Annotated in this window: 55 protein-coding genes (1 of these 55 running past the window's edge); 30 read left to right on the top strand and 25 right to left on the bottom strand. The window is 69.6% G+C overall.

Going from position 1 to position 56,051, the window contains the following annotated elements:
• On the bottom strand, nt 1-801 hold the 5' portion of the coding sequence (locus JFB92_RS15180) for a DUF5685 family protein (RefSeq protein ID WP_199040470.1). 438 nt of this gene lie to the left of the window's left edge; 801 of the gene's 1,239 nt are visible here — the first part of the coding sequence; its start codon is at nt 799-801; its stop codon lies off the left edge, out of view.
• A gap of 155 nt (nt 802-956) precedes the next feature.
• Between JFB92_RS15180 and JFB92_RS15175 the strand changes: the two genes are divergently transcribed.
• Nucleotides 957-1,748: an isoprenyl transferase gene (locus JFB92_RS15175; protein WP_307789170.1), complete on the top strand. Its 792-nt coding sequence runs from the start codon at nt 957-959 to the stop codon at nt 1,746-1,748.
• Here JFB92_RS15175 and JFB92_RS15170 read toward each other — a convergent pair.
• The gene (locus tag JFB92_RS15170) at nt 1,732-2,580 is read right to left on the bottom strand and encodes an ion transporter (RefSeq protein ID WP_199040467.1); all 849 of its coding nucleotides are present in this window, start codon (nt 2,578-2,580) and stop codon (nt 1,732-1,734) included. The genes JFB92_RS15175 and JFB92_RS15170 overlap by 17 nt on opposite strands.
• Nucleotides 2,581-2,662: 82 nt before the next feature.
• Between JFB92_RS15170 and JFB92_RS15165 the strand changes: the two genes are divergently transcribed.
• From JFB92_RS15165 to JFB92_RS15125, 9 genes are all read left to right on the top strand, one after another.
• Entirely contained in the window at nt 2,663-3,679 is a 1,017-nt protein-coding gene (locus JFB92_RS15165; RefSeq protein ID WP_199040464.1) for a permease, read from the top strand.
• Entirely contained in the window at nt 3,676-4,392 is a 717-nt protein-coding gene (locus tag JFB92_RS15160) for a TIGR03943 family putative permease subunit (protein WP_199040461.1), read from the top strand. The genes JFB92_RS15165 and JFB92_RS15160 overlap by 4 nt, the downstream gene beginning before the upstream one ends.
• 128 nt (nt 4,393-4,520) lie before the next feature.
• Nucleotides 4,521-5,567, top strand: coding sequence for a metal ABC transporter substrate-binding protein (locus JFB92_RS15155; protein ID WP_233163277.1), 1,047 nt, complete (start codon nt 4,521-4,523; stop codon nt 5,565-5,567).
• 13 nt (nt 5,568-5,580) lie between these two features.
• Complete coding sequence (locus JFB92_RS15150) at nt 5,581-6,402, top strand: metal ABC transporter ATP-binding protein (protein WP_199040454.1); 822 nt, start codon at nt 5,581-5,583, stop codon at nt 6,400-6,402.
• An 8-nt stretch (nt 6,403-6,410) separates the two neighbouring features.
• The gene (locus tag JFB92_RS15145) at nt 6,411-7,289 is read left to right on the top strand and encodes a metal ABC transporter permease (protein WP_372451651.1); all 879 of its coding nucleotides are present in this window, start codon (nt 6,411-6,413) and stop codon (nt 7,287-7,289) included.
• Nucleotides 7,290-7,352: 63 nt separating this feature from the next.
• Nucleotides 7,353-7,667, top strand: a complete 315-nt coding sequence (locus JFB92_RS26230; protein ID WP_307789169.1) for an ArsR/SmtB family transcription factor — start codon at nt 7,353-7,355, stop codon at nt 7,665-7,667.
• A 70-nt stretch (nt 7,668-7,737) separates the two neighbouring features.
• Nucleotides 7,738-8,121: a Fur family transcriptional regulator gene (locus JFB92_RS15135; protein WP_199040445.1), complete on the top strand. Its 384-nt coding sequence runs from the start codon at nt 7,738-7,740 to the stop codon at nt 8,119-8,121.
• Between the two features lie 11 nt (nt 8,122-8,132).
• Nucleotides 8,133-8,492 carry an antibiotic biosynthesis monooxygenase family protein gene (locus tag JFB92_RS15130; RefSeq protein ID WP_199040442.1) on the top strand — a complete coding sequence of 120 codons (360 nt, stop codon included), beginning with the start codon at nt 8,133-8,135 and terminating at the stop codon, nt 8,490-8,492.
• Nucleotides 8,489-9,133, top strand: coding sequence for a hypothetical protein (locus JFB92_RS15125; protein WP_199040439.1), 645 nt, complete (start codon nt 8,489-8,491; stop codon nt 9,131-9,133). The genes JFB92_RS15130 and JFB92_RS15125 overlap by 4 nt, the downstream gene beginning before the upstream one ends.
• Here JFB92_RS15125 and JFB92_RS15120 read toward each other — a convergent pair.
• A complete protein-coding gene (locus tag JFB92_RS15120; RefSeq protein WP_199040436.1) occupies nt 9,130-10,383 on the bottom strand; it encodes a hypothetical protein in 1,254 nt (417 codons plus the stop codon). The genes JFB92_RS15125 and JFB92_RS15120 overlap by 4 nt on opposite strands.
• A gap of 174 nt (nt 10,384-10,557) precedes the next feature.
• Here JFB92_RS15120 and JFB92_RS15115 point away from each other — a divergent pair, with 174 nt between their 5' ends.
• A complete protein-coding gene (locus JFB92_RS15115) occupies nt 10,558-13,446 on the top strand; it encodes a hypothetical protein (protein ID WP_199040433.1) in 2,889 nt (962 codons plus the stop codon).
• 213 nt (nt 13,447-13,659) lie between these two features.
• Complete coding sequence (locus JFB92_RS15110; RefSeq protein ID WP_199040430.1) at nt 13,660-15,036, top strand: glycine--tRNA ligase; 1,377 nt, start codon at nt 13,660-13,662, stop codon at nt 15,034-15,036.
• 25 nt (nt 15,037-15,061) lie between these two features.
• On the opposite strand, the gene JFB92_RS15105 is transcribed toward JFB92_RS15110, so the two are convergent.
• The 3 genes from JFB92_RS15105 to JFB92_RS15095 all read right to left on the bottom strand — a co-directional run bounded on the left by JFB92_RS15105 (nt 15,062) and on the right by JFB92_RS15095 (nt 18,416).
• The gene (locus JFB92_RS15105) at nt 15,062-16,201 is read right to left on the bottom strand and encodes a hypothetical protein (RefSeq protein WP_199040428.1); all 1,140 of its coding nucleotides are present in this window, start codon (nt 16,199-16,201) and stop codon (nt 15,062-15,064) included.
• Nucleotide 16,202: 1 nt separating this feature from the next.
• Complete coding sequence (locus tag JFB92_RS15100) at nt 16,203-17,453, bottom strand: hypothetical protein (RefSeq protein ID WP_199040426.1); 1,251 nt, start codon at nt 17,451-17,453, stop codon at nt 16,203-16,205.
• Nucleotides 17,454-17,543: 90 nt separating this feature from the next.
• Entirely contained in the window at nt 17,544-18,416 is an 873-nt protein-coding gene (locus tag JFB92_RS15095) for a hypothetical protein (protein WP_199040424.1), read from the bottom strand.
• Between the two features lie 63 nt (nt 18,417-18,479).
• Here JFB92_RS15095 and JFB92_RS15090 point away from each other — a divergent pair, with 63 nt between their 5' ends.
• Both JFB92_RS15090 and JFB92_RS15085 read left to right on the top strand, forming a co-directional pair.
• Entirely contained in the window at nt 18,480-19,628 is a 1,149-nt protein-coding gene (locus JFB92_RS15090) for a hypothetical protein (RefSeq protein ID WP_199040422.1), read from the top strand.
• 138 nt (nt 19,629-19,766) lie between these two features.
• Nucleotides 19,767-21,020, top strand: coding sequence for an RNA-guided endonuclease InsQ/TnpB family protein (locus JFB92_RS15085; protein WP_199040420.1), 1,254 nt, complete (start codon nt 19,767-19,769; stop codon nt 21,018-21,020).
• A 392-nt stretch (nt 21,021-21,412) separates the two neighbouring features.
• Here the strand turns inward: JFB92_RS15085 and rpsN are convergent, their stop codons facing one another.
• The 3 genes from rpsN to rpmB are packed head-to-tail and all read right to left on the bottom strand — an operon-like array spanning nt 21,413 to nt 22,167.
• Nucleotides 21,413-21,718: a 30S ribosomal protein S14 gene (rpsN, locus tag JFB92_RS15080; protein ID WP_199040418.1), complete on the bottom strand. Its 306-nt coding sequence runs from the start codon at nt 21,716-21,718 to the stop codon at nt 21,413-21,415.
• 40 nt (nt 21,719-21,758) lie between these two features.
• Nucleotides 21,759-21,929, bottom strand: a complete 171-nt coding sequence (gene rpmG, locus JFB92_RS15075; protein ID WP_199040416.1) for a 50S ribosomal protein L33 — start codon at nt 21,927-21,929, stop codon at nt 21,759-21,761.
• Nucleotide 21,930: 1 nt separating this feature from the next.
• Nucleotides 21,931-22,167 carry a 50S ribosomal protein L28 gene (rpmB, locus tag JFB92_RS15070; protein ID WP_199040414.1) on the bottom strand — a complete coding sequence of 79 codons (237 nt, stop codon included), beginning with the start codon at nt 22,165-22,167 and terminating at the stop codon, nt 21,931-21,933.
• A gap of 63 nt (nt 22,168-22,230) precedes the next feature.
• On the opposite strand from rpmB, the gene JFB92_RS15065 reads away from it, so the two are divergent.
• Both JFB92_RS15065 and JFB92_RS15060 read left to right on the top strand, forming a co-directional pair.
• Entirely contained in the window at nt 22,231-23,484 is a 1,254-nt protein-coding gene (locus tag JFB92_RS15065) for a CobW family GTP-binding protein (RefSeq protein WP_199040411.1), read from the top strand.
• A 9-nt stretch (nt 23,485-23,493) separates the two neighbouring features.
• Nucleotides 23,494-23,745, top strand: coding sequence for a type B 50S ribosomal protein L31 (locus JFB92_RS15060; protein WP_199040408.1), 252 nt, complete (start codon nt 23,494-23,496; stop codon nt 23,743-23,745).
• Nucleotides 23,746-23,804: 59 nt separating this feature from the next.
• On the opposite strand, the gene dusB is transcribed toward JFB92_RS15060, so the two are convergent.
• Both dusB and JFB92_RS15050 read right to left on the bottom strand, forming a co-directional pair.
• Nucleotides 23,805-25,001: a tRNA dihydrouridine synthase DusB gene (gene dusB, locus JFB92_RS15055; RefSeq protein WP_199040405.1), complete on the bottom strand. Its 1,197-nt coding sequence runs from the start codon at nt 24,999-25,001 to the stop codon at nt 23,805-23,807.
• Between the two features lie 38 nt (nt 25,002-25,039).
• On the bottom strand, nt 25,040-27,370 hold the full coding sequence (locus JFB92_RS15050) for a hypothetical protein (RefSeq protein WP_199040402.1): 2,331 nt from the start codon (nt 27,368-27,370) through the stop codon (nt 25,040-25,042).
• A 273-nt stretch (nt 27,371-27,643) separates the two neighbouring features.
• Here JFB92_RS15050 and dnaG point away from each other — a divergent pair, with 273 nt between their 5' ends.
• Nucleotides 27,644-29,506, top strand: coding sequence for a DNA primase (gene dnaG, locus JFB92_RS15045; protein WP_199040399.1), 1,863 nt, complete (start codon nt 27,644-27,646; stop codon nt 29,504-29,506).
• A 78-nt stretch (nt 29,507-29,584) separates the two neighbouring features.
• Complete coding sequence (locus JFB92_RS15040; RefSeq protein WP_199040396.1) at nt 29,585-30,490, top strand: RpnC/YadD family protein; 906 nt, start codon at nt 29,585-29,587, stop codon at nt 30,488-30,490.
• A 53-nt stretch (nt 30,491-30,543) separates the two neighbouring features.
• On the opposite strand, the gene JFB92_RS15035 is transcribed toward JFB92_RS15040, so the two are convergent.
• Nucleotides 30,544-31,602: a fatty acid desaturase family protein gene (locus JFB92_RS15035; protein ID WP_199040393.1), complete on the bottom strand. Its 1,059-nt coding sequence runs from the start codon at nt 31,600-31,602 to the stop codon at nt 30,544-30,546.
• A gap of 184 nt (nt 31,603-31,786) precedes the next feature.
• Here JFB92_RS15035 and JFB92_RS15030 point away from each other — a divergent pair, with 184 nt between their 5' ends.
• The 4 genes from JFB92_RS15030 (at nt 31,787) to JFB92_RS15015 (ending at nt 35,314) form a co-directional block, all read left to right on the top strand.
• Nucleotides 31,787-32,743 (top strand): ABC transporter ATP-binding protein, encoded by a 957-nt coding sequence (locus tag JFB92_RS15030; protein WP_199040390.1) that lies wholly within the window; start codon nt 31,787-31,789, stop codon nt 32,741-32,743.
• Nucleotides 32,740-33,576 carry an ABC transporter permease gene (locus tag JFB92_RS15025; RefSeq protein WP_199040387.1) on the top strand — a complete coding sequence of 279 codons (837 nt, stop codon included), beginning with the start codon at nt 32,740-32,742 and terminating at the stop codon, nt 33,574-33,576. Before JFB92_RS15030 ends, JFB92_RS15025 begins: the two co-directional genes overlap by 4 nt.
• Nucleotides 33,577-33,584: 8 nt before the next feature.
• Nucleotides 33,585-34,382 carry an ABC transporter permease gene (locus JFB92_RS15020; RefSeq protein ID WP_199040383.1) on the top strand — a complete coding sequence of 266 codons (798 nt, stop codon included), beginning with the start codon at nt 33,585-33,587 and terminating at the stop codon, nt 34,380-34,382.
• Between the two features lie 68 nt (nt 34,383-34,450).
• Entirely contained in the window at nt 34,451-35,314 is an 864-nt protein-coding gene (locus tag JFB92_RS15015) for a ThuA domain-containing protein (RefSeq protein WP_199040380.1), read from the top strand.
• Here JFB92_RS15015 and JFB92_RS15010 read toward each other — a convergent pair.
• Nucleotides 35,311-35,910 (bottom strand): pyridoxamine 5'-phosphate oxidase family protein, encoded by a 600-nt coding sequence (locus JFB92_RS15010; RefSeq protein WP_199040377.1) that lies wholly within the window; start codon nt 35,908-35,910, stop codon nt 35,311-35,313. The two genes, JFB92_RS15015 and JFB92_RS15010, sit on opposite strands and share 4 nt — an antisense overlap.
• A gap of 48 nt (nt 35,911-35,958) precedes the next feature.
• Between JFB92_RS15010 and JFB92_RS15005 the strand changes: the two genes are divergently transcribed.
• Nucleotides 35,959-37,281, top strand: a complete 1,323-nt coding sequence (locus JFB92_RS15005; protein WP_199040374.1) for an aminotransferase class I/II-fold pyridoxal phosphate-dependent enzyme — start codon at nt 35,959-35,961, stop codon at nt 37,279-37,281.
• A gap of 23 nt (nt 37,282-37,304) precedes the next feature.
• Nucleotides 37,305-38,561 (top strand): MFS transporter, encoded by a 1,257-nt coding sequence (locus JFB92_RS15000; RefSeq protein ID WP_199040370.1) that lies wholly within the window; start codon nt 37,305-37,307, stop codon nt 38,559-38,561.
• Here the strand turns inward: JFB92_RS15000 and JFB92_RS14995 are convergent, their stop codons facing one another.
• On the bottom strand, nt 38,562-39,344 hold the full coding sequence (locus JFB92_RS14995; RefSeq protein ID WP_199040367.1) for an SDR family NAD(P)-dependent oxidoreductase: 783 nt from the start codon (nt 39,342-39,344) through the stop codon (nt 38,562-38,564). It abuts the gene before it with no gap.
• A gap of 143 nt (nt 39,345-39,487) precedes the next feature.
• On the opposite strand from JFB92_RS14995, the gene JFB92_RS14990 reads away from it, so the two are divergent.
• Nucleotides 39,488-39,763 (top strand): FitA-like ribbon-helix-helix domain-containing protein, encoded by a 276-nt coding sequence (locus JFB92_RS14990; protein ID WP_372451650.1) that lies wholly within the window; start codon nt 39,488-39,490, stop codon nt 39,761-39,763.
• Complete coding sequence (locus JFB92_RS14985) at nt 39,760-40,179, top strand: type II toxin-antitoxin system VapC family toxin (RefSeq protein ID WP_199040361.1); 420 nt, start codon at nt 39,760-39,762, stop codon at nt 40,177-40,179. The genes JFB92_RS14990 and JFB92_RS14985 overlap by 4 nt, the downstream gene beginning before the upstream one ends.
• A gap of 112 nt (nt 40,180-40,291) precedes the next feature.
• On the opposite strand, the gene JFB92_RS14980 is transcribed toward JFB92_RS14985, so the two are convergent.
• From JFB92_RS14980 to JFB92_RS14965, 4 genes are read right to left on the bottom strand one after another with little or no spacing between them, the layout of a single operon-like run.
• Nucleotides 40,292-42,052: an IucA/IucC family protein gene (locus JFB92_RS14980; protein WP_199040357.1), complete on the bottom strand. Its 1,761-nt coding sequence runs from the start codon at nt 42,050-42,052 to the stop codon at nt 40,292-40,294.
• Nucleotides 42,049-42,627 carry a GNAT family N-acetyltransferase gene (locus tag JFB92_RS14975; protein ID WP_199040354.1) on the bottom strand — a complete coding sequence of 193 codons (579 nt, stop codon included), beginning with the start codon at nt 42,625-42,627 and terminating at the stop codon, nt 42,049-42,051. Before JFB92_RS14975 ends, JFB92_RS14980 begins: the two co-directional genes overlap by 4 nt.
• On the bottom strand, nt 42,627-43,904 hold the full coding sequence (locus JFB92_RS14970) for a lysine N(6)-hydroxylase/L-ornithine N(5)-oxygenase family protein (protein WP_199040352.1): 1,278 nt from the start codon (nt 43,902-43,904) through the stop codon (nt 42,627-42,629). Before JFB92_RS14970 ends, JFB92_RS14975 begins: the two co-directional genes overlap by 1 nt.
• Nucleotides 43,901-45,352 (bottom strand): pyridoxal phosphate-dependent decarboxylase family protein, encoded by a 1,452-nt coding sequence (locus tag JFB92_RS14965; protein ID WP_199040349.1) that lies wholly within the window; start codon nt 45,350-45,352, stop codon nt 43,901-43,903. Before JFB92_RS14965 ends, JFB92_RS14970 begins: the two co-directional genes overlap by 4 nt.
• Before the next feature lie 245 nt (nt 45,353-45,597).
• Here JFB92_RS14965 and JFB92_RS14960 point away from each other — a divergent pair, with 245 nt between their 5' ends.
• On the top strand, nt 45,598-46,497 hold the full coding sequence (locus JFB92_RS14960; RefSeq protein ID WP_199040346.1) for a sulfotransferase domain-containing protein: 900 nt from the start codon (nt 45,598-45,600) through the stop codon (nt 46,495-46,497).
• A 13-nt stretch (nt 46,498-46,510) separates the two neighbouring features.
• Here the strand turns inward: JFB92_RS14960 and JFB92_RS26645 are convergent, their stop codons facing one another.
• The 7 genes from JFB92_RS26645 to JFB92_RS14925 form a co-directional block, all read right to left on the bottom strand.
• The gene (locus tag JFB92_RS26645) at nt 46,511-47,179 is read right to left on the bottom strand and encodes a response regulator (RefSeq protein WP_199040343.1); all 669 of its coding nucleotides are present in this window, start codon (nt 47,177-47,179) and stop codon (nt 46,511-46,513) included.
• The gene (locus JFB92_RS14950) at nt 47,176-48,768 is read right to left on the bottom strand and encodes a sensor histidine kinase (RefSeq protein ID WP_199040339.1); all 1,593 of its coding nucleotides are present in this window, start codon (nt 48,766-48,768) and stop codon (nt 47,176-47,178) included. The genes JFB92_RS26645 and JFB92_RS14950 overlap by 4 nt, the downstream gene beginning before the upstream one ends.
• Before the next feature lie 12 nt (nt 48,769-48,780).
• Nucleotides 48,781-50,361 carry an SLC13 family permease gene (locus tag JFB92_RS14945; RefSeq protein WP_199040336.1) on the bottom strand — a complete coding sequence of 527 codons (1,581 nt, stop codon included), beginning with the start codon at nt 50,359-50,361 and terminating at the stop codon, nt 48,781-48,783.
• A 122-nt stretch (nt 50,362-50,483) separates the two neighbouring features.
• A complete protein-coding gene (locus JFB92_RS14940) occupies nt 50,484-52,169 on the bottom strand; it encodes a DUF885 domain-containing protein (protein ID WP_199040333.1) in 1,686 nt (561 codons plus the stop codon).
• A gap of 76 nt (nt 52,170-52,245) precedes the next feature.
• The gene (locus tag JFB92_RS14935; RefSeq protein WP_199040330.1) at nt 52,246-53,049 is read right to left on the bottom strand and encodes an alpha/beta fold hydrolase; all 804 of its coding nucleotides are present in this window, start codon (nt 53,047-53,049) and stop codon (nt 52,246-52,248) included.
• Nucleotides 53,050-53,163: 114 nt separating this feature from the next.
• Nucleotides 53,164-53,454: a hypothetical protein gene (locus JFB92_RS14930; protein ID WP_199040327.1), complete on the bottom strand. Its 291-nt coding sequence runs from the start codon at nt 53,452-53,454 to the stop codon at nt 53,164-53,166.
• Nucleotides 53,441-53,785, bottom strand: a complete 345-nt coding sequence (locus JFB92_RS14925) for a hypothetical protein (protein WP_199040324.1) — start codon at nt 53,783-53,785, stop codon at nt 53,441-53,443. Before JFB92_RS14925 ends, JFB92_RS14930 begins: the two co-directional genes overlap by 14 nt.
• 437 nt (nt 53,786-54,222) lie before the next feature.
• On the opposite strand from JFB92_RS14925, the gene JFB92_RS14920 reads away from it, so the two are divergent.
• The 3 genes from JFB92_RS14920 to JFB92_RS14910 form a co-directional block, all read left to right on the top strand.
• Nucleotides 54,223-55,026, top strand: a complete 804-nt coding sequence (locus JFB92_RS14920) for a Scr1 family TA system antitoxin-like transcriptional regulator (protein WP_199040320.1) — start codon at nt 54,223-54,225, stop codon at nt 55,024-55,026.
• Nucleotides 54,929-55,555, top strand: a complete 627-nt coding sequence (locus JFB92_RS14915) for a DUF397 domain-containing protein (protein ID WP_199040316.1) — start codon at nt 54,929-54,931, stop codon at nt 55,553-55,555. The genes JFB92_RS14920 and JFB92_RS14915 overlap by 98 nt, the downstream gene beginning before the upstream one ends.
• A 146-nt stretch (nt 55,556-55,701) precedes the next feature.
• Nucleotides 55,702-56,051: hypothetical protein (locus JFB92_RS14910; protein WP_199040313.1), on the top strand; the 350-nt coding region annotated here is incomplete at its 3' end.

Below are 56,051 nucleotides of genomic sequence, written 5' to 3'. Positions count from 1 at the left end.
GAGCCGGGGCATGGTCGCGTCGGCCAGGTCCGCCGTCTCCAGAGCGGCCCCGAGGTCGGACAGGAGGCCGCGGGCGGTGCGGCGGGCCCGGTCGAGGGAGGTGCCGGTGGCTCGAAGCGGATTCCAGGCGCCGCGCCGCAGGTCGTCCTCGTAGTCGTCGGCGGCGTCGAGGAGGTGGGCGAGAGCGCCGAAGGCGGCTCCGGCGGCGCGGAAGGGCGCGATGTTGCCGGGGCGGTCGGCCAGTACGGCGGCGTGGGCGAACAGTTCGGCGGTGGCCTCGGCGGTCGGGGCGGTGACCGCCTCCAGGGCCGTGCCCGGCCCAGCGGCCGCCTCCGCGGCCTGCTGCAGGTCGATGGCGGCGGTGACCCGGTCGACGGGGAGGTCGATCGCGTCGCCGATGGCCAGCGCCTTGGCGCGGTAGCGGTCGGCGGTGCGGCGCGCGATGCCGGCGAAGCCGGGGCGGGAGGCCAGGCCGTCGCGATCGGCGCGGTGGTCGTCGAGTTTGGCGGCGGCCAGCAGGAGAGACGCGGAGGCGGCCAGACGGGGACCGCCCCCGGTGGGGATGCGCTGGCGGCGCATGCCTCGCAGAGCGCAGGGCCCGGCGGTGCGGGCGTCCTCCCGCGACTCGGTCTGGCCTTCGACGAGGGCCGACAGGGTCAGGGCGTCGTAGTTGGTCGTCAGCCGCGCGGCGTGCCCGGCCTCGTCGCGCAGTTCGAGGCAGAGTCCGCAGAAGTGGCCCATCCAGCGCGGTCTGAGGTCCTCGGGCGTGCGGGCAGGGCAGGGGGCGAGGATGCCGAACAACGAGCACTCCTATGGGCGGGGCCGGATTCCAGCGCATACTAGCCGCCCCGCGCAACCGGCCCGGGGAAGCGACCGGGCCCCGAATCGGCCGCCGCAGGTTCCGAGCTTCGGGCGGCGCTATTACGATCGAGTCCCGCCTGTCGATCGGAGGTCCAGTGAGCCGTCAGTACGAGCCGCCCAAGCCGCACCCTTCCGGTGCCCGGCCGCCGGTCATCCCCCGGGAGGTGCTGCCCAAGCACGTGGCGATCATCATGGACGGGAACGGCCGGTGGGCCAAGGAGCGCGGACTCAAGCGCACCGAGGGGCACACGATGGGGGAGACGTCGCTGTTCGACACCATCGAAGGCGCGATCGAGCTCGGCATCGGGACCCTGTCGGCCTACGCCTTCTCGACCGAGAACTGGCGGCGCAGCCCCGACGAGGTCCGCTGGCTGATGGGCTTCAACCGCGACGTCATCCACCGCCGACGCGACGAGCTGCACGCGATGGGGGTCCGCATCCGCTGGGCCGGGAGGCGCCCGAAGCTGTGGAAGAGCGTCATCGACGAGCTGCTGGTGGCCGAGGAGATGTCGAAGCGGAACGACAAGATCACCCTCCAGTTCTGCGTGAACTACGGCGCCCGCGCCGAGATCGCCGACGCCGCCGCCGCGCTGGCCCGCGACGTCAGGGACGGCAGGGTCAACCCGGACCGGATCACCGAGAAGACCTTCGGCCGGTACCTCTACAACCCGGACCTGCCCGATGTGGACCTGTTCCTGCGCCCCTCGGGCGAGCAGCGCACCTCCAACTACCTGGCCTGGCAGTCGGCATACGCCGAGCACGTCTACATGGACGTCCTGTGGCCCGACTTCGACCGGCGCCACCTGTGGCGGGCCTGCGAGACCTACGCGCGCCGGGACCGCAGGTTCGGCCGCGCCGAGCCGAACCCGGTCAGCGGAACGGAGTGAACTCCTTGGCCCGCTCCCGGTCGTCGGCCAACCGGTCCACCGTCTCCTGAAGCTTGTCGATCCGCTCCAGCAGCACGGCGGTGTCGGCCGAGACCTGGCCGTCCTCGTCGTCCATGCGCTGGGCCTCCTCCATGGAGGCCAGCACCACCCCGATGAGGACGTTCATGAGGACGAACGCGGCGAACAGTATGAATCCCACGAAGTAAGGGAGCGTCCACGGGTTCAGCGCCATCGACTCGCGGATGGTCGACCCCAGGTCGTCGAAGGTCAGCATCTGGAGCAGCACCAGCAGTGTGGTGCCCACCGAATCGAAATGGTCGGCGTCGTCGGAGCCGAAGGCGATCCAGCCGATCATCGCCCACAGGTACATGAACACTCCGGTCAGCGCGAACACCCCGCCCGACTTGGGCAGTGCCTTGCCCATCGCGACCAGGATGACTCGCAGCGACGCCATCCACCGGAAGATCCTGACCACGCGCAGCAGACGCAGGATCGTCGCGTTCTCCCGCAGTCCCGGCAGGAACGAGGCCACCACGATCACGAAGTCGAAGACGTTCCAGCCGCGCCGGAAGTACCGCCAAGGCTTGCGTCCGAAGGAGACCAGTCCCACGACCACCTCGAATGCGAAGAACGCCAGGCACACATGGTCGATCAGCGTCAGGGCCTCGCCGACCGCGTCCAGCGCGCCCTCGAAGGTCATCGCGCCCAGCACGGCGCCGTTGACGATGATGACGAGCATGGACAGCGTCTGGTATCGCTTGTCGCGCAGCATGGCCCGGCAGAACTCCGGGAGCCGCCTGTGACTGGTGGCGATCGAGGGCGGGATTTGCACCGACCCAGAGTAGTAAGCGCCGTCGTGCACACGGAACGGTGTCCGCCTCGCGTCCCGCGCACCGATACCGCAGAATGGTGACGTGAGCCGAGACCTCGCCGGGTCCGAGGCCGCGTCAACCGACGCCGCCGGACCCGCGCCACCGCCCCGCCGCCGCGGGCTGACCTCTGTCGAGGCCCTCGCGCTGCTCTTGGTCTTCGGCCTCACCGCCCGCCCCGGCCTCGCCGAACTGCTCGGAGGCGAGCTCTCCCAGGCATGGGCCGCCCGCTTCGTGGCCGTCGCCGTCCAGGCCATCCCGTTCCTGGTCGCCGGCACGCTCCTGTCGGCGGCCATCGCCTCGTTCGTGCCCGCCTCCTGGTTCACCCGCGCCGTGCCCAAGCGCACCGCCATAGCCGTCCCGGTCGCCGGACTCTCCGGCGCGGTGCTGCCCGGCTGCGAGTGCGCCTCGGTGCCGGTCGCCGGGGCCCTGGTCAAGCGCGGAGTCGCCCCGGCCGCGGCCTTCACCTTCATGCTCGCCTCCCCGGCGATCAACCCGGTGGTCATCGTCTCTACGTTCGTGGCCTTCTCGGGGCAGCCGGAGATGGTCGCTGCCCGCTTCTGCGCCTCCCTGGGAGCGGCGATCGCCATCGGCTGGCTGTGGGCCAAGCTCGGCCGCAGCGAGTGGCTGCGCCTGCCGGCCCACCGCGACCACGAGGACGGCAAGTGGGCCGCGTTCTGGTCGAGTCTTCGCGGTGACTTCGTGCAGGCAGGCGGCTACCTGGTCATCGGCGCGGCCATCGCGGCGACCCTCAACACGCTGGTGCCAGAGAGGTGGCTGGCCGTCGTCGCCGAGAACCCGGTCCTGGGGGTGCTGGCCCTGGCGGCCCTGGCCGTCCTGGTCTCGATCTGCTCCGAATCGGACGCGTTCGTGGCCGCCTCCCTGACCGCGTTCTCGCCCACCGCGCAGCTGGCGTTCATGGTCGTCGGCCCGTTCGTGGACATCAAGCTCATCGCGATGCACGCCGGCACCTTCGGCCGCGGCTTCGCGCTGCGGTTCACTCCCGCGGTCTTCTGCGTCGCGCTCCTGGCGGCCGTGGTGATGGGGGCGGTGTGGCTATGAGGCGAGATGCGCAGGCGGTGATCCTGCTCCTGCTCGGCGGCGGCATGATCCGCCTGATCGTCACCGGCGAATACCTCAACTACGTCAAGCCCTACGCGTTCTGGCTGGTCCTGCCCGCCGGGATCATCCTCGTCGTCACCGCGGTCGTGACCGCCTGGATGGCCTGGCGGGACCGCGGAGAGCCCGGAGCGGACGCCCACGGGCACGACCAAGGCCGCTCCAAGGTCGCCTGGCTGCTGCTGGCTCCGGTGGTCGGGATGCTCCTGGTCGCCCCCGACGCCCTCGGCTCCTACGAGGCCGAGCGCACCGGCACGGCGCTGGGCGCCGAGGAGAACCGCTCGACCTACCCCGAGCTGCCCGACGACGTCGACCCGGTGCCGCTGACCCTCATGGACTACGCCGCCCGCGCCGTATTCGACGACGGGATCACCCTGGAGGACCGCCGGATCCAGCTGCGCGGCTTCATCCTCTACGACGGGGACGAGCCCCAGCTGGCCCGCATGGTCGTCGCCTGCTGCGCCGCCGACGCCCGCCCGGTCAAGATCGGTTTCGAGGGCGACGTGCCGGAGGGCCTAGAGCCCGACCAGTGGGTCGAGGTCGTCGGCGTCTACACCCCGCGCGAGGGCCGCGACGAGATCAACGGCGAACTGGTCCCGTACATCGAGGTCGAATCGGTTACCAAGATCGAGTCGCCCGACAACGAATACCAGTGACAACGATCATGGCGCGCATGGCGCTCGAATGTTCACGCAGGTGAAGACGGTCGAACTTCCGGAGGGTCACACATTAGGTGTTGACAATGATTGTCATCTCTAGGCAAGCTTCGATAATGCGTCGACAAATGTTCACCCTGCCCATCGCCGGGCTCATCGCCGCCGCCGCGCTGTCGGCCTGCGGTGACGACTCGGCTTCCGCTGACGGCGAGATCGACGTCGTCGCGGGCTTCTACCCGCTGGCCTTCGCCGCTGAACAGGTCGGCGGTGACCGAGTCAATGTGTCCAACCTCACCCCGGCCGGCGTCGAGCCGCACGACCTCGAACTCTCCCCCAGCGACATCGTCGAGATCGAGCAGGCTGACCTGGTCGTCTACCTCGAAGGGTTCAGCCCTGCGCTCGACGACGCCGTCGAGGAATACGCCTCGGACAAGTCCCTCGAGGTATCCGAAGCCCTCGACCTGCTCGACTACGACGACACCGAATTCCTCGAAGAGGACCACGAGGACGAGCACGCCGAAGAGGACGAGCACGCCCACGACGATGAGCACGCCCACGACGACGAAGGCGAGCACACCGAAGAGGCCACCGAAGAGGACGAGCACGCCGAAGACGAGGACGAGGCCGGACACGACCACGACCACGAGGCCGAAGGCACCGACCCCCACGTCTGGCTCGACCCGAGGCGCTACGCCGCGATCGGCGAACTCATCGGCGGCCAGCTGACGGGGATCGACGCCGAGGGCGACCAGGACTTCCTCGACGGCGTCGGCGACTTCACCGCCGAACTGGAGGCTCTCGAGCAGGAGTACACCGAGGGCCTGGAGAACCGCACCAGCGACGACATCGTCACCTCCCACGCCGCCTTCGGCTACCTGGCCGAGCGCTACGGCCTCCACCAGATCGCCATCTCCGGCCTGAGCCCCGACCAGGAGCCCTCCTCGCAGCGCATGGCCGAGATCGCCGAGTACGTCGAGGAGCACGGGGTGACCACGATCTTCTTCGAGACCCTCGTCCCCTCCGACATCGCCGACACCATCGCTGCCGAGACCGGAGCTGAGACCGCCACCCTCAACCCGCTCGAGGGCCTGACCGAGGACCAGGACGGCGAGGACTACTTCAGCATCATGCGCGACAACCTCGCCGTGTTGCAGGAAGCCCTCGGTGCGGCATAGGCACAATCAATCCATGCCCGTAATAGCAACCCGCGGCGCGACCGTCTCCTACGGCGGTCGCGCCGTCGTACGCGGCGTGGACCTCGCCGTCGAAGCCGGGGAGTCCGTCGCCCTCATGGGCGCCAACGGTTCCGGGAAATCCACACTGGTCAAGGCCATCGTCGGTCTGGTCCCGGCCGCCGGAGGCGATATCGAGCTGTTCGGCACCGCCCAGCGCCGCTTCCGCGACTGGAAGCGCGTCGGCTACGTCCCCCAGCGCACCGGCGCGGCCTCCGGCGTCCCGGCCACCGCCGCCGAGGTCGTCGGCCAGGGCCGCCTGGCGCACCGCTTCCTCGGCATGCCCGCCCGCCGCGGCGACCGCGAGGCGGTCCGGCGCAGCCTCGAAGAGGTCGGCCTGGCCGAGCACGCCCGCTGCGCGGTCGACACCCTCTCCGGCGGCCAGCAGCAGCGCGTCCTCATCGCCCGCGCCCTCGCCACCGACCCCGACGTGCTGATCATGGACGAGCCGACCGTCGGCGTCGACGCCGAGACTCAGACCGCCCTCGCCGAGGTCGTCGCCGCCCGCCTCGACGCCGGATGCGCCGTCCTGCTGGTCACGCACGAGATCGGGCCGCTCACCGACCGGCTCGACCGCGCCGTGGTCCTCGCCGACGGCCGCGTCGTCCACGACGGCGAGCCCCCGCGCCCGGTCGGCGAGCACGCCGACCCGCGCCACCAGCACATGCACCCGCACCCGTCGCCCGATTCGGTTCCCGAACCGGACGGGACCGCGCCCCGGCTCGATTTCGGGCGCTCCAGCGGGACCTCCGAAGCCGATCTGTGGGGCGGCGAATGAACTTCGACCTGTCGATCCTCCAATACGAGTTCATGCAGCGCGCCCTCATCAGCGCGCTGGTCGTCGGCCTGTGCGCCCCGGCCGTCGGCGTCTTCCTCGTCCAGAAGCGCCTGGCGCTCATCGGCGACGGACTCGGCCACATCGCGCTCACCGGCGTCGCGATCGGCTTCCTGACCTCCACCGAGCCGATCTGGACCACCCTCGCCACCACCGTCGCCGCCGCCCTGGTCATGGAGCTGCTGCGCAGCCACTCCAAGACCTCCGGCGACGTCGCCCTGGCCATGCTGTTCTACGGCGGCATCGCCGGCGGCGTCTACCTGACCGGCATCGCCTCCGACAAGGGCGTGGCCAACCTCCACTCCTACCTGTTCGGATCCCTGCTCACCGCCGGATGGGCGGAGGTGTGGACCATCGTCGCCGGAGGCACGGCGGTCGCCGTCCTGATGCTCCTGCTGCGGCCGTGGATGTCGGCCATCTGCGCCGACGAGCAGTACGCGCGCGTCGCCGGCCTCCCGGTGGCCGGGCTCAACCTGCTCCTGCTGATCACGACCGCGGTGACCGTCTCGGTCTCCATGCGCGCGGTCGGCCTGCTCCTGGTCAGCGCCCTGCTGGTGATCCCGGTGGTCACCGTCCAGCAGTTCACCGGCTCTTTCCGCGCCACCATGTTCGGCGCGATGGGCGCCGGGTTCGTCATCGCCGGGGCCGGAGTCATGGCCTCGGCCGTCCAGGACGTCCCTCCCGGGGCGACCATCGTGCTCATCGGCGTCGCCGCGTTCATCGTCTGCGCCGCCCTGGCCTCGCTGGTCCACCGCCTCCGGCGCACCCGGCGGCGCCACCTGCCGCCCGAAGGCGAGCCGCTCGAGGTCGAATTGCCGGTAGGGGGATGATTTTCAATGCCGAGAGGGGCACCTCGGCAGGTCGAAGTCCGGCAGACGCGATACTTTTGCCCTGTGCGGACTGAAACCGAGCTTGCCGAGTCCACGCCCGCCGACTACGAGTCGGCGGGGGAACTGCTGCGGGCCCTGGCCGCGCCGCTGCGGATCGCCATCGTGATGGAGCTGGCCCAGGGACCCAAGTACGTCCACCAGATCGTCGAGACGCTCGGCGTGACGCAGCCGCTGGTCTCACAGCATTTGCGGGTCCTCCGCGGGGCGGGTATCGTGCGCGGGGCCCGGTCGGGACGGGAGATCTCGTACAGTCTGATCGACGACCACATCGCCCACATCGTCACCGACGCCGTCAACCACGCCAAGGAGGAGCGCTAAGTGGGCCCGCCGGTCACCCACCGCAACCCGAACTGGAGTGAACACTGTGTCTAAGCCGCCGACGGAGAACATGGCGCGGTCCACCAAGCAGCGGACCGCGATCCTGGAGCTGCTGGAGAGCGACGACGCCTTCCGCAGCGCCCAGGACCTGCACGCCATCCTCCGCGAGAGCGGGTCCAAAATCGGGCTGACCACCGTCTACCGCACCCTCCAGGCCTTCGCCGACGCCGGAATGGTGGACGTCATGCGCCTGCCCGGCGGCGACCACCTGTACCGGCTGTGCGGCGCCGAGGAGCACCACCACCACCTGGTGTGCCGCTCGTGCGGCAAGACCGTCGAAGTCGCCGGGCCCACCGTCGAGCGCTGGGCCGGCAAGGTGGCCGCCGAGCACGGGTTCACCGACGTCGGGCACACCCTCGAACTCCACGGACTGTGCGCCTCGTGTTCGAAGTAGGCTGAAGGGCGATGCTGGTTCTGTATCGTTTCGCCGTCCCCGAACGGGAAACGGATGATTTCGCGCGCGAGGCCGAGACCGCGCTCTCGGCCCTGGCCTCCTGCCAGGGCTACGAACGCGGCGGGCTGTCCCGCGCCGTCGACGACGATGACACCTGGCTGCTGTGGACCGAGTGGGCCGGCGTGGGCGCCTACCGCCGCGCGCTGTCGAACTACCAGGTGAAGATGTCGACGCCGCTGCTGTCTCGGGCGCTGCCGGAGGCGTCGGGCTTCGAGGTCCTCGCCGAGTGCGCCCCCGGCGGCGAACCGGTTCGCTCCGGTTCCGACCGCGCCGACGACCCCGACGCCGCCCGCCGGGAGGCCGCCACATGAGCGACGCCTCCGAGCCGGCGCGCACCGAAACCGCGCCCACTGGAGTCTCCGATCCCGAACGGCCGGAGAACTCCGCTCCCGAACCCGGGGCGGCCGACTCCACCGAGGAGGCCCTAGCGCTGCCGCCGACCACCGCCGACCGCGAGCCGACGGCGCCCTCCCCGGTCGAGGAGTACCCCGCCCCGGCGGGCGTCCCGGTACCGTTCGCGGCCCCGCCGTCCGAACGCGACCGCGGCCGCTTCGCGACCAAGCTCGTCCTCGGCATCCTCGGCGGCGTCGGGATCGCGGGCGCGGTCATCCTGGCGCTGGTGATCTCCTCGGTCGTGTTCCTCAACTCCGTCTACGACCGGCTCGAGGACACCGCCGCGAGCTTCATGGACGACGTGGCCGCCCAGCGCTGGGACCAGGCCCACAACCGGCTATGCCCCAGCCTGAGGGAGGACCCGGTCGACTCCTTCGTCGACGAATGGGAGACCTGGGACGCCGACGGGGCCGAGGTCGTCTCACTGCGGGAGACCGCGGTCGGCGGCGAGGTCCTGATGGAGCTCGACGACGGCTCCAACGTGGTCCTCGACCTGCACATCGACCAGTCCGACGGCAACATCGACGCCTCCGTCTGCGGCTGGGAGCACGACGCCTAATACCGGGGCGGATACGGCGGCTGCTGCGGCCCGCCCGGAGGCGCGGCGAACTGCGTCGGCGGTCCTGTCTCCTGCGGGGGCTGCCCGGGAGCGTGGACGACCATCACCAGCGGTGCCGCGGGCCTGCGCGGCGTCCAGCGCCGCACTCCCGGCAGGAACACCATGATCACGACCAGCGCGATCAGCCCGGCCCGGACGTAGCTGAAGGCGACCGAGGAGGCGATGGGCCCTTCCAGGTCGGCCCGGATGGCCTCGGGGTAGTCGGCGAAGTGGGCGTGCTCATCAGCCCAGCGGATGAGGTAGAACGCGTACGGACCGATCACCAGCGGGGGCCAGACGAAGGTGAACACCCGTCCCGCGAACCTTCCTTTCAGCAGCAGGATCGCGGAGACGAGGGCACCGATGACGGTCACGAGCCCGATGATCAGCGGGTACCAGTACACCTCCCAGAAGCGCGGGCGCCGAATCAGCTCGCTGACCGTGTAGTCGTGGATGCTGCTCTGGTAGTTGAACTCGGCGACGATCTCTCCCGCCTGCCACAGGAACATCCCGATCAGCGCCGCGAACGCGATCAGCGCGACGTTCACCGTCGCCGGACGGTTCGCCGGCCGCTCCGGTTCCCGGGCCGGCCCGGAAGCGGCCGCCGTCGGCGCGCCGGAGGCCGCGCCCGGCGCCATGCCCGGCATCGCCGCGGCCGAGACCTCGCCTCTCTGGATGCGGTGCATCAGGATCCAGGCCCGCGCCGACTTGCTCGCCAGCAGGCCCAGCAGGATTCCGTAGGGCCCGGCGAGCACCCCGCCGACGATGAGCGAGAGCCAGGCGGTCTCGATGAAGATGACGCCGAAGACGATCGAGGCGCACGACAGCGCCAGGCCGAGGATGACCGTCACCAGTGTCCAGATCCAGGCCCAGCGCTTGCCGCGGCCGATCTGGACGGGGCTCAGCAGCGCCTGGACGGTCGTGTAGAGCGTGTAGGCCAGAGCGATCAGCCCGAACGGGCTGAAGAATTCGATCAGGGAGATGACCGAGAGGGCGTCGCCGATGATGCCGATCGCCGAGAAGATCCACAGGATCGCCTGGATGCCGGTCACCGTGCCGGGCTTGTTCATCGTCATCTGCGGCGGTGGCGCCTGGCCGGGGACCGGCTGGTCGGCGCGGACCGGCACGGGTCCGTAGGCGCCGCCGGGACCGGCCTGCGGGGGAGGCGGATACGCCGGTTGAGGGGGATTCGACTGGGGTGGGAAGGTCACGTCGCTACCTCGCGTGTGGGGCCGGATGCAACGGTCAGATTACCCGATATCGACAAGGGCGTCGGCTCGCGCGGGTTTGCTAACCTGACTCACGCCGACCTACCTCCGAGCGAAGCGGGAAGACCGCGCCCTTGTTCGCACCTACCGGAACACATCACAAAGGACTGACCCTCGATGCAGACCCCCGACCCGGACGAGATCTGGAGACTGCTGAACGAGATCCGTTTCGAGGAGGCGGGTGAGGCCAAGGTCGAGGCCCTGGAGAAGGCCGTCGAGGCGGCCGACGCGATCGGGGACCCCGCGCTGGTCAACTACGCCCTTTCCGGCCTGGTCGACGCCTACGAGTTCTCGCGCGACTCCACCCGCCTGCTGGCCCCGTTCGCGCGGCTGCTGCGCAACTTCGACTCCCGGCCCGAGCACTTCGACGGCTACCTGACCAGGTCGCTGTACTGGACCTTCAAATGGATCGTCGACAAGATGATCGAGCAGCCCGACGTGCCCCTGGAGTCGATCGAGCACTGGCTGTCCGAGATGCGCCGCCGCTACGCCGAGGCCGGGTACACGATGAACGCCCCCGCCGCCTACGAGATGCAGCTGGCCTACCACGTGGGCGACCGCGACCGCGTCCTGCGGACCATCGAGGAGCTCGGCGCGTCCGAAGAGGACGACATGAGCGACTGCGCCGCCTGCCGCCACTCCGGCCTCGCCAAGATCATCTTCGACGCCGAGGACGACGGCGCGGCCGAGGCCATGAAACTGCTCGACCCGATCTTGGACGGCGAGCACAACTGCGCCCACCAGCCCCACTTCGCCCTCGCACTGTCCCTGGTGCCGCTGGTCGAACTCGGACGCGGCGACCGGGCCCGCGCCAACCACCTCCGCGGCTACACCATGTGCCGGGGCAAAGAGGACATGGTCCACATGATCGCCCTGCACGCCGAGTTCTGCGCCCTGACCGGCAACGAGGCCCGCGCCGTCGAGATCCTCGCCGACCACGCCCGCTTCTTCGACCTCGACCTGGGCGTGCGCGACCGCCAGCGGCTCCTCGAGATCGCCGTCCTGACCTGCAAGCGGCTGGGCGCCCTCGGACTGTCCGGCGCCGCCGTCCCCGGACCGGCCGGTCGCGAGTGGAGCGCCGCCGAACTCCACGACTGGGCCGACGCCGAGCGCCGCGCCATCACCGCCCGCTTCGACGAGCGCAACGGCGGCGACCACCACTCGCGCCGCTCCGACGCGTTCGTGTCCTCGCCCCCCTACGAGGAACGGGTCCACCTCGGACTCAAGGAGCTGGCCCGCCCCGCGCCGATCGCCCCCGACCTCCCCGAGACGGTCTCCGGCGCCGACCTCGACCAGGCCATCGACGCCGCCTACGCCGCCTTCGACGACTGCGCGTCCGACACCTGGAAGCGGTGGCTGCGCGTCGGCGCGATCGCCGAGCGCCTCGGCATCGAGCTGATCGCCGACCACCGGGCCGAGATCGCCCACTCCGAGGCCTCCCTGACTTCCGACCACGACCGCGCCCGCGCCCACCTCGCCCGCGCGGCGGAGCTGTTCGGCCTGGCCGGGCAGCCCGGCCGCGCCCTGGTCGCGAACGCCTTCGCCGTCCTCCACCGGGCCGGCGGCGAACCCGAGCGGGCCGGCGCCGAGGCCGCCGAGGTCCTGGCCGAGACCTGGCGGCTCCGCGCCGAGCAGCTCATCGACGACCGCAGCTTCCACACCGTCCAGCTGCTGTGCCTGCGGAGCGAGTACATCGCAGCCGGAGACGACCGCACCGTGCTCCCGCCCGACCTCGACGAGCGCGCCCGCGAACTCGAGGAGTCCCTGGACGGCCGCGCCGAATGCTGGGCCTCGGTCCGCCGCTGCGAACTGGCCGAACTGCGCGCCCACCTCGCCGCCGACGCCGGGACCGAGATCGCCCTGCTCCGCGGCGCCCTCGACCACGCGAAGGCGGCCCGGGCGCATTGGGCCGCCGCCCGCATCTGCGCCGACCTGGCCGACCGGATCGCGCTGACCGGCGAGTACGAGGCGGCCTTCGCGCTCTGCCGCGAAGGCATCTCCCACCTGGGGGGCGAGCCGAACCAGGCCGTGGCGGCCAAGCTCCACCTCCAGTCGGCCGAGTTCCACATGCGCTTCGGGGACTACACGGCCACCTTCGACAGCGCCTTGAACGCCGCGGTCCACTGCGACGCGGCGGAGATGGAGATCCCGGCCGCCATCGCCCGCCACCTCATGGGCGTCGCCCTCATCGAACTGGACCGCCGCGCCGAGGCGGTGCCCGTCCTCGAGGCGGCCTTGGCCGACCTGCCCGACACCGAGCTCTGGCGGGTGTGCACGGTCAGGTTCAACCTCGCCGAGTCCTACGACCGGCTCGAGGAGACGCGCCGGGCCGCCGAGCACGGACTGGCCTCGCTCGCGCTGCTGGAGAACGCCGACGACGAGTACTCCGCCCGCCTGTACTGCGACACGCTGTTCCTGACCGCGGAACTGCTCGAGAAGCTCGGCGAGTACGAGCACTCCCTGGAGGTCTACACCCGCGCGGCTGCCGCCGCCGAGCACATCGGGGACCTGACCGCCTGGACCCGGGTGAGCCGCGCCCGGGTGTGGCTGCTGCGCACCGTCGCCGGGGACGACGCCTTCGCCGAGGGCCTCCAGACGATGGCCCGCATCGCCGCCCGCCTGCTCGAGATCCGCGCCGACGAGGGCGCCGTCGCGGACGCCCGCGAGATCTGCCGCTTCGAGCTGGGCGAGACCTACCGTCAGCACGCGCAGCTGACCTTCCAGTTCCTGGAGGCCAACGCCGGAGAGCGGGGCCTGCATCGCGACGAGGCCGAGCCCGTGCTCGACCTCCAGCGGCGCGCACTGGCGGTCTTCCGCGACGGGCCGCTGATGCTGGAACGGGCGATCCTGACCGCGCACCAGACCATGTGGCTGCTGGCCGAGCTCGGCGACGCCGCCGGGGCGGTCGCGGTCGGCGAGGACGCCCTGACCTGGCTGGCCTCCCCCGAGCACGCCGAGGCCCGCGAGGGCTTCGAACAGCACCTGACCGACCTGCGGCAGCGTTGACTCGTATCGCTGTCGGGAGAGGGGTCATCAGAGGGCGGGCCGCTGCGAGGTAGGCTTGCTCAGCGGTTGGCCCTCCACGGCGACGCCCGCGAAGCCACAGATTCGCACCAGCGGCTCTCGTCCCACTGCGAATCGGATTCGACCGGCCTACCGCGCCTTCTGAGAAAATTACTGTTGTCTCACCGACCGCCAGCCGGATCGAGAGGAATCATCGTGTCCCACGACCGTACCGACGCACTCATCAGCCTGTGCAAGCGCCGCGGCTTCGTCTTCCCCAGCTCGGAGATCTACGGAGGTACCCGCTCGGCCTGGGACTACGGACCCCTCGGCGTGGAGCTGAAGGAGAACATCCGCCGCGAGTGGTGGAACTCCATGGTGCGGAGCCGGGACGACGTGGTCGGCCTCGACTCGGCTGTCGTGCTCAACCCGCAGGTCTGGGAGGCCAGCGGCCACCTCAAGGAATTCGTCGACCCGCTCACCGAGTGCCAGTCGTGCCACAAGCGCTTCCGCGCCGACCACCTCATCGAGGCCTACCAGGAGAAGCACGACGGCCGCGAGCCCGAGGGCGGCCTGGCCGACCTGGCCTGCCCCAACTGCGGCGCCCGCGGCTCGTTCACCGACCCGCGCATGTTCAACGGCCTGATGAAGACCTACCTCGGCGCCACCGAGGAGAGCGAGAACGAGCACTACCTGCGCCCGGAGACCGCGCAGGGCATCTTCGTGAACTTCACCAACGTGATGACCTCCTCGCGCAGGAAGCCGCCGTTCGGCATCGCCCAGACCGGCAAGTCCTTCCGCAACGAGATCACGCCGGGCAACTTCATCTTCCGCACCCGCGAGTTCGAGCAGATGGAGATGGAGTACTTCGTCGAGCCGGGCACCGACGAGGAGTGGTTCGACTACTGGATCCAGCAGCGCTGGGACTGGTACGTCGACCTCGGCCTCTCCGAGTCGAACCTGCGGCGCTTCGAGCACCCCAAGGACAAGCTCAGCCACTACTCCAAGCGCACCATCGACATCGAGTACCGCTTCCAGTTCGGCGGCGGCGAGTTCGGCGAGCTCGAGGGCATCGCCAACCGCACCGACTTCGACCTGTCCACCCACGCCGCCCACTCCGGGGTCGACCTGTCCTACTTCGACCAGGCCAAGGGCGAGCGGTGGACGCCGTACGTCATCGAGCCCGCGGCCGGCCTCACCCGCTCGGTCCTGGCCTTCCTGCTGGAGGCCTACGACGTCGACGAGGCCCCCAACACCAAGGGCGGGGTCGACAAGCGCACCGTCATGCGCTTCGACCCGCGCCTGGCCCCGGTCAAGGCCGCGGTGCTGCCGCTGTCCCGCAACGAGAAGCTCTCGCCGAAGGCCAAGGACCTGGCCGCGCGGCTGCGCCGCCACTGGAACGTCGACTTCGACGACGCCGGAGCCATCGGCCGCCGCTACCGCCGCGCCGACGAGATCGGCACGCCCTACTGCATCACCGTCGACTTCGACACCCTCGAAGACCAGGCCGTGACCATCCGCGACCGCGACTCGATGAAGCAGGAGCGCGTCGCGATCGACCAGGTCGAACGCTTCCTGATCGAGCGCCTCTGACGATCCGCGGAGGGCGGCGGGGGCTTCAGCTCCCGCCGCCCTCGCTCTGCTCTGGAAGCCGCTCGAACTCGAGATCGGGTTCGGCCAGCGCCTGACCGGCCATGTCCTCGTAGCGGTCGGCGCGCCGCATGACCCGCTGCCAGCGCGACTCGAGCGCCGGGTGGCGCTCGTGGCGCCGGTGGGCCATGGCGATGAAGTTGAACCGGGCCACCACGCGCGCGATCCCGCCGCCGACCCGGACGTCGGTCTCCCCGGCGACGCCTGCGACCTCGTAGCCGCCGATCCCGTCGATCTCGACCCGGAGCCGGTGCATCCCGGCCCCGGCCGGGATCCACCATGTGCCCCAGGCCGCGCCCAACTCGCGTCCGTCGAGGGTCACCCGCGGCGGCGCCACCCAGTCGACCAGCTCGTTGAAGTAGAACTCGTAGTAGGTCGCGCGCACGGTGTCGCGCAGCCGCTTGGTGAAGCCGATCATGTTCAGCGTGCGCGACCGCGGGCGCACCCGCAGCACGATCCCCGACCGCCCCGCGGGCGGGGACACCGCGGCCGGAAGCACCTGCGCGCCGCCGCCCATGGGGACCGGACCGGTGGCGACCTCACCGGCGTCGGGGACTTTCCGCCGCGAAGCCAGCCAGACGAGGAGCCCGCCGACGACCGCGACCGCGGTGGCCGCCACGAGCGCCCCGGCGACGGCCTGTCCGGGTTCGAGCCCGAGCGAGGCGCCGAAGACCCCGACGAGCGCGCCGACGACGGCCAGGGCGAGGAACCACAGCCCGACGCCGCAGCCGAAGGCTCCCCACCCGGCCGACCGGTTCACGGCGAAGGCCCGGTCCACGTACGGCTTGGAGCCGACGAACAGCCGGTCCTCGCCGCCGAGCCGGTCCCGCTTGTACGCGATCCGCAGCTCCGCGGTCTCGTCCTCGGCGAGGTCGACCAGCACGGTCTCGTACGTCTGCTTGACCATGACCTCGACCCGGTGCTTCCCGGGCCGCAGCGGCACCTCCATGCGGCGGTCGGACCCCCGCTCGGGATGCTCGTCGACGGCGCTGCCGTCCACGCGGACGGCCGGCGAGGCGCCGCCCCGCAGAACCACTCCGGTCACCGAATCAGGATCGATGTCCTCGGTCTCGACGCGCGGGGCGTGGATGATCAGGCGCGCGCCCACGTCAGCACCCGGGGTCGGGAACTTCGACGACGATGACGACCTCGATGCCGCTGAATATCTGCGAGATCTCCTCTTCCGCGCTGCCCCAGTCCTCGGCGGCCGCCTGAAGGTTGTCGGCCAGGAGATTCACCGTCTCCTTGCCGAACTGCATCAGCTCCTTGAGTTCGGCGACCTTCTGGTTGTACCCGTCGGCGAAGAACAGGCCGGTGATGCCCCAGGTGAGACCTTCCTTGGCGGCCTGGTCAACGACGTCGGCGACCCCGCCGGTGTCCTCGGCGATCTGCCCGAACACCGGGACCGTCGACTGGATCTCCTCGGTGTCGACCTGGAGCCCGAGACCCGGGCCTTGCAGTCCGCCCTGACCGGGCTGGATGGCCTGGAAGTCCCCTCCGGCGTTCTGGCTCATGCCGATCGCGTCGGGGACGCCGTTGCGGAGCGCGTCGATGGCGACCACGGCGGTGTTGCTGCTGCCGATCTTGGCCAGCACGCCCATGAGCCTGCCGAACAGGCCCGTCATCTGGCTGATCTTGCTGGCGACGTTGGTGGCCGTCTGGGCTGCCCGCACCGAGGCCCACGCGACGCCGGTCGCGGCCGTCGCGCCGAACGTGAACGCCCCGCCCAGGATCATCGGGGCGATCTCGGTGATGAAGTACTTGATGAGCTGGGAGATGAGGAACTTGATGACCGACTGGATCGCGTCGGCCATCATCTGGGCCCATGCCAGCGACTGGGCGATCTCGTTCGCCATGACCCCGGCCCCGTAGAGTCCGGCGCCGATCAGGTTGGTCTTGAGCGCGGCGGCCGCGCCGTCCCGCCCGACCCAGTTGCTCAGCGGCTGCATGTTGTCGACCACGGCCTGGCTGAGGTCGACGTCGGCCTGCGCTATCCGGTTCCACAGTTCCGCGGCGTCCTGCATGTCGCCCGGGCTGCCGCTCACCCAGTCGAGCGCGTCCTGAAGCGGCGTGACCAGGCTCAACAGGATGTCCAGACCCCAGGCGGCGAGTGTGCCGACCGGGTCTGCGACGAAGGCGCCGGCCTGTGAAGCGAACGAGGCCACGCCCAGGCCGATATCGGTCAGCCCCTCGCCCACGCCGGTGTCGCCCTGGACCATGTCCCAGACGGTGCCGGCCGCGTCCGCGCCCTGGTTGACGCCCTGGACCGCGTTGATGCCCGGCAGGTTGCCCATGAAGTTGTCCACCGGATTGTCCGAGGACACGTCCTCATCGACCTGAATCCGCTCGTAGTCGCCCATATGTTGTCGCCTTTCGAGGAAGCCGGGGGGAACGCGCCGGACTGATTCTACTGCGCCCCGGCACCCGGCTCTCTCGACCGACGGAGCGGCTCAGGACGCGAGGCCGATCTCGGTCCGGGAGAGCTCGGCCTCCTCCGGCACCTCGTCGTCGGGCAGGTCGACGTACTGGACCGAGGTCCCGGCGGGGAAGTGCCGCGAGTTGAAGGCGCCCTCCGCGTAGGCGAAGGGGTGGTCCGTCGCCGGAATACCGCCGACGATGTCGCCCTCCTCGTTTCGGAAGAGCAGGCTGACGCTGTGGGAGGAGTAGTCCTCCTCGCCGTCGATCGTGATCTCGTAGTTCAGCCGATGTCCCTGCGGAGCGACGGTGGGCTCCATCCCCAGCATCGTGATCTCGGGCGGCGGCCGGATCGCGTATCCGGGTTCCCCGGTCGGCTCGAGGTCGAACTCGAAAGCGGTCACCTCGCCGATCTCCAGCTCCAGCGAGTCCATGTCCACGAGTTCGGGTCGCAGCGGCAGCACGAGCCCCACGGTCACCTCGGCCCCGGGCGGGACCCTTCCCAGAAAGAACTCGTGGTCCGTGGCCTCACCGTCCGGACGCAGGCCCGACAGTCGCATCGACTCGATGTACACCTCGGCGTCGGTGGGGTTGCGTACGATCGCGCCGAGGCTGATCCGTTGCCCGCCCTGTGGGTCATCGATGGCCCCGAAGCCGTATTCGAGCAGCTCCAGCTCGATGCCGTCGACCTCGGTGCCCGAGAACTCGTCAACGGTCGCCGCGGACGACTCCTCGACGTCGGTGGTCCGTTCATCGATGCCCGACAGCGACTCGACCGCCGCGGCCAGCAGCACCGCAGAGGCCGCGAGCGCGACCAGGAACAGCGGCCTCGGCATGCTGTCGGCGCGGAGGCGCGCTCTGGCGGCCAGGTCACGCGCGACGGTGGTGATCCGGGCGAAACGGGACATGGAGTTCCTTCGTGAAAACGCTACACTGAGCCTCACGGTAGCAGTCTCGTTTTGGGAGCGCAGTTGTCCGATCCCGACAGTTCCCCACGGGGACCGAACTCCCAGGAATCGGAGATTCACCTCGATCTCGCCGGTCCGGCGCCTGATTCCGGGCCCGGACTGGATCCCGCCCCGCCGCGGCGTCGCCGGATCCCGAACGCCTACCTGGGCCTCGCCGCCGCCGCCCTCACTCTGGCCGCCGCGATCACGACCGCGTGGTCGTGGCTGCCCGGCCAGGAACCGATCGCGGAGCGGACCGTGCGCGCCTTCCTGGAAGCGGTCCGCGAAGGGGACGTCGAGACCGCGCTGTCGATGACCGACTCTGAGGACGACGAGGAGACTCTGACACCGGCGACCCTTGACGACAGCTGGGATATCACCGAGATCGCACAGGTCGGATACCGGGAGAACCGGGGAGGGTTCGACGCCACCGCCGATGTCTACGTCGAGATCGAGGCGTATGACGGCACCAGGCTCGGCGACCGCCTGACCGTGGCCATCGACGACGGCGAGCCCTTCGTGCTCTCCGGGTACAGGGAGACCGAGTTCTACCCGAACCCCGCCGTAGGCATGATCGAGATCAACGGCGTCACCACGGAAGTCGAGAACTCGGTGTTCCTGCGGCTCCTGCCCGGGGTCTACGAGTTCTACGGCTCGGCTCCGGACACGCTCGAATTCGACATGCCCGAGAGGCTCGTCCTCGGGCGCAGCTCGGTCGGACTGGGCGGGCAGGAGACGACCGGCCTGGGCGGGGCGTCGTCGCCGCGGATGTCCGAGGCCGGCCTCGGACTGCTGAACGAGCTCCTGCGCGGGTACTTCGACGCCTGCGCGGCCGACCCTGACGCGGAACGGTGCCCCTTCGCGCCCCCGTCCGGGGCCGAGAACATCGAGATCGAGCTCGACGCCGAATGGACGATCACCTCGTACCCCGAGGTGGTGGTCGAGATGTGGGAGTCGGTGGGCGACGCGCAGGCGCTCTCGACCGCCCGGCCGGGATCGGCCGAGGTCGAGGCGACGATAACGCAACCCGGTGGCGGAGCCCGCGAGACGACGCTGAGCTGTCCGCTGCTGGTCGAAGGGTTGCAGGCGTCGTTCCTCTACGAGGGCGGCGTGGAACTCGGGATCGGACCGACGGCCCCGCGGGAGTGCGCCTCGATGGTGGAGGCGGAGTGAAGGCCCGGTTCAGCTGGTTTCCTTCCCAAAGCAACCTAGGACGTTCATGGCCTAGAGGTATTCGGGGCGATTGCTTACTCGCGGTCCCGCGAAGCGTGATTGTGAGCAAGTTGTGGCCGAGTTATATCACTATTTCGGGTGCGGCTCGCGGTGTTGTTGTCGTACCCGGCTCCTACCGTGGGACGGGTGGGTAACCAGGTCGTGCAGGTGAAGCTCTCGCCGACGCCGGAGCAGGCCGAGGCGTTGGCATCGACTCTGCGAGCGGTCAACGAGGCGGCGAACTGGACCTCGGCCGTGGCCTATGAGCACGGAGTGCCCCGTGAGTACGCACTGCGCCAGCACACCTACACCGAACTGAAAGACCGTGGGCTCGGCTCCCAGGTCGCGCAGTTGGTCATCAAGAAGACCTGCCACGCCTACGCCGCCATCGCCGGACTGATCAAAGCCGGGCGGCTGCGCGGCAAGCGCGCTCGGATGTCGCAGTCGAAACCGGTCTTGTTCCGCGCCGATGCGGCCCAGGCGTTCGACGACCGATGCCTGTCCTGGCAGCACGACGCGCGGTCGGTGTCGATCTGGACCGTTCAAGGCCGGATGCGGGACGTCGCCTTCACAGGGCACCCCGACCAGCTCAAGACCCTCGAACGCTATCGGCGGGGCGAGTCGGACCTGGTCCTTCGCGACGGGAACTGGTATCTGCTGGCCACGGTCGCGGTCCCCGATGCCGAGGCGAATGCCGACCCGGCCGAGTTCCTCGGTGTGGACATGGGGATCGTGAACATCGCCACCTCTTCGGACGGCGTCAACTACGCAGGCGCCGGGCTCCGCCGGTATCGGAAGCGGATGGCGAAGGTCCGGGCCGAGTTGCAGGCCAAGGCAACCAAGTCGGCGAAGAAGAAGCTCAAGGCCCGCGCGCGTCGTGAGGCGCGGGCGGTCAAGGACAACAACCATCGGATCGCGAAGCAGCTCGTAGCAGAGGCTGAACGCACCGGTCGCGGGATCGGCATGGAAGACCTCGCCGGTATCCGCGATCGGGTACGGCTCCCAGCCGCCCAGCGAGGCGAGCTCAACTCGTGGTCCTTCCACCAACTCCAGGCCTTCATCGCCTACAAGGCGAAGCGTGCCGGGGTGCCGGTGGTGGTCACCGATGCACGGAACACCTCGCGGCGGTGCCCGCGATGCGGGCACACCGCGAAAGCCAATAGACCCAATCGAGATGATTTCGCCTGTGGCGGCTGCGGACTCGCTGGAGCCGCCGACCAGGTAGCCTCGGTCAATGTCAGGGACCGCGCACGCTTGACTTGGGCTTTCGTCAACACGCCCAATGTCGCCGATACGCCGTATCCAGCGGCGGGCACGAGCGACAAACCACCGGCCTCAACCAGTGGTAGTTGACTCGATATGGACCACGCAATCGCAGTCGATCCATGCGCGTGAGTCGCACTCGCCGGTGTGGGTGACCGAGTAGTGGACCGTGCTGACGGACGCCCACAGTGATGCGGGGCTTGCCGGCACCTCGACCTGCGACGGCTCGCCGGTCCGGTCCTCTGACTGCGACTCGCTCGAAGCGGTCTCCATTGTCTGGGCCATGACTCTCTTTCTCTCCTTTGTTCAAGGAGCTAAACGCACGAGTCCCTCACACCGTTCCGGTGCTGAGAGCAGTCTCACAACTCGTTCGCGCTCTAAGCGATGCTCGCGAGCCGTAAGTTCGCACAGCCTCAGAGTAGCCCTGTCCTGCGACGGCGGCGCCCCGCATTCGGGGCACCGCCGTCGTTCGAATCCGTTCGCTACCAGGAGGATTTGCGAATACCAGGCAGTTCGCCCCTGTGAGCCATCTCGCGGAGTCGGATACGCGACAGTCCGAATTTGCGGTAGACCGCCCGTGGGCGGCCGTCGACGCTGTCGCGGGTGTGCAGGCGGGACGGCGAGGAGTCGCGCGGCAGCTTCTGCAACCGCCGCACCGCCTCGGCCCGATCGCCCGGATCGGTGTCCGGGTGCGAGATGATCCCCTTGAGCTCGGCCCGCCGGTCCCGGTGCCGCTCGACCAGGACCTCCCGTTGCCGCTGCCGCTCGATCGCACTCTTCTTGGCCATCAGCGCTCCTTCGCTCCGTGCTCTGCTGTCGCGCTCGTCACTAGCGCTCCTCTCTGAACTCCACGTGCCGCCGGATGGTTGGGTCGTACTTCTTCAGCACGAGCCGGTCCGGGTGGTTGCGGCGGTTCTTCCTGGTCACGTACGTGTAGCCGGTGCCCGCGGTGGAGCGGAGCTTGATGACCGGCCTGATGTCGGTGGACTTGTTCGCCATCTCAGACCTTCCTTCCCTGCGCGCGGATGCGCTGCACCACGGCCTCGATCCCGTCGCGGTCGATGATCTTGATGCCCTTGGTGGAGACCCGCAGCTTCACGTGCCGCCCCTCGCTGGGCAGGAAGTACCGCTTGGTCTGCAGGTTGACGTCCCATCGGCGCTTGGTCTTGTGCTTGGACCACGGCACGTTGTTGCCGAATCCCGGTCCGGCGCCGGTCACGTCACAGCGTCTGGACATGTCCCGCCTCCTTTCGAAGCTCCCAGTATAATGACAATCGTTTTCAGTAAGATCGGAGGTCTCATGTCCCAGCTCGCCCAGCCCGGCGCCGACGCCGAGCACACCGCCGACCTGCGGCCCGCGCTGACGATCCTGACCGGATTCAGCCCGCGCGCCACCCTCGCCGCCGCCGAGGCGCTCATGGCCGCCGACACGACGCTCCTCACCGTCGCGCACGACCTGTCCGAGCTGCTCGAACACGGCCGCATCCGCCGCACCGTCCGCGACGGCTCCGGCGTGCTCGAGGACGAGACGATCCAGCTCGAGCACGGCTGCCTGTCCTGCACCATCCGGCTGGACGTCTTGCCCGCCCTGGTCCGCCTGGCCCGCGAACACCCCGGCCGCGACCTCGTCCTGGCCCTGCCCCCGGCGATCGAGCCCGATTCGGTCGCCTCGGTCTGCTCCTGGTGCCACGTCGACGGCCGCCCGGTGTCCGACGCGGTCAAGGTCGACTCGGTCGTGGCCGTCTGCGACCCGGCCACCGTTCTGGCAGAGCTCGACTCCTCCGAGGACCTGTCCGACCGCGGCCTGGCCGCGGCCGACGACGACAACCGCTCGGTCTCCGACGTCACCGCCCGCCAGATCGAGTACGCCGACACCGTCCTGCTGTGGGCGCCCGAGTCCGAACCGGACTTCGAGCACACCCGCCTGGCCGTCCTGCTCCAGCGGCTCAACCCCTGGGCCCGCCACATCGTCCTCGACATGCCCGAGTCACGATGGCTCGCCTCCCGGATCCGCCGCAGCGACGGCTTCGACCCCGACGGGCCCGACCCCTACGGCCGCGGTCTGGAGGGCTACGCGGTCGGCTGCCACGAGCCCGAGCCGGACTGCGGCGTCGTCGCCACCGTCTTCCGCGCCCGCCGCCCCTTCCACCCCGAGCGCTTCCACCGGGCCATGCCGGCCCTGGCCCGCCGGACCCTGCGCGGCCGCGGCCACTTGTGGCTGGCGGGCCAGCCGGTCTCGGCTGTAGCCTGGGAATCCGGTGGCGGAGGCGTCTCCATGGGCGACCTGGGCCGCTGGCTCGCCGCCACTCCGGACGCCGAATGGGACGAGGTCAGCGCCGAACGCCGCGTCAACGCCGACCTCAACTGGCACGCCGACTTCGGCGACCGCGACATCCACCTGGCTTTCATAGGGCTGCACTACGACCCGGCCGAGATCACCGAACTGCTCGACGCCTGCCTGCTGACCGACGCCGAGATCGACGCCGGCCAGGCGGCCTGGCGGGAATTTCCCGACCCGTTCGCGGGTTGTTTCGACACCACCGAGGACCACTAGGAGGAACCAATGAAGCAGGGTATCCACCCCGAATACGGCCCGGTCGTATTCCGCGACAAGGGAGCCGGAACCGCCTTCCTGACCCGCTCGACGGCCGTCTCGAACGAGACCGTCGAGTGGGAGGACGGCCGCACCTACCCGGTGATCGACGTCCAGATCTCCTCGGCCTCGCACCCGTTCTGGACCGGCAAGAGCCGCGTCCTCGACGACGAGGGCCGCGTCGCGAAGTTCTACAAGAAATACGGCAAGCAGTCCAAGTAGGGCCGCCGAACGAGACCGGGACGGGGCCTCCAGGCACCAGGGGCTCCGTCCTATAGGCGCTAACCGCCGGAGGTGTCGATCTCGGCGCCCTCGGGGACCGTGCAGTCGTCGCGGTCCTCCAGCCACCCCTCGGGCAGGGTCACCTTCGCGGGGCTGTTGGTCCGCCCGCGCGGCTTGCCGAGGGTCTGCTCGGGGAACGGGGCGTCGGCGTCGAGCTTGCCGAGCAGGTCGTCGAGCTCGGCCAGGCTCGAGACCATCGACAGGGACCGGCGCAGCTCCCCGCCGACCGGGAAGCCCTTGAGATACCAGGCCACATGCTTGCGGAACTCCTTGCAGCCGTGCTCTTCGGCCGAGATGTTGCGCCGCGACTCGTACGACTGGGCGCCTTCGAGCCACTCGACCAGCAGGGACGCGTGCCGGGCCATCACGGTCGCGACCTCGCCGAGGGTCGGCAGCAGGCCGTCCTCTCGCCCGGCGAACGCCGCTTCGAGGTCGCCGAACAGCCACGGCCGCCCCAGGCACCCGCGCCCGACCACGACGCCGTCGCACCCGGTCTGATCGACCATGCGCGTGGCGTCCGTGGCCTCCCAGATGTCGCCGTTGCCCAGCACCGGCACCTCCAGGGCGTCCTTGAGCGCGGCGATCGCGTCCCAGTCGGCGGTGCCGGAGTACCGTTCGGCGGCGGTGCGGCCGTGCAGCGCCACCCACGCGACCCCGGCGTCCTCGGCGATCTTCCCGGCCTCGACGTAAGTCAGGTGGTCGTCGTCGATGCCCTTGCGCATCTTGACCGTGACCGGGACGCCCGCCGGTGCGGCGGCCTCGACCGCGGCGGTGACGATCCGGCGGAACAGCTGCCGCTTCCACGGCAGCGCCGAGCCACCGCCCTTGCGGGTGACCTTCGGCACCGGGCACCCGAAGTTGAGGTCGACGTGGTCGGCCAGGTCCTCCTCGACGACCATCCGGACCGCGCGCCGCATCCCGACCGGGTCGACCCCGTACAACTGGAGGCTGCGGGTCTCCTCCTCGGCGTCGAACTCGATCAGCCGCATGGTCTTGGGGTTGCGCTCGACCAGTGCGGCGGTCGTGATCATCTCGCAGACGTAGATTCCCGCACCCCCTCGGCGAAGCTTGCGAGCCGTAAATTGGCCCAGCTCTCGGCAGAGTTTGCGGAACGGCAGGTTGGTGATGCCGGCCATGGGAGCCAGCACCACCGGTGGGTCGACGGTTCTGCCCGCGAGCGAGAGTTGCTTGGTCACGGCTCGATTATCCTCACCGGTGCGCCGGGGGCCAAGTACTACTCCAGGTCGACGGTGACCGAGGTCGCGAACGGGTTGCCGTCGACCTCGTAGGACCCGGCGTACGAGAAGCCCTCGCCGCCGACCGAGCCGCCGCCGGCGAGGTTCGCCTCGCCCATCAGGTACGAGTGCAGGGCCTGCCCGCCGTAGTCGCTGACCAGCAGCATCGTGGCGTTCCCGGTGTAACCGGAGATGTCGTAGCCCGGGGTCTCGCTCGCGCACACCGGGTCGGTCAGGCGCGTGTCGCTCAGTTCGTCGGTGACCTCGCCTTCCGAGACCCACCGGACGGTGGCGTCGGCGCGGCTGGTGACGACGAACTGCCCGCTCTGGGCGCCCAGCACCATGCAGGACGGGGCCGAGCCGAGCTCGGTCGTGCTCAGCTCGGTGAGGTCGCGGTCGAGTTCGCTGACGACGCCCTCGGAGGTGGCCACCGCCAGTGTCTCCCCGTTCACCGCCACGTCGGCGATCTCGCTGCCGCCGAAGTCGACCGTGTCGCCGGCGGAGGCGTCGAAGGAGAACTCGGCGCCGTCGTAGACCGCGTCGGCGAGCCCGACGAGGGTCGAGGTCAGGTCGACCACGGCCGCCTGGCCCTCGGCTTTGGAGCCGACCAGCGCGTAACCGGTGGTGGCGACCGTGTCCCGGTGCGGCTCGTCTTCGATCGTGGCGCGGCCCAGGCTCAGCGAACCCGACGAGTCCGACCAGGCGTCGACCGAGGTCGGCGCCGAGAACGGCAGCTCGACGGTTCCGACGATCTCGGCGTCCCCGAAGTGGCCCGGGTTCGGCAGGCCGAGGTAGGACTCGGACCAGCTCGAGTTGTAGGTCCCGGCCTTGTCGCTGAAGGCGATCACGATCAGTGAACCGGTCTGGGACTCCGGCTGCCAGGTCGTCACCAGCGCCAGCTCGTTGCCGTCGGTGAGCGCCACGTCGGTGGGCACCTGCCCGTCGGGCAGCTGCACGCAGGTCCCGCCCTGGGCGCTGCTGATCCCGGCGGTGGCGATGATGCCGCCGGAGAAGGCGATCACCGAGTGGGCGTCGGCCTCTTCGGACTGGTCGGGGCGGGCCAGCGCGACCGGATTGCCGAGGTCGCCGCCCAGGCCGGCGACGCAGTCGGCGGTCGAGCCGTCGGTCAGCTCCAGCTCGGGGTGCCCCTCGTCGGAGAACCGGCCGCCCGCGCGCGGGTTGAGTCCGATCAGGCCGTCATTGGCCTCGACGGCGGTGACGTGGTCGATTCCGGACAGTGCCGAGTCGTCGGTGACATAGCCCATCTGTCCTTGGACGCTGCGGTCGCCCTGGTCGTAGAGCGGCTCGGTCGCGACCGCGTCGCCGCTGAGCTCGCCGAGCTCCTCGGAAGCGGCGTTCTCCCCGGTCGGGCCGTAGCGCCAGTCGAACCATGCGGCGGTCCCGGCCGCTCCCGCCAGTTCGGCGTAGCGCTCGGCGCTCAGCGCGCCCTCCTCGGGCTCTTCCTGCCCCGTGGGCTCCTCGGCGGGGTCGTCGCCCTGGTCGGAGGGGTCTGAGGCGGGGGACCCGCCGAGCATGACGACGATCGCGATGATCAGGCCCAGCGTGATGAAGCCGCCGATGCCGTAGATCGCGTAGCGCACGCCCTTGTGGGTCGGGGGCGGGGTGACCTTCTTGGGGCCCTCGTCGGCGGCGGGCGGCGGCTCGCTCGGCGGCTGCTCCGTCGGCGGACCGGCGGGCGTCTCCCCGGGAAGCGGCGGCTGCGGCGCGGCCTGCTCGGGCCGACGCGGCTGCGGCACCGCCTCGGGCGGCGCGTAGGCCGACTCGGCATGGTAAGGATCGGTCCCGGCGGTCACCTGCGGGTCGGGGGCCAGGTACGGGTCGGGCGCCTGGTGCTGATCCTGGTACGCCCCCGGCGGGGGCTGCCGCTCCTGCGAGCGGTACTGCTCCGGCGGCAGGTAGGACTCGGGCCGGTAGGACTGGTCCGGAGCTGTCTCGGGTGCCGCGGCCGCGGGGGGCTCGGCCAGGTTCGGTTCGGGAGGCGGCCAGGAGCCGCTCTGATCGCCCCAGCCGCCGATGCGGGACTGCTGGCTGATCCAGTCCTGGTTCTCCGGCGGCGGCCACTGGCCGCCGGTCGGCGCGCCGCCCCGTTCGCCCTGCTGCGGCACCTCCGGAGCCGGTGGCTCGGGGGACTCGGGGAAGTAGTCGGACTGCTGCGGTGGCGGGATGGGGGCGCCACCGGTCAGCGAGCTGCCGGTCAGGTCGTCGTAGTCGTTGCCGTGCCCGGTGCCAGGAGGCTCCGGTTCGCGGTGGCGCGGCTCGGCCTCGCCTGCCGGATCCTCTTCCGTGGAACGGGAAGGGAGGTGCCCCACCCCGCGTGCTCTGATGCGGGGCGGATTAGTGGATTTGGCCGCGGAATCGCTGGCTGGGGGCCAGGCTGGCGGCTGCTCGGGCGATGGGTCCGGCATGATAGGCGACTCTAGCGGATCGTACGTTGTGGTCGCGAGGTGTGGTCGGGAAATGATCGATTAGGAAACATGCTACGGCAGCAGTGTCCGGCCCGTCGGACCTGGAAGGCAGAATGGAAGAGGTCTTCGACGGGCCTTTTCCGGGCCCGGGCGTTTCGTGGGAATAAGAGGTGATCAGTGGCGGGGCGGATCAGGGACGCCGACATCCAGCTGGTGCGGGAGCGGGTCGACATCGCCGATATCATCGGCGAACGTGTGACCTTGCGCAACGCCGGTGGCGGCAACCTCAAGGGGCTGTGCCCCTTCCACGACGAACGCTCCCCGAGCTTCAACGTCACCCCGGCCCGCGGCGTCTACCACTGCTTCGGCTGCGGGGCCGGCGGCGACGCGATCACGTTCCTGACCGAGCTCGACGGGCTCACCTTCGTCGAGGCCGTGGAGCGCCTGGCCGCCCGCGCCGGTCTCAAACTGACCTATGAGGACGTGGACGGGCGGGTCCGGCGCGGCCCGTCGGCGCAGCCGGGCCTCAAGCAGCGCCTGCTGGAGGCGCACACGGCCGCCGCCGAGTACTACACCGAGCAGCTGCTCACGCCGGGCGCCCAGACCGCGCGCCAGTTCCTGACCGGCCGCGGCTTCGACCGCGACGCCGCCGCGACCTTCGGCTGCGGCTACGCCCCCGACTCCTGGGACGCGCTCTCGAAGCATCTGCGCGCCAAGGGATTCACCGCCGACGAACTCACGAACGCCGGGCTGTCCAAACCCAGCCGCACCGGCAACCTCATCGACCGCTTCCGCCGCCGCCTGGTCTGGCCCATCCGCGACTCCTCGGGCTCGACCATCGGCTTCGGCGCCAGGAAGCTCTTCGACGACGACCAGGGCCCCAAGTACCTGAACACCCCCGAGACGCCGCTCTACAAGAAGTCGCAGGTCCTGTACGGGATCGACCTGGCCCGCAGGGAGATCGCCAAGACCGGGCGGGTGGTGATCGTCGAGGGCTACACCGACGTCATGGCCTGCCACCTGGCCGGGATCCCGGTGGCCGTGGCCACCTGCGGAACCGCATTCGGTCCCGAGCACATCCGCATCCTGCGCCGCTTCCTGTTCGATTCCGACGACGCGAACGGCCGCATCGTCTTCACCTTCGACGGCGACGAGGCCGGCCAACGCGCCGCGCTGAAGGCCTTCGACAACGAGCAGCGGTTCGTCTCGCAGACCTACATCGCCGTCACCCCCGACGGGCAGGACCCGTGCGAGCTGCGGCAGAACCGGGGCGACGAGGCCGTCAGGGACCTCATCGAGCGGCACACGCCGCTGGTGCGGTTCGCGCTCGACCGCGCGATCGCCGGTCACGACCTGGACACGGCCGAGGGCCGCCTGCACGCCACCCGCGCGATCGCGCCGCTGCTGGCGCGGGTCAAGGACCGGGGACTGGTGGACGAGTACCTGGGCGACTACGCCGGGCGGCTGGGCAAGGACAAGGCCGAACTGCGCCGCGCCGTGGCGGGCGCGGCCGCGGGCCAGGCCCCGGAGGCGGTCCCGGTGCAGCGCCGGGCCCGGGAGGCCGACTCGACCCAGCTGCGCGCGCAGCGAGAAGTCCTCAAACTCGCGCTCCAGCACCCGCAGATCGCCGGACCGTACTTCGACGAGGTCGACGCCACCCCGTACACCGACCCGAACTACCGGGCGGTGCGCGAGGCCGTGGCCTCCGCCGGGGGAGCGGCGAAGGCCGAGGCGGGCCCGAACTGGATCGCGGCCGTGGTCGCGGCCTGCGGCGAGATCGCCGCACAGGCGACGGTCAACGAGCTGGCGGTGGAGGAGCTGCGCATCGACCACGACCCGGAACCGGTCTACGTGCGCACCCTCCTGGCCCGGATCCAACGCCCGGTGGTCGAATCCGAGGTGGCCGACCTGAAACGCCGCCTCCAACGGGTCAACCCCAGCACCGACAAGGACGAGTACATGTCCCTGTTCGGCAAGCTGATGGGCTTGGAGCAGCACGTGAGATCCCTCAGAGACCAGGCCGCCAACGCCATCGAGTGACATAGAACAAATACGAGCACTCGCGACACACGTGAGTGAATACCGGGAAACCGCTCCATGGTTCGCTAATTTCGCGACATGGCGAAAGTTCCCCATGAAGCACTCCATCACATCTTCCGCGACGAACCGGGTTTGTTCTCCCGGGCGATGAGCCGGATCCTCGACGAGGATTTCCCCGAGGTTCGGGAAGTCTCGGTGATCAACGGCGACCTCACCGAGATCATGCCGGTGGAACGGCACGCGGACACCATATTGAAAGTCGACACCGACGAGGGCGAGCAACTCCTCGTCATCGAACCCCAGACGGAGGCTCAAAAGAAGAAGATCCGAAGCTGGGCCTACTACATCGCCTACCTCGAGAACAAGTACGAGCTCCCGGTGACGCTACTGGTGATCACCGCAAGCGAGACCACTGCCCGGTGGGCGCGAGGTTCCGTGACGCTCGGGCCGTCTGGCCGGCCATCAATGCGAGTCCTGCCGTTCGTGTTCGGTCCGGACAACACACCGTTCATCACCAAGTCCGAAGTCGCCGCCGCGGATGTGGTGTTCGCGGTCTTCGCCGCGCTGACGCACCGTCTCAATCCGGAGATCGAGCGGGCACTGAGCCCGCTCGCGTATGCACTGAGCACGACCGACATCGCGACGGCCCAGTTCCTGGCCGAGTTCACCGATGTGGGGCTCGGCGATAGTTGCGCACGTTCGACCTGGAAGAGGATAATCATGACCATGACATACCCGTACGCTTCCAAACTCCGGGAGGAGCTCGAATCGAAGGGGCGAGAAGAAGGGCTCGAACTCGGTCTTGAGCAAGGTCAGCTGCAGGGCCAGGCCAAGATGGTGCTGGCCGTGCTCGATCGCCGCGGCATCGTCCTCACCGACGCCGAGCGCGAGCGCATCAGCTCCTGTACAGACGAGGACCTGCTGCTCGAATGGGGCATGAAGGCCGGGCTCGTATCGAGGACCGAGGAGCTCTTCGGCGATTAGCGAGATCGCATGAGAACGGCCCCGCCTCCGGCGGGGCCGTTTCTGTTTCTGGTCTATGCCGCCTTGGCGGGGGTGCCCTTGCGGAGGGGCTCGCCGTTGCGGTGGAGTTCGGTCAGGGCTTCCTGCCAGGACCGGATCAGGCCGGTCTCGTGGTAGGAGATGCCCTTCTCCTCGCAGAACTGGCGCACGATCGGCTGGGACTTGCCCAGGTGGACCGAGGGCATGCCCGGGAACAGGTGGTGCTCGATCTGGTAGTTCAGGCCGCCCAGGAAGAAGTCGGTGAGCACCCCGCCCTTGACGTTGCGCGAGGTCAGCACCTGCTTGCGCAGGAAGTCCAGGTTCGTCTGGCCGGTGAGTGTCGGCATCCCCTTGTGGTTGGGCGCGAAGATCGAGCCCATGTACAGGCCCCACAGGGCCTTGTGCACCAGGAAGAACACGATCGCCTTGCCGGGCGAGAGGACGATGAACAGCGCCGAGAAGTAGAGCACGAAGTGCGCCGCCAGCATCCACGCCTCCAGGCCGCGGTGCTTCAGGCCCGGCTTCAAGACCGACTTGATGCCCGAGTAGTGCAGGTTCAACCCTTCGAGCGTCAGCAGCGGGAAGAACAGGAACGCCTGGTACTTGCCGGTGAAGCGCTCGATGCCCCGGGCCAGGCGCGCCTGGCCCTTGGACCACACGAGAACGCCCGGCTGCACGTCCGGGTCCAGTTCCTCGTGGTTGGGGTTGGCGTGGTGCCGGGTGTGCTTGTCGTTCCACCACCCGTAGCCCATGCCGTTGACCAGGTTCCCGGCGATGAAACCGACCCGCTCGGACGGGGTGCGGGTGCGGAAGACCTGCCGGTGGGCCAGGTCGTGTCCCAGCAGCGCCACCAGGCCGGAGACCATGGCCATGTACGCCGCGGTCAGCAGTTGCAGCCACGTGTCGCCCGCCATGAAGAACGCCACCCAGCCCCCGGCGAACAGCACGCCGACCAGGCTGAACCTGGCGATGTAGTAGCCGGGGCGGCGGCGCATCAGCCCTGCCTCGTTGACGCGGCGCGACAGCTGCGCGAAGTCGCTGCCGGTCTTCTGGGGTGGTGCACCGGTCTCACGGATTGCGGTGGCCGTAGGCATCGATGTTTCCGATCTGGTCGTCGGGTACGGTCGAACAAGTCCCCTTAATGCTCACCCCAGCAGGGGTGTCTTGTCGCTACCGCTGACCCGTCAATCCCGGGTAGTGCCAACCCCCCTATCGGGCCCCAGAAGTGTGTTCGAAAACTGCTGGCACTGTGTCGGTACCGCGATCTAGGCTCGCCTCATGCCGGCAGAAACCAACCAGACACTGGTGCGCGCCCAGGACCTCCGCAAGCGCTACGGGGACTTCGAGGCGGTCCGAGGGGTCGACTTCGAGATCCAGCGGGGGGAGGCCTTCGGCTTCCTCGGCGCCAACGGCGCCGGCAAGTCCACCACCATGCGCATGATCGGCTGCGTCTCCGAACCCACCGGCGGCGAGATCGAGGTCTTCGGCCTCGACCCGCGCCGGGACGGGACGGCCATCCGCGGCCGCCTGGGCGTCGTGCCGCAGGACAACACCCTCGACAACATGCTCACCGTCTTCGAGAACCTCACCGTCTACGCCGGGTACTTCGGCATCAAGCGGCGCGAGGCCAAGGCCCGCGCGGCCGAACTGCTCGAGTTCGTGCAGCTCTCGGGCCGGTCCGACGACAAGGTCGACGACCTCTCCGGCGGCATGCAGCGCCGCCTGGCCATCGCCAGGTCCCTGATCAACCGGCCCGACCTGGTCCTCCTCGACGAGCCCACCACCGGACTGGACCCGCAGGCCCGGCACCTGGTGTGGGAGCGCCTGTTCCAGCTCAAGCAGCAGGGCGTGTCGATCCTGCTGACCACCCACTACATGGACGAGGCCGAGCAGCTCTGCGACCGCCTGGTGGTCATGGACGAGGGCCGGATCATCGCCGCAGGCTCCCCCCGCGAGCTGATCGACACCTACGTCACCAAGGAGGTCGTCGAACTGCGCTTCAACGGCCTGCACACCACCGACCTGGCCGAGATCGCCTCCGGCCTCGGCGGCGTCGGCGCCCAGATCGAGCCGCTGCCCGACCGCATCCTGGTCTACACCGACGACGGCGACGACACCTCCGCCGCGCTTGAGGTCCGCGACGTCCGGCCCTCCTCGGTGCTGGCCCGACGCGCCACTCTCGAGGACGTCTTCCTGCGCCTGACCGGCCGCGCCCTGGCCGAGGACGAGGCGTGAGCGCGACCGCGGCCGACCGGGCCGCCGTCGCCTCTGCCCGCCCGGCCGAGGCCCCGCTGGGCTACGCGGCCGGAGCCTGGCGGGCGTTCAACCTCCAGCTCACGCTCTACCGGCACGTGTGGCACGGCACCGTGTTCACCTCGGTGGTCCTGCCGATCCTCTACATGATCAGCATCGGCATCGGCGTCGGCTCGTACATCGACTCGTCTTCGACCGGCGGGATCACCTACGCCGAATTCATCGCCCCCGGCCTGGTCTGCTCGGTGGCGGTCATGATGCTCGGCAACGACATGACCTATCCGGTCTTCGGCGGCTACCGGGACTGGGGCGGGGGCTACCTCGCGCAGCGCTCGACCCCGCTGCGGCCGGTCGACATCCTCAACGGCCACCTGCTCTACGCCATGGTCTTCCGCCCGATGACCAACTGCACGGTCGTGGCGATCGTGCTGGCCCTGTTCGGGGTCTACTCCTCGGCCTGGGCGGCCCTGGCGGTCCCGGCCGCCGTCCTGGTGTCGGCCGCGCTGGCCCCCTGGCTGTTCTTCTGGTGCTCGAGCCTGAAGAACGACGCGATGCTCAACGCGGTGTTCCGGTTCGCGATCATGCCGATCACCCTGTTCTCGGGCGTGTTCTTCCCGGCCGAGCAGATGCCGGGCTTCCTCCAGCCGCTGGTGTGGGCCTCCCCGCTGTGGCACGGCACCGAGCTGGCCCGCGCCGCCACCATCGGCATCGCACCGGCCCTGCCGCCGGCACTCCACGTGGCCTACCTGGTGGCGCTGTGCGTGGTCGGCTGGCTGCTGGCCCGCCGCGCCGTCGCCCGCCGACTGAACTTCTAGGAGCGAGTGTGTCAGTCATCGCCTACAGCGTCGCCCGAGCGAGCCTGAGCCGCTCCGGCTCGATGCTCGCGCGCAACTGGGTGGCCATGCGCCGCGCCTGGGTCCTGGTCCTGTCCGGCGGGATCGAGTCGCTGCTGTTCCTGTTCGCCTTCGGGTTCGGCGTCGGCGCCCTGGTCGGCGACATCACGCTGCCCGGTGGCGCCGAGATCTCCTACACCGCGTTCGTGGCCCCGGCGATCCTGGCCAACGCGGCCATGATGGGCACGCTGCTGGAGACCTCGATCAACGTCTTCGCCAAGTTCAAGTGGATGAAGGTCTACGACGGCATCCTCAACACCCCGATGCGGCCCTGGGACGTCGCGCTCGGCGAGGTGTGGTGGGCGCTGATCCGCGGCGGCATCTACGTGGGCATGTTCGTGGTCACGATGGCGGCCTTCGGGCTCGTGGACTCCTGGTGGGCGGTCCTGGCGGTCCCCGCTTGCGTGTTCATCTCGCTGGCCTTCGCCGGGCTCGGCCTGACCCTGGCGACGCTGTTCCGCGACTGGCCCGACTTCGACTGGATGATGGCGGTCGTGTTCGCCATGTTCCTGTTCGGCGGCACCTTCACGCCGGTCGAGTCGTACCCCGGCTTCGCTCAGCCTCTCGTCTACGTCATGCCGCTCTACCACGGCATCGAGCTGGTCAGGGGCCTCAGCCTGGGCGACCTCTCGCCGATGATGCTGCTCAACGTCGCCTACCTGACGGCGCTGGCGGCCGCGGGCACCTGGATCGCGCAGCGCCGGTTGAGCAGCGCGCTCTACAAGTGACCTCGCTCCGGCCCCGTGGCCGGGGCCGCTGCGGCCGACCGCGAGCGCCGTACCGATAGGGTGGGCCCGTGAGAATCGTGCTGCGACTGACCCTCGTCGCCGTGCTGGCCTGCGTGTCGGCCCTCGCCCCCGCGGCCGCCGCGGGGGCCGCCGACCAGCCCCGGGTGCTGGCCGTCACCGCCGGCAACGTCGATGCCGAGACCGCACAGTACGCCCTGGAGCGCCTGCACATGGAGGCGAGGCGCTGGCAGTTCGAGCTGGTCGAGGGCGAGCCGTCCGACCTGGCCGACCTCGGCGGCTTCGATGTGGTGATGCTCCTGAACACCTCGGGGGACATCCTCGACGCCGCCGAGCGGGAGTCGGTCGAGTCCTTCGTCGAGGGCGGCGGGGGACTGGTCGCCACCAACACCGCCGCGGTCACCGAACCGGACTGGACCTGGTGGCAGGAGGCGCTCGGCGCCACGGCGCTGGAGCCGCCGGTCACCCCCGCCCACGACGAGGAGGTCTCCTTCAACGCGGGCAATCCGATCACCGAGGGCCTCGACGAGGACCTCGAGCTCAAGGAGAGCTGGTACTTCTTCGACCCCGAACCGTCCGAGCCGGAGTCGACGGTCCTGGCCCGGATGGAGTCGGGCGACCCGGTCGCCTGGTCCAGCGAGGAGCACCGCCTGTTCTACTCGGCCGCCGGAGGCTGGTTCGACACCTGGGGTGAGCGCGACTTCCTGCAGCTGGTGCGCCAGGGCATCTGGTGGGCCGCGGGGGAGACCGGGCCGATGGAGCAGTTCACCGGCGACGCGGCCCCGCCGTGGCCGTACACCTTCACGTTCATCCTGTTCGTGCTCGCCGTCGCCGGGGGCGGGTCGATCGCCGTGTGGCGCCTGGACCGCGCCGAACCGGACGCCGAGGAGGCGGCCGCCGCAGGGGCGGTCTAGAGCCGCCCGGTGATGACCGTGGATACCTCGGCGACCCCGTTGCGGTAGGGCAGTTCCTGGTCTTCCGGTTCCTCGCTGGGCCCGCCCGAGCGCTGCTTGACCGAGACCTCGTTCAGCGGCAGCGCCAGGATCGCGACCGAGGCGTCTTCTTTGGCGCTCGGTTCGCGGGAGCGCTCGGCGCGGCCGTGGCCCATGCGCTCGACCAGGGTGCGCATGGCGATCCAGCGCTCGTGCGCGTCGCGCACGGGCAGCGCCAGGCCGTAGGCGACGACGCTGCGGAAGTTCATGGAGTGGTGCGCCCACGACTTGGCGTAGACCAGGCCGTCGACGAGGGTGGCCGTCACGCACACCCGCAGCCCGGATTCCCTGGACGCCGTGCCGAGGGCCGAGCCGGTCGAGCCGTGGAGGTACAGCGTGTCGCCGAGCCGGGCGTGGAAGACCGGCAGCGCTTTCGGGTCCCCGTCCGGGTCTGTGAACGCGACGTCGCAGTGCAGGGCCTCGTCGAGGACCTGGTAGACGCGGGCCTTCTCGTAGGAGACGCGGTCCTTGGCGCGCGTCGGGGCGGTGCGCTCGGTCGGCGTGAACAAGGTCGACATCGAGGGGGACTCCCATTCTGAATTATGTACTGATACAATATTTGAGTTATGTCGGTACATTATCAGATCACGGGTGCCAGCGCGAACGAGATTTCCGCGAGCATCGAGGTCGGCGTGCGCGACGGCCACCTCGAACCCGGCCGCACCCTCCCCTCGGTGCGCAAACTCGCCGCCGAACTCGGCGTCGCCCCCGGCACCGTCGGCGCCGCCTACCGCCGCCTGCGCGAGCGGGGCGTGGTCGAGACCGGTGGCCGGGCCGGCACCACCGTCCGCGAACGCAGCGCCTTCACCCCCTCCGGCTCCCTGGTCATCCCCGAAGGCATCGTCGACCTGGCCAGCGGCGAACCCGACCCCGATCTCCTGCCCGACCTGGTCTCACTCAAACCCCGGGTGGTGATCGGACACGGCAACTACCGCGACGGCGGTCCCTGTCCGGTCCTGCTCGACCTGGCACGCGACCGCTTCGCCGACGACGGCGTGGGCGGCGACCTCACCGTCACCTCCGGCGCGCTCGACGCCATCGAACGCGGCCTGGCCGCCCGCCTCGAACCCGGCGACACCGTCGCGGTCGAGGACCCCACCTGGTCCAACGGCCGCGACCTGCTCCTGTCGGCCGGCTACCACGTCAAACCGGTCCCCGTCGACGCCGAAGGCCCCGACCCGGCCGAACTCGACCGCGCCCTGACCGCCGGGGCCCGCGCCTTCATCCTCACCAGCCGCGGGCAGAACCCCACCGGAGGGGCCGTCTCCGAGGCGCGCGCCGCCGCCCTCCGCGAAGTCCTGTCCGCGTACCGCGGCGTGTTCGTCATCGAGGACGACCACTGGGGCGAGCTGTCCCAGGCCCCGCTCCACCTTGTCGCCGACGCCGCCGAGCGGTGGCTGTTCGTCCGCTCGGCCTCCAAACCGTACGGACCCGACCTGCGCTGCGCCCTGGTCGCCGCCGACCCCGACACCAAGGCCCGCGTCCAGGGCCGCATGACCCTCGGCCACGGCTGGGTCTCGGGCATCCTCCAGCACTTCGTGATCGCCGCCTGGGAGGACGAGGACGCGAAACGCGCGGTCGAGCGCGCCGGATCCGTCTACGCCCGCCGCCAGACCGCGCTCCGGGAGGCCCTGGCCGACCGCGGCCTGTCCGCGTTCGGCCGCACCGGACTCAACCTGTGGGTTCCGGTCCCCGACGAGACCGCCGCCGTGGTCTCCCTGCGCGACGCCGGCTACGCCGTCGCCCCCGGCCGCTCCTACTCCCTCCGCGGCGAGCAGGCCATCCGCATCTCCACCGGCCGGCTCGACGAAGCGCAGGCCGACCGGGTCGCCGAGGCCGTCGCGGCCTCGGCCGACCCCGCCTTCGGGCCGGCGTCCCCGCCGGTCTGACAACTCCAGAAGGGAAACCCCCCGTGGACACCACCACCCGACTCGACACCGCCGCCATCCAGCGCCGCGTACTGCGCACCCTGTTCGGCTCCCAAGTCCTCGGCGGCCTGGCCGTCGGCATCGGCGTGGCCGTCGGCGCGCTCCTCATCGAGGACCTCACCGGATCGAGCACCTACGCCGGGCTCGGCCAGAGCCTGTTCGTCGGCGGCTCGGCGCTGGTCGTCATCCCGGCCGTCCGCGTCACCGAACGCTACGGGCGCCGCGGCGGCCTGGCCTTCGGCTACATCGGGGCCGTCCTCGGCGCCTCGCTGGTGGTCCTGGCGATCCACCTCGCGAACGCCCCGCTCGTCCTGGCCGGCTACTTCCTGCTCGGCAGCGCCTCCTACGCCGGACTCCAGACCCGCTACGCCGCCGCAGACCTCTCCCCGCCCGAGAAGCGCGGCTCCCACCTGTCGCTGATCCTGTGGGCGACCACCCTCGGATCGGTCACCGGGCCCATGCTCGCGGCCGTGGCCAACAACCAGTGGCGGGCGTGGTTCGGCGGCCCCGAATACGTCGGAGCGATGGCCGCCATGGGCGGGTTGAGTCTGCTCACCGCGGTCCTCCTGCTCGCGACGCTGCGGCCCGACCCGCTGCTGACCGCCCGCGAGCTCTCGGGCGAGACCGAGGCCCCGAAGCGGTCGGTCGCCGACGGCCTGCGCATGGCCCGCTCCAACGCGGACGTGCGCACCGGCGTCATCGCCGCCGCCCTCGGGCACTTCGTGATGGTCGGCGTCATGGCCATGACCGCCATCCACATCCGCCACGGCATGGACGACCTCGACCAGGCCCTGACGGTCGTCGGCGTCGTCCTCGGCCTCCACATCGGCGGCATGTACGCCCTCTCCCCGGTCTTCGGGCGCCTGGCCGACCGCTTCGGGCCCCGCCCGATCCTGGTCGCCGGGGTCGCGATGCTGGTGGCCGCGTGCGCGATCGCCGGGTCGGCCGCGGTGACGAACCACACCCAGATCTCCGTCGGGCTCGTCCTGCTGGGCCTGGGCTGGTCGGCCATGACCGTCTCGGCGGCCACCCTCGTCACCGGCGCGGTCACCCCCGCCGAGCGGCCCTCCACCCAGGGCTTCTCCGACATGGTCATGGGCCTGGCCGCCATGGGCGCCGGCGTCGCCTCCGGCCCGATCGTGGAGTACCTGGGCTACGGGATGCTCAACGTCTTCTGCGCGGTCACCGCGCTGGCGGTCATGCCGTTCCTGCTCGCGCGTCGGGCCCTGCCCGCCACCTAGTCAGTACCCGTAGGGAGTCGGGGCGTTCTGGCCGGCGTCGACCGGGACGGTCGCGCCGTTGATCGCCCTGGACGCCTCCGAGAGCAGGAACGCGATCACCGGCGCCACGTCCTCGGGAGTCGGCAGCTCCCCGCCGGGGAACTCGCGGGTGAACTCCGCGAACCGCTGCGGGTCGTCGGCGCGCAGCCGGTCCCAGGACCGGTCCGGCACCAGCATCGAACCGGGCGCGACGGCGTTGACCCGCACTCCGAGCACGCCGAGCTCCTGGGCCAGGATCGCGGCGGCGTGGTTGAGGGCGGCCTTGGTCGCCCCGTAGGTCAGACCGGGGGCGGGCTTGGACCCCGAGATCGAGGAGACCAGCACCGCCGAACCCCTGGTGCGCTTGAGCTGCGGCGTGGCCGCCCGCAGGGCCGTCATCGCGCCGACCACGTTGACGCTGAGCGTGTAATCCCAGTCGATGGGGGAGGTGTCCTTCAGGTGCGTGCCGCGCGCGCCGCCCACATTGGCCACCAGCCCGGCCAGCGGGCCCAGCCGCCGCCCGGACTCGCCGATGAACTCGACCAGGGTCGGCTCGTCGGTCACGTCCAGGGCCCGCACGTGCACCGGCACGTCGTACTCCTTGCGCAACCGCTCGGCGGCCTCGTTGAGCGGGGCGGCGTTCCGTGAACACAGGGCCAGGGGCGCCCCGACCGAGGCGAGCAGCGAGGCGGTGGCCAACCCCAGCCCGTGGCTGGCACCGGTGACGAGAACGGGCTTGTCGGAGAAGTCGAAATCGAAGTTCACTCCTATATGATGGCCTGCCCTGTCACATCGGTCGCTCCAGCGGCTGCGGAGCGGGCACGGTCGACAGGAGGTGAATGTGTCGCTTCGGCGTGTTCATGTCCGGTTTTCGCTGTTAGCATCGATACCGTGAGGGGGTGAGCACGATGACCGACGCAGCACCTGAGGAGCATGTGGTGTCCATCCCGGGCGTCCCCGACAAACTCTACGAGCGCCTGCGCAGGCAGGCTTCTCGGCACAACCGTTCGATTGAAGACGAGGCGCGGCTACTTCTCGAACGAGGCACCACAGCGATAGACGAACCCATGGAGGAGAACTTCGCTGACGTGATCCGTCGCCACTTCGCGGACAGCGGTGGCCTTGGGGACCTGATGATTCCCGATCGCAAGGACCCAAGCAAGTTGAAGCCGATCACTGAATGATCGTCCTCGACACCAACGTGATCTCAGAGATAACCAAGCCGGACGCGGATAGTCGTGTGGTGGAGTGGTTCGGAATGCTTTCCATGCGGAAAGCCGCCATTACCGCCGTTACGGTCGGTGAGATCTGGGATGGCCTCGTGCGGATGGATGACGGCAATCGAAAGAGGAATCTGATCGAAGACACTGAGAGTCTGCTTCAGGAGTTCTTCTCTGGAAGGGTGCTGCCGTATGACTACGCAGCGGCGATGCACTTTGCAGTCCTCAGCCACCATCGGCGCACAATCGGCCGAGAGGTCGACAAGCCCGATGCTCAGATTGCCGCTATCTGTGTAGCTCGAGGGTTCGCTCTCGCGACTCGAAACACCAGGGACTTCGAGTTCACGGGAGTTAAGCTGATCAATCCGTGGGGTGACTAGCAGCCCGGATTGCCTAGAAGAATGAAGGCCGCTCGGCCGATCCAGGAGGACCGGCTGAGCGGCCTTTCTCATGTCGTCCGCATTGGACGTAAGATCGCGCGCCTCTTGCCGGTCAACGCCACTCGGCCAAGGGGTTGTCCAGCTTCCCGGCGTAGATCAGGCTCTCCTCCTGGTTCTCCAGGTTCACCATCTGCTGGTTGTTCTTGAGCTGCAACCGGTTCAGGCACGAGAGCGTGAACGAGTCCGCGAACAGCGGGAACCTGTCGAACTCGGCCCCGAGTTCGGGATGGGCGGCCTGGTAGTCCTTGACCGCCGCCGCCGCGATTCGCCAGAACTCCGACTCGTCCAAGACCCCGTCGGTGTGCAGCAGCGCGGACAGGAACCGCAGGAAGCAGTCGACCACATCGGTCAGGATCGACAGCGTTCGCACGTCATCGGGGACCTCGGCCCGGATGCGGCCGATCTCCTCGGGCACCGGCGTGGACTCGTCGAGCACCGCGCACTCCTCCCCGATGTCCTTGAGGAAGACCCGCTCCACCGCGCCGTCCTTGAGCGCCAGGATCACGTTCTCGCCGTGCGGCATGAACACCAGTCCATACCGGTAGAAGCAGTGCGCCAGCGGCACCAGGTAGGCGTCCAGGTACCGGCGCAGCCACTCGGCCGCGTCCAGCCCGGACCGCTCGATCAGCGCCGACGCGAACGACCTGCCCTCGGCGTCGACGTGCAGCAGCGAGGCCATGGTCGCGGCCCGCTCGCCCTCGGCGAGGAACGGCACCGGGCTCTCGCGCCACAGGCCCGCCAGCATCTTGCGGTACGGCGAGCCCTTCGGCGCGCTCGCGGTGTAGACCGGGTGCCGGTAGCCGACCGCGGCCCGCTCGCGCAGCACGGTCACTCCGGCGCCCTTGAGCGTCTCGTCGCCGTGCACCAGGTCGGCCACGAACTCGCAGATGGCCGGGGTGACCTCCATGTACTCGGCCGACAGGCCCCGCATGAAGCCCATGTTCAGCACCGACAGCGCGGTCTTGACGTAGTCGGCGCCCGGCCGGGTCCGGTTGAAGAACGTCCGGATCGACTGCTGCGCCTGGTACTCGTCGTGGCCCTCGCCGAGCAGGATCAGCCGCCCGGCGGCGATCTCGGCCGCGAACGTCACCGAGATCTTGTTGTGCCACTGCCACGGGTGCACCGGGATCAGGAACACGTCGTCGAACGACAGGCCCCGGTCGGTCAGCATCGACGCGAAGTACTCGCGCGAATCGGCGTCGAGCTGCGTCTCCAGCAGCCACGCGAAGTCCAGTCCCGGGGCGGCGGCGAACACCGCGTGCTCCCGCGGCGCGGCCACCCACAGCAGCCGTGTCCCCGCGCCCGCCTCCGGCGCGTACGCCAGGTAGTCCTCCGAGGTGAAGCCCAGCCGGCCCGACCCGGCCACGAAGCACGGATGCCCGCCGGTCATGGCCGCCTCGATCTGTTGGAAGCCCGCCTCCACCAGCTCGTCCGAGGTCGGCTGGTCGCCGTGCGCCTGGAACGCGCCCCGGTTGACGGTGCTGGCGACCTCCTCCAGGTAGACCGGCAGGACCTCCTCGCTCAACCCCAGCTCGCCCTGGAACGACACGAAGAACTCGGCCGCGTCCAACTCCAGCGGCGACCCGTCCGGCGTCTCGCGCCGGATCGAGTCCGGATCGACCGCCCAGTGGTCGAGCCGCAGCCTCGCCGCGGTGAACCGGTAGCGGTCGCCAGAGCCGGTCAGCGAATAGGCCGCGCCCTCGCGCACCGGCACCAGCAGCCGCTCGTGCGCGAACTCGCCGATCGCCTTCGCCAGCAGCGTCCTGGTCGCCCGCTCCCAAGTCCGCTGGTCCAGGTGTTCTATCGCGTTCACAGGTCGGCCCCCTTCGCCGCGGACGCCTCGAAATCGGCCCGAGTGCAGAAACTCAGCAGCGCCCGCTTGTCCTTCAGTTCCACGGTCCGCTCGGCGCGGAAACCGACGTACTCGTTCAACCGGTGGATCGGCCCGTTCTCCGCATCCGGCTCCACCACCGCCCGCTTCGCTTCGAACCCGTTGAACAGCAGGTCCATCACCGCGGTCATGACCCCCCGCGTGAAGCCGGGGATCGGCCGCTCGGCCGGGGCGGTCAGCACGTGCATGCCCACGTCGCCCGGCTCGGGCGAGTACACCTCGGCCAGCTCGGACCGGGCCGGGTCGTACACCTCCACCAGGAACCTGGCCCGATAGCGGTGCAGGCCCAGGTAGGCGAAGTGGTGATCGCTGGCGGCGATGGCCTCGTGCTCGGCCCACACGTCGGCGACGCCCGCATCCTGCATCATCCAGTACTTCGCCTTCGGATCGGTGACCCATTCGTGCAGCAGCGGGGAGTCCGTGGCCGGATCGACCGGGCGCAGACCGAAATCGCCGAGTGTCTGATGCAGATAGTAGTGGGATTCGGGTGCGCACATCAACGTCCGTCCTCCGGGGCGGCGAACTCCTGGAAGGCGATGCCGCGCTCGATCGGGTACACCTCGCGGCCGGTCATCGCCCGGATGATCCACGAGTTGCGGTAGGCGGCCATGCCCAGGTCCGGCGTGACGAACCCGTGCGTCGACAGCTCGGCGTTCTGCACGAACACCTCACCGGCCCCGGCGGCGTCCACACTGTAGTCGCGGGCCGCCTCCAGGCGCCCGCACGCGTCGAACCGCAGCCGGTCGCGGACCGGCTCCAGGAACTCCGGCACCGTATGGCTGTAGCCGGTCGCCAGCACCAGGCCCTCGGTGCGCAGCTCGAAGTCCCGGTCCTGCTCGTGCTGCCTGAGGCCGAGCACGATCCGGTCACCGTCGACGGCCTTCTCGACCGTGCAGTTGGTCAGCAGCCGCGTCGGCACCTCGCCGAGCTCGAACCTCTTGCGGTACAGCAGGTCGTAGATCTCGTTGATGTCCTCGGAGTTGATGCCCTTGTAGAGCGATTTGTGCGAGGCGTTCAACTCGTCGCGCTTGGCCGCAGGCAGCGAGTGGAAGTAGTCCACATAGTCCGGACTGGTCATCTCCAGCGTCAACTTGGTGTACTCCAGCGGGAAGAACCGCGGCGACCTGGTCACCCAGTCGAGCCGGTAGCCGGTCTCGATGTCGGCCAGCAGGTCCCGGTAGATCTCGGCCGCGCTCTGCCCCGAGCCGACCACGGTGACGCTGTCGCACTCGCGCAGCCGCTCGCGATGCCGCATGTACGACGAGGAGTGGCAGACGATCCCGCCCTCCAGGCCCCGGCACGCCGGCGGCACCCACGGCGGGGTCCCGGTCCCGATCACCAGGCGCCGGGCGCGGTCGACCCGCTCGCCGCCGGGGCCGGTGCTGCGGACCTCGTAGACCCCGCCCGAGTACTCCACGGCCACGACCTCGCGCTCGAAGCGCAGATTGTCCAGCTTCGAGGCCGCCCACCGCAGGTAGTCCTGGAACTCGGCGCGCAACTGGAAGAACGACTCGCGGATGTAGAACGGGTAGATCCGTCCGTGCTCCTTGAGGTAGTTCAGGAACGAGTACGGGCTGGTCGGATCGGCCAGGGTCACCAGGTCGGCCATGAACGGCACCTGCATGGTCGTGCCCTCCACGAGCATCCCCGGATGCCAGTCCACGTTCGCCTTGCGCTCCAGGAAGATACCGTCCAGGTCCTCGATCGGGTCGGTCAGGCACGCGAGACCGAGATTGAACGGCCCCAGGCCGATGCCGATGAAGTCGCGGATCATCGGTCCTCCTTGATGCGGGTCGCGTGGCGGTCGAGCGCGTCGAGCACGGGCCCGATGTCGGACAGGCGCGTCTCCGGGTTGAGCAGCGTCAACTTGAGCGCGGTGCGGCCCTCGACGCGCGTGGCCGCGACCATGCCCTCCCCGGCGGCGGCCACCGCCTCCCGCGCCAGCCGCTGCACCTCATCGTCGCCCCCGGCCAGCCGGAACAGCACCGTCGACAGCTCCGAGGCCGGAGCGGCGGTCTCGAACCGCGGATCGGCCTCCAGGTGCTCCCACACCTGGCCGGCCAGGTCGCAGGCCGCGTCGAACATGCCGCCGACCGCGTCGGGACCCAGCGCCCGCAGCGTCATCCACAGCTTCAGCGCGTCCAGGCGGCGCGTGGTCTGGAGGCTCTTGTCGACCTGATTGGGGAACATGCCCTCGGCCGGATTCAGGTAGTCGGCGTGGTGGGTGACGTGCCGCAGGCTCGAGCGGTCCCGCACCAGCACCGCCGACGAGCTCACCGGCTGGAAGAACGACTTGTGGTAGTCCACGGTCACCGAGTCGGCGCGCTCGATCCCGGCCAGCAGGCCCCGCCGGGTCGGCGAGACCAGCAGGCCGCAGCCGTAAGCCGCGTCGACGTGCATCCACACCCGGTGGGCCTCGCACACCTCGGCGATCGGCTCCAGCGGGTCGATCGAACCGAAGTCGGTGGTCCCGGCCGTGGCCACGACCCCGGCCGGGACCAGCCCGTCGGCCCGGCAGTTCTCGATGGCCCCGTCAAGCGCGGCCGGGTTCATCCGGTACCGGTCGTCGGCGGCGACGGTGATCACCGCGTCCTCGCCGAGCCCGAGCAGCCGGGCGGCCTTGACGACGCTGAAGTGGCTGTGCGCGGAGGCGAACAGGCGCAGCCGCGGCAGCGCCTCGACCGAGCGCAGCGGCTCGGCGCTGTTCTTGACGACGTTCTCGACCGCCTCGTCCCGCGCCAGCAGCAGCGCCTGCAGGTTCGACTGCGTCCCACCGGAGGTGAACACCCCGTCGGCGTCGGGACCGAGCCCGACCCGCCCGGCCGTCCAGTCGATCAGGCGCTGCTCGATGAAAGTGCCCCCGGCGCTCTGGTCCCAAGTGTCCACCGAGGTGTTGACCGAGGCGAGGATCGTCTCGGCGGCCACGGCCGGGAGCACGACCGGGCAGTTCAGATGCGCCAGGTATCGCGGGTGGTGGAACCAGACGGCGTCGCGCAGATAGAGCTCGCCGAGCTCGTCGAGGGCGGCCTCGAAGTCCGGCAGCGGCCGGTCGAGGTCGACCGCGTCGACCACCGGCCGCAGCTCGGCCGGGGTGATACCGGTCCAGGGCCGGTCGACGGAGGCGAGCCGCTCGGCGACGTGTCCGGACACTTGGGACACGAGGCGGCGGTACTGGGAGGCCGAGTCTCGGTTCAGGAGGGTGGGAGCGGCGCTCTTCGGCACGGAGGTTACGTCCTTTCATGGCCGGTTCGGTCGCATTCACCGGTGGGGTGCGCAGGTTAGCCTAACCTAATTGCCGCCTCGGCGGAAGGGCCGAACGCGTACCGTGACGTTCTCCACTGATCCGTGCGGAACGCCGAAGATCATTTCCTTGCGTGATCATCACGTCACCCGTAGCGTAGGCGGCAGCGGTCGGACCGCGCCAACCGGAAACTCCCCATTACCCTTCTCACGCAAGGAGAAACAGCGTGACAAAGCCACCCCCCGTCCGATACAAGAACCTGCTCCAGGACAACGCCCGCTGGGAAGAGGTCGAACTCCGCGAAGGCGACATCGTCATCACCACCCCCGCCAAATGCGGCACCACCTGGACCCAGATCATCTGCGGCCTGCTCGTCTTCGGCACCACCGAACTCCCCAGACCCCTCGACGAGCTCTCCTACTGGGTCGACGCCTACTGGCACACCATCGACCACATCACCGCCGCTCTCGAAGCCCAGGACCACCGCCGCTTCATGAAGAGCCACACCCCGCTCGACGGACTCCCCATCGACGAACGGGTCACCTACATCTCGGTCGGCCGAGACTCCCGCGACGCCGGCATCTCAATGGACTTCCACATGGCCAACATGAACTGGGACCGCGTCATGGAGATCCGCGCCGCCACCATGCCGCCCGACGAAGCCGAGATCACTGGCCCCGAGCCCGCCCCGACCCTCCACGAGCGCTTCTGGAACTGGGCCGAATCCGACGACCTCCTCATCAGCCTCGAAGGCATGCTCCGGCACGTGGGCGGCTTCTGGGAGCGGCGGAACGAACCCAACGTCCTCCTGCTCCACTACGCCGACATGAAAGCCGACCTCGAAGGCCAGATGCGCCGCATCGCCGCCGCACTCGACATCGAGATCGACGGCCACCTCTGGCCCGGACTGGTCGAGGCCGCCACCTTCGACCAGGTGCGCGCCAAGTCCGAGACCCTAGCCCCGGAGAACACCATCTGGAAGGACAAGACCGAGTTCTTCCGCAAAGGCTCCAGCGGCGAATGGAAGGACCTGCTCGACGAGAACGACCTGGAGCGCTACCGAGCCCGAGTCAACGAACTGACCACCCCGGAGATATCCGAATGGCTCCACCGCGGGCCGATCTAGACCCCTCGAAGCCCTAATCCACCAACCGGTAACCGTGCTCGGGGCGCCCGGCTCCTCCGTAACGCGGTTGCCGCTCGACCATCCCGCGGTCGGCCAGCAGCTCCAAGTAGCGGCGCGCGGTCACCCGCGCGATCCCCACACCCTCGGCGACCTCGCTGGCCGACCGCGGCTCACCGGCCTCCCGCAACGCCTCCACCACCGCCGAGAGCGTGTCCCCGCTGAGCCCCTTGGGAAGCGGCCCGCCGGAGCTGGTCCGCAGCGCCGAGAACGCCAGGTCCACCTCGTGCTGGGCCGTGTCCGAACCGGTCAGGCGCCCTCGGTAGGCCGCATAGGCCCCCAGCTTCTCCCGGAACGCCGCGAACGTGAACGGCTTGATCAGGTACAGCACCACCCCGTGCGCCACCGCCGCCCGCACCGTCGCCGCGTCCCGCGCCGAGGTGACCGCGATGATGTCCACCTCCACGCCGTTGGCCCGCAGTCCCCGGCACACCTCCAGCCCCGACATATCGGGCAGGTAGAAATCCAGCAGCACCAGATCGGCGCCCGTCCGATGCAGGAACTCCAGCGCTTCCCGCCCCGAATGGACCGACCCGGCCGCGACGAAGCCCGGCACCCGCTCCACATACTGCGCATGAGCGGCGGCCAGATGCGGCTCGTCCTCGACCACGAGCGTCTCGATCACGACCCGTCCCTCCCCTCCGGCCTCGGCAGACGGACCGTGAAGGCCGTGCCCGGCTCGGTCTCGACTGCGACCGAGCCACCGTAGCGGTCGATGACCTGCCGCACCAGCGCCAGCCCCAGGCCGCGCCCGTGCGTCCGGTCGTCGGTCTTGGTCGACCAGCCGCGCTCGAAGATCTCCTCGGGCCGGTCGGTGGCCAGGCCCGGCCCCGAGTCGCCCACGCGCAGCGTCAGCGCCCGCTCGTCCTGGTGGATCGAGACGGTCACCGCCCGGGGTGGAGATCCGGCCGTGGCCGCGTCCATGGCGTTGTCGACCAGGTTGCCCGCCAGGGTGATCAGGTCCCTCGGTTCGATGCCGCCGCCGTCGGCCGAACTGCCCTCGACGGCGAACTCGATGCCCTTCTCACCGGCCTGGTACGCCTTGCCGAGCAGCAGCGCGGCCAGCGCGGGCTCGCTGACGCGCGAGACGATCCCGTCCACCAGCTGCTGCGTGGTCGCCAGTTCGGTCGTGGCGAACTCGACGGCGCGATCGGAGTGGCCGAGCTCGATCATGGTGACCATGGAGTGGAGCCGGTTGGACGACTCGTGGGCCTGCGCGCGCAGGGCCTCGGCGAAGCCGCGCACCGAGTCCAGCTCGCCGGTGAGCGCCTGGAGTTCGGTGTGGTCGCGGAAGGTCGCGAGCGTGCCGAGGGCGCGGCCGTCCTTCACCGCCGGGCGCTGGTTGGCCACGAGCACGAGGTCGCCGTGGACGTGCAGCTCGTCGTCGGCTCGCCTGCCGGAGGCCAGCAGCTCGGCCACGGTCCCGGTCAGGCCCAGCTCCTCGACGGGCCGGTCCGCGTAGTCCTCGGGCAGGCCGAGCAGCCGCAGCGCCTCGTCGTTGGCGACGACGATCCGGCCGCCGTCGACCACGACCAGTCCCGAGCGCACCGAATGCAGCGTCGCGTCGTGGAGCTGGTACATGCGGGTGATCTCGGCCGGTCCGAGCCCGAGGGTCTGGCGGCGCAGCCGCCGCCCGATCGCCCACGTCCCGGCCATCGATACCAGCAGCACCAGCAGCGCCAGTCCCAGCAGCTGCGGCAGGCGGCGGCGCAGCTCGCCGCCGATGTTCTCCTGGAGGATGCCCACCGACACCAGCGCCGCGACCTCGCCGCGCGAATCCTCGATGGGGGCCACGGCCCGCACCGACGGCCCGAGCGTGCCGGTGTAGGTCTCGGTGTGGACCCGGCCTTCGAGGGCCGGGGCGATGGTGCCGATGTAGTCCCGGCCGATCTGCTCGGGGTCGGGGTGGGTGTACCGGGTCCGGTCGGTGTCCATGAAGACCACGAAGTCGACGCCGGCGGCCCCGTCCACGGCGGCGGCGATGTCTCGCAGCCGCGGCCCCGGGTCTTCGGTCTCGACGGCCTCGGTCACGTCCGGCAGCGCCGCCAGGGACACGGCCAGGTCCCGCACCTCGGCGGTGGCGGTGGCCTCGGCGCCACGCCTCGCCTCCAGATAGACGAAGGTGGCGCCGACGACCAGGAGGACCGCGACCACGGCCGCCTGGAGCGCGAGGATCTGGCTCGCGACGCTCGGTCGGGCCGGCTTGAACTTCACGGTCCCATTCTGCTAGAAGGCGATGCCCAGCACCGGGCCTCCGAGCAGGTACACCGCCGCGGTGATGAGCACGACCCCGACCAGGTTGAGCCAGAACCCGGCGCGGACCATTTGGCCCATCGCGACCTGGCCGGAGCCGAACACGATCGCGTTCGGCGGGGTGCCGACCGGGAGCATGAACGAGCAGGTGGCGGCGAAGGCCGCCGGGACCAGCAGCAGCAGCGGGTCGACCCCGATGCCGACGGCGACCCCGCCCAGGACCGGCAGGAAGGTGGCGGCGGTGGCGGTGTTGCTGGTCAGCTCGGTCAGCAGCAGGACGATCACGCAGATCGCGGCGACCAGCAGGATCGTCGGCAGCGTCCCGAGGCCGCCGACCTGGGCGCCGATGTACTCGCTGAGCCCGGTGCGCTGGACTGCGGCCGCGATCGCCAATCCGCCGCCGAACAGCAGCAGCACGCCCCACGGGATGCCGCTCTGGACGGTCTTCCAGTCCAGGGCGAACTCGGCCCTCCGCGCCTTCACCGGGATGAGGAACAGCGCGATCCCGGCGGCGATGGCGATGTTGGGGTCGCCCAGGTACTGGACGAACGGCAGCGCCGACGCGATCTCCTCCGAGCCCTTGATCATGTCCTGGAAGACCCACAGCAGCGCGGTGCAGACGAACACGGCCAGGACGATCCATTCGCCCCGGGACATGCGGCCCAGGCTCTTGAGGTGGTCGGTGATGACCGACCGGCCGCCGGCGATCTCGGTGAGCTTCACCGGGAAGATGACGCGGGTCAGCAGCAGCCAGGCGATGACCAGGAAGACCGCCGAGAGCGGGACGCCGATCTTCATCCAGTCGGCGAAGTTGATGCTCATGCCGTACTCCTGCTCGACGAAGCCGGCCAGGATCAGGTTGGGCGGGCTGCCGATGAGGGTGGACAGTCCTCCGATGGTGGCCGAGAAGGCGATCGCGAGCATGAGGGTGACGCCGAAGCGCTTGACGGCCGGGTCGGCCTCACCCTGTCCGTCCTCGTTCTCGGCGTCGGTCGGCTTGGCGGCCATGGCCAGGACGCTGATGCCGATCGGCAGCATCATCATGGTCGTGGCGGTGTTGGAGACCCACATGGACAGGAACGCCGTGGCGATCATGACGCCCAGGACGATCCGGCGGGGGTGGGTGCCGATCAGGCGCATGGTCAGCAGGGCGATGCGCAGATGCAGGTTCCACTTCTGCATCGCCAGCGCGATCATGAACCCGCCCATGAACAGGAAGACCGTGGGGGAGGCGTACGGGGAGGTCGCTTCAGCCAGCGGCATGATGCCCAGCAGCGGCAGGGCGACGATCGGGACGAGCGCGGTCGCCGCCAGCGGCAGCGCCTCGGTCATCCACCACACCGCCACCAGGATCACCACGGCGGCGGTGGCACGCCCGGACTGGCTGAGCATGGGGTCGGCGGGGATGAGGAAGTAGGCGGCGAGCGCCAGGAGCGGGCCGAGGGCGCGGCCGACCCAGATGCGGGTGGTGGGCAAGTGCTTCTCGCCTGCACCGGGGCGGGGACCGGCGGATTCGCTGATCCGCTCCTCGGTCCGCGGAGAGGTGAGGGACATGGATCTTTCTCCTTCGAAACATCACGTTCAATCGGCCGCAACGCGGCCGCTCCGAAAGAGTGGCAGCCCTCACACGGGTTGTCGCCGTTTAGTTCGTATTGGTCTCGACGAATATCAGAAGGTCACGCGGACCGCCCGGCCTCGGCGATCCAGTCCTCCACGACGCCGGTCATGGTCTCCAGCGGAATGGAGCCGCTGGAGAGGATCCGGTCGTGGAAGTGCCGCAGGTCGAACGCGGCACCAAGTTCGCGCCGGGCCCGCTCGCGCAGCTCGCCGATGTGGCGGCGCCCGATCATGTAGGCCAGGGCCTGACCCGGCCAGGCGATGTACCGGTCGACCTCGTTGGCGATGTTCACTTCGGACAGCGCCGTGTTCCCCCTCATGAACGCGATGGCCTTGTCGCGGGACCACCCGAAGGCGTGCATCCCGGTGTCGACGACCAGGCGGCACGCCCGCCAGGCGTCGAACGAGACCATCCCCAGCCGCGCCAGATCGGAGCTGTAGAGCCCGAGCTCGTCGCACAGCCGCTCGGTGTAGAGCCCCCAGCCCTCGCCGAACGCGGTCACGTACGAGAACCGCCGGAACATCGGCAGCCCGTCGAGGGTCTGGCCGAGCGCGAACTGGAGGTGGTGGCCCGGCACGCTCTCGTGGAACGCCAGCGCCTCGTACTCGAACCGGGTCCGCGTCTCGGGCGCGTACGTGTTGACCCAGTGGATCCCCGGCCTGGACCCGTCCAGCGCGGGCACCGTGTAGTAGGCGAGCGTGGAGCCCTTGGCCGCGGCCTCGGGCACCTCGCGGACCTCGCAGGGCGCGATGTCGTAGTCGAGGAAGGCCCGCGGCAGCGCGGCCTCGGCCTTCCCGAGCGCGGCGGTCACGTCCGCCAGGATCTCCTCGCCGGTCTCATAGCGGAGCGACGGATCCTCGCGCAGCCGGGAGACGACCTCGCCGGGATCACCGGTCCCCAGGGCCCGAGCCCCGATCTCGGAGAACTCCGCGCGGAGCCGCTCGACCGCCTCCAGACCGATCTGGTGGATCGCCTCAGGGGCCAAGTCGGTCGTGGTGAACTGCCGCGCCGCCGCCAGATACCCCGCCTCTCCTCCCGGGACATGGCACACCCCGACCTCCTCATCGGACCGCGCCGAAGGCAGCAGCTCCGCCTCCAGCGCCGACCGCAGGCGGGCCAGCGCCGGCCGCACCCGCTCCTCGACCAGCCCCGCCGCTTGGGCGCGCCAGGCGTCGGCGTCGACTTCGGCCGGCTCGGGCCGCAGCAGCGAATCCGACGCCACCGGACTGTCCAGGTAGTCGTCGATCTGGGCGACGACCGCGAGCACCCCGTGCCGGGTCTGATGCCGGCCTTCGCCGTCGGCGGCCCGGTACCGCTCCAGGACTGCGTCGAAGTAGTCCCCGAGGGCACCGAGCCGCACCAGGTAGTCCCGGCTCCGCCGCCCGCTGTCCAGGCTCACGTTCGGAACCGCCGACAGCATCCGCGAGACCGGCCCCGCGATCGAAGCGGTGGCCCCGACCTCGTGCAGCGCCGCCTCGATGGCACCGGACTCGTCCCGTACCAAGCGGTCGAGCATCGAATAGGTGATCCGATCCTGCCCGACCAAAGCCTCGGCATCGACGCCTTCCAACGCCTCCCGAGTCTCCGCCAGGTGCGCCGACCGCACCCGGGTGCCCTCCTTGCTCGGATCGGGCAGCCGGTCGTCGTGCCCCGGAATCCCATAGAACGAGGCCGACAGCGGACTGTCGGCCAAATACAGATCGAAGTAGCGCTGAGCGATCGAAGCGAGCGACGGATCGGCCATAGGAGTCCTCCCAGAATCTCGCCTGAAACCCTATTTCCCGACCGGCCGACAGGCAAGCCCGATCTCCTGCCGGACACTAGCGGTGCTTCTCGCCGGTCCCGGCGACCTCGCGGGCCGCGTCGGCGACGGCGCGGAAGTCCTTGCTGAGGATCGCGCCGTGGTTGCTCGGGACCTTCGCGGCGACCTCGATGTTCGCGTTGCGGGCCGTCACGCCCTCGAGACTGGTGCGGATCCGCTCCTGCTCCTCGCCCTTACTGCCGAACGACGTGCCCGAGGCGACCACGTACCGCGTGGGAACCTCGACGGCGTCCAGAACCGGACCCAACGTGTCGGCACGGGAGAGCCAACCGAGCTCGATGTTGCTCTCGGCCTGCTCCTCGGCATTGAGGCGCGGGGTCAGGCCGGTCGGGCGCAGCAGCGCCATGACCGGGCGCATCCGCTTGAACAGCTTGCGGATCCGCTGATCCATCGCCTCGTCCATCCAGTCGTACGGGAAGCAGCCGTCGACCAGGACCGCGCCGATGGCGCGATCGGGATTCCGGTGGACCCAGTGGGCGGCGACGACCGCCCCGTAGGACCAGCCGACGACCACGGCCCGTTCCACGCCGCGTGCGGCCAGGACGGCGTCCACGTCGCGGACGGCGGCCTCGAAGGAATAGTCCGAGGAGGTCTTGGACTTCCGTCCGCGGCCGCGCTCGTCGAAGGTGATGTGGCGCCACTCGGGTCCGAGTTCGTCGATGGTTTTGCGCCAGTAGCCCTGAGTGGCGAACTGGCCGTTGAGGTAGATGATCGGCGTGCCGTCGCCTCCGGTGTCGGTGCAGGCCAGGGCGGTGTCCTCGGTCGGAATCAGGCCGGTCCAGGGTGCGGTGCCAGTGGTCATGATGCGTGTCCTTCGTCGTCGTGTCGCGGGGGCGTTCCCCCTGATGACGACAACTCTCACCGCCGGACCTGTCGCGGCCCTGTCCCGGCGCTGACACCGTGTCAGGGGCCGGCGTCAGCCGCTGAAGGGCCGGGGCCGCCGGTTGAAGTAGATGTGGAAGGTCCAACCCAGGAACGCGGCCTTCCAGGCGGTAGAGCGCTCGGACCAGGACCCGCACCAAGCGGCGTCCACACGGGGTGTGCCGACTTCGGTCAGCACCACCACGAAGTACGCGGCCGGAGGCGCGCCTACGGCGTGGACGCGGACGGTCCCCGGATCGGAGCTGGCCGAGCGGACGCTGAACAGGTCGCGGTCATCGGTGAAGGTGCCGTGCTCCCATGCGACTGGGTGGCTAGGCGAGTCCATAGTGCTCCTCCAAGCGAAGCGAGTAGGAGAATCCGGCAGCGCGCCAGAGCCACAGGACTTCCCGCATGACGGCAGGGTCGTCGACTGAGGACCAGGCTCGGTCGCGTTGGAGGCTGGGTTTCAGGTAGTCGGAGAAGAACCCGGCGACGAAACCGACCGAGAGCCGGTCGCGGTAGATCCAGGCGATGCGCGGCGGATCACCCGGATAGAAGCGGCGCACCTCCAGCCGGAACAGGACGGTTCCGGCCGTGTCCTCGTATTCGATCTCGCCGAAGGTCTCGCGCCGGACGGCATCGAACATCGGATTCGGGGAGCCGTGCCCGGCGGTCATCGCGGCGGGCCCAACGGGATCGGTGAGGCAGATGCCGACCGGTCCCGGTCGGCGCTCCCGGCCGTGGTGTCGGTCGGAATCGCGTGGTCTGGCGGTTTTCGGGCAGCGTCGTCTACGCTCGGTGTACCCATGAGAAGTCATTCCCTTCTCGTGCGGTCCAGACGGCCCACCGGGATCACATCTCCGCCAAGAGTCACGCGATCCCGGAGGGCCGTCACCTTCACTGCCGGAAGCGGATCGGTATGGGACCCGCCGCTCCGGCCGACCGGGCCACCAGGTCAGTCGCGATAGTGGCCTCGGTGTATTCGAAGGTAAGCGACCAGGTTGCGGCGGAGCAAGACCAAACACGCGAACGCGCCGGTTCCAGTATTCGGGGGTAATACTGGAACCAAGTCCCCATAGTGACTCGGTGTTTCGTGGCATGTGACACTGTGTACATGGCGGATCGAACGTTTCTTCGCATCCAGTTGGGGCGGCGCCTGGTCGAAGTGCGGAAGCGGGCGGGCAAGACCGCGCTCGACGCGATCGAGGCCGGGATCGTGCGCAGCAAGGCCCAGATGTCCAGGCTTGAGAACGGCTACCGGGTGCAGTTGACCTTGGCCAACATAGCCGCGCTGTGTGATCTGTACGGTCTCGCCGGCCAGGACAAGTACTACCTCCAGCAGATGTACCTCAAGGCCGAGAACGACGAGGAGTGGTGGGAGCCGTACTCCGAGGTCATGTTCCGGGACATCTCGCTGCTGTTCAGCCTGGAGCGGTATGCGAGCCGCATCTACATCTTCGACAACCTGGTCAACGGCCTATTCCAGACTGAGGGCTACGCGAACATGATGCACAAGCTGGAGAGCCCAGACCGGGCTCGCAAGAAGGTAGCGCTTCGGATGGAGCGCCAGGCCGACTTCTGGTCACTTGCTGAGATGCCGCAGGTCCAGCTCATGATGCCGGAGACCGGCCTGCTTGGAGGCTGCGACGAGGAGCAGATAAATCTGCTGGTAGAGCGAGATCAACTACCGGGAATCTCGATCAAGTTCCTCCCGGCTTCGGACGGGCCGCAGCCCTACTTGCTAGGACCGTTCACCGTAATAGAATTCGAGGGGGACGACCCGGACGTGGTGTACTCGGAGAACATCTCTGGCGCTCGATATGAGGACCAGCCAACGGCAGTCGAGGCGTACCTGGCGAGATTCACCTCACATTTCGAAGAGCAAGCACGATCTATTAAGGAGTTCCGACGTGACTGACAACGCATGGCGCAAGGCCAAAGCCAGCGGAGCTGACGGCAACAACTGCGTCGAAGTTCGGATGCAGGACGGGAGCTTTCAGGTGCGTGACAGCAAGCTCGGAGACGCCAGCCCGGTCCTGGCCATGACTCCCGATCAGTTCACGGCCCTGCTGAACGAGGCCGCTCAGCGCTTACCGAATCCCGTCCGCGCCGTGCAGCGCGGACCATTACGACCTCTACTGAGCGCAGCGGTTCCCGAATCCCCACAGGGCCGCTGCGCTTCCGCTTGCCACAGGGATCGTCGTGCGGGGCCGGTCGTTGTTCGTGGCCGGGCGGCGGTGGGCCCGACTTCAGGCGATCAGCGACGAAAAAGTGGAGGGACGGTTGGGGCCCGTAGCGTGCCTCGGGCTGATTGGCCCCGGGCTGCTGCGATTGCGGTGTGCCGGATGTCGAGCGTGAACGGTGCCGAGGGCACATCGACTGCGCCGCAGGGAGAATGGTGGACTTGGCGTGGGCAAAACATGAAACCACTCCAACCTTGCGGGTGATGGCAAAGCCCTTCTTGTCTGGGACTATTGATGTATCGCACAAACGAGCCAGATCGGCAGGATTGATCGAAGGGAGGCGCATCATGACGGCGGATTCGAACCCCACATCCCGCACCGGCCCGAAGGCCCATGATGGCGCCGCAGCCATGCGCTCCCGGATTGAGACCATCGCCGGAGGCCTCCGGGAACTCGAAGCGGCCGCTCTGGCCGAGGCGATCGCCTACACGCGCGCCGGATACCACCGCACCCAGGATGGCTACTCGGGTCTGCGGGACTGGGTGACCTCGTGCTTCGACTTCAACTACGCCCTGGCCGGTCAGGTCGCTCGCATCGCGCGCCTGGGGGCCAAGTTCACGGTCCTGGCCGAGGCGGCCCTGTCCGGCAGGGCCCGGGTGGACGCGGTCGCCTATGCGGTCGCCAAGCTCGATGTGACCGGCCTGCGGGTGTGGGCCCGGGCCCCCTACGCCTCCCCGGTGCCCTCTCCCTACGATGCGAC

The sequence above is a fragment of the Glycomyces salinus genome (assembly GCF_016428645.1).
GTDB lineage: Bacteria > Actinomycetota > Actinomycetes > Mycobacteriales > Micromonosporaceae > Glycomyces > Glycomyces salinus.
Note: the sequence above shows the minus strand (reverse complement) of the source record. Positions and strands in the feature narration are given on the sequence as shown.

What these genes read in the sequence shown, in the direction of transcription:
- JFB92_RS15160 (WP_199040461.1), top strand. Translation starts at nt 3,676, where the DNA reads ATGAGGCGAGATGCGCAGGCGGTGATCCTGCTCCTGCTCGGCGGCGGC.
- JFB92_RS15155 (WP_233163277.1), top strand. Translation starts at nt 4,521, where the DNA reads ATGTTCACCCTGCCCATCGCCGGGCTCATCGCCGCCGCCGCGCTGTCG.
- JFB92_RS15150 (WP_199040454.1), top strand. Translation starts at nt 5,581, where the DNA reads ATGCCCGTAATAGCAACCCGCGGCGCGACCGTCTCCTACGGCGGTCGC.
- JFB92_RS15135 (WP_199040445.1), top strand. Translation starts at nt 7,738, where the DNA reads ATGGCGCGGTCCACCAAGCAGCGGACCGCGATCCTGGAGCTGCTGGAG.
- JFB92_RS15130 (WP_199040442.1), top strand. Translation starts at nt 8,133, where the DNA reads ATGCTGGTTCTGTATCGTTTCGCCGTCCCCGAACGGGAAACGGATGAT.
- JFB92_RS15125 (WP_199040439.1), top strand. Translation starts at nt 8,489, where the DNA reads ATGAGCGACGCCTCCGAGCCGGCGCGCACCGAAACCGCGCCCACTGGA.
- JFB92_RS15115 (WP_199040433.1), top strand. Translation starts at nt 10,558, where the DNA reads ATGCAGACCCCCGACCCGGACGAGATCTGGAGACTGCTGAACGAGATC.
- JFB92_RS15100 (WP_199040426.1), bottom strand. Translation starts at nt 17,453, where the DNA reads ATGGGCGACTACGAGCGGATTCAGGTCGATGAGGACGTGTCCTCGGAC.
- JFB92_RS15095 (WP_199040424.1), bottom strand. Translation starts at nt 18,416, where the DNA reads ATGTCCCGTTTCGCCCGGATCACCACCGTCGCGCGTGACCTGGCCGCC.
- rpsN (WP_199040418.1), bottom strand. Translation starts at nt 21,718, where the DNA reads ATGGCCAAGAAGAGTGCGATCGAGCGGCAGCGGCAACGGGAGGTCCTG.
- rpmG (WP_199040416.1), bottom strand. Translation starts at nt 21,929, where the DNA reads ATGGCGAACAAGTCCACCGACATCAGGCCGGTCATCAAGCTCCGCTCC.
- rpmB (WP_199040414.1), bottom strand. Translation starts at nt 22,167, where the DNA reads ATGTCCAGACGCTGTGACGTGACCGGCGCCGGACCGGGATTCGGCAAC.
- JFB92_RS15065 (WP_199040411.1), top strand. Translation starts at nt 22,231, where the DNA reads ATGTCCCAGCTCGCCCAGCCCGGCGCCGACGCCGAGCACACCGCCGAC.
- JFB92_RS15060 (WP_199040408.1), top strand. Translation starts at nt 23,494, where the DNA reads ATGAAGCAGGGTATCCACCCCGAATACGGCCCGGTCGTATTCCGCGAC.
- JFB92_RS15040 (WP_199040396.1), top strand. Translation starts at nt 29,585, where the DNA reads ATGGCGAAAGTTCCCCATGAAGCACTCCATCACATCTTCCGCGACGAA.
- JFB92_RS15035 (WP_199040393.1), bottom strand. Translation starts at nt 31,602, where the DNA reads ATGCCTACGGCCACCGCAATCCGTGAGACCGGTGCACCACCCCAGAAG.
- JFB92_RS15030 (WP_199040390.1), top strand. Translation starts at nt 31,787, where the DNA reads ATGCCGGCAGAAACCAACCAGACACTGGTGCGCGCCCAGGACCTCCGC.
- JFB92_RS15010 (WP_199040377.1), bottom strand. Translation starts at nt 35,910, where the DNA reads ATGTCGACCTTGTTCACGCCGACCGAGCGCACCGCCCCGACGCGCGCC.
- JFB92_RS15005 (WP_199040374.1), top strand. Translation starts at nt 35,959, where the DNA reads ATGTCGGTACATTATCAGATCACGGGTGCCAGCGCGAACGAGATTTCC.
- JFB92_RS14990 (WP_372451650.1), top strand. Translation starts at nt 39,488, where the DNA reads ATGACCGACGCAGCACCTGAGGAGCATGTGGTGTCCATCCCGGGCGTC.
- JFB92_RS14985 (WP_199040361.1), top strand. Translation starts at nt 39,760, where the DNA reads ATGATCGTCCTCGACACCAACGTGATCTCAGAGATAACCAAGCCGGAC.
- JFB92_RS14975 (WP_199040354.1), bottom strand. Translation starts at nt 42,627, where the DNA reads ATGTGCGCACCCGAATCCCACTACTATCTGCATCAGACACTCGGCGAT.
- JFB92_RS14970 (WP_199040352.1), bottom strand. Translation starts at nt 43,904, where the DNA reads ATGATCCGCGACTTCATCGGCATCGGCCTGGGGCCGTTCAATCTCGGT.
- JFB92_RS14945 (WP_199040336.1), bottom strand. Translation starts at nt 50,361, where the DNA reads ATGTCCCTCACCTCTCCGCGGACCGAGGAGCGGATCAGCGAATCCGCC.
- JFB92_RS14940 (WP_199040333.1), bottom strand. Translation starts at nt 52,169, where the DNA reads ATGGCCGATCCGTCGCTCGCTTCGATCGCTCAGCGCTACTTCGATCTG.
- JFB92_RS14935 (WP_199040330.1), bottom strand. Translation starts at nt 53,049, where the DNA reads ATGACCACTGGCACCGCACCCTGGACCGGCCTGATTCCGACCGAGGAC.
- JFB92_RS14930 (WP_199040327.1), bottom strand. Translation starts at nt 53,454, where the DNA reads ATGGACTCGCCTAGCCACCCAGTCGCATGGGAGCACGGCACCTTCACC.
- JFB92_RS14925 (WP_199040324.1), bottom strand. Translation starts at nt 53,785, where the DNA reads ATGACCGCCGGGCACGGCTCCCCGAATCCGATGTTCGATGCCGTCCGG.
- JFB92_RS14920 (WP_199040320.1), top strand. Translation starts at nt 54,223, where the DNA reads ATGGCGGATCGAACGTTTCTTCGCATCCAGTTGGGGCGGCGCCTGGTC.
- JFB92_RS14915 (WP_199040316.1), top strand. Translation starts at nt 54,929, where the DNA reads ATGAGGACCAGCCAACGGCAGTCGAGGCGTACCTGGCGAGATTCACCT.